The organism is Streptomyces sp. NPDC014727 (assembly GCF_043083485.1).
Lineage (GTDB): Bacteria > Actinomycetota > Actinomycetes > Streptomycetales > Streptomycetaceae > Streptomyces.
In genome coordinates this window covers 57,667-114,422 of the sequence record NZ_JBIBYR010000011.1, presented here as the reverse complement: position 1 = coordinate 114,422, position 56,756 = coordinate 57,667, and the positions used below count along the sequence as shown (strand labels likewise).

Genomic DNA, 56,756 nt, shown 5'->3' with positions numbered 1-56,756 from the left:
CTCAGCCGACTGCACCAGCAGACTAACCAGTCGGTATGTCGCGATGGAAGAGGTTGACGCCGCTTGGGCGGCACTCCTGTCACACCCGTCACGTCCGGCTCATTCCGTATGGCCTGAACGCGCGCTAGCGTGCGTGACCATGACAGAGGTCGCGATCATGGAGGTAGCCGAATGAGCCTGTCCAGACGTGGTTTGCTGGCCGCCGGCGGTGCGGTGGGCGCCCTCGCGGCGACGGCCGCCGGGACCGGGGGCGCGAGCGCCGCCCCCGCCCCCGGCAAGGGGCACAGCCGGGTCCGCACCGGCTTCGACCGGCTGGCCGCGGACGGCTACGCGCTGTTGAAGGGGCAGAAGGTCGGGGTCGTCACCAACCCGACCGGGATCACCTCCGACGTACGCCACATCGTCGATGTGATGCACCCGGACGAGCGGGTGGACCTGGTCGCGGTCTTCGGGCCCGAGCACGGGTTCCGCGGCACCGCGCAGGCGGGCGGTTCGGAGGGACGCTACGACGATCCGGCGACCGGACTCCCGGTGTACGACACGTACTTGAAGAGCGGTCAGCCACTCGCGGATGTCTTCACCGCGTCCGGCGTGGACACGATCGTCTTCGACATCCAGGACGCCGGAGCCCGCTTCTACACGTACATCTGGACGCTGTACGACTGCATGGAGGCGGCGGCTCTCGCGGGCAAGCGGTTCGTCGTCCTGGACCGGCCGAACCCGGTGACCGGGCGGGCGGCTCTCGGACCGGTGCTCGACCCGGCCTTCGCCACGTTCGTGGGCCGGCGGGAGATCTCGCAGGCGCACGGCATGACGGTCACCGAGTTGGCGCTGCTCTTCAACGCGGAGTTCCTTGCCGAGCGGCCGGTGGACCTGCGCATCGTGAAGATGTCGGGGTGGAAGCGCTCGGACTTCTTCGACACGACCGGGCTGCCCTGGGTGCCGCCGAGCCCCAACATGCCGACGCCGGACACCGCGCTGGTGTACTCGGGGACCTGCCTGTTCGAGGGGACGAACCTCTCCGAGGGGCGCGGCACCACCCGGCCGTTCGAACTGCTCGGCGCGGAGGGCATCGACCAACGCTGGGCGGCGGCCGTGAACGCGCTCGGCCTGCCGGGGGTCGCGTTCCGCGAGGCGTACTTCGCGCCGACGTTCTCCAAGTTCCAGGGGAAGACGGTCGGCGGGGTGCAGTTGCATGTCCACGACCGTGCGGCCTTCGACCCGGTACGCACCGGGATCGCGCTGCTGGTGACGGCGAAGCGGACCTGGAGCGGGTTCGAGTGGCGCTCGGACAACTGGATCGACAAGCTCACCGGCAACACCCGGGTCCGCACGATGATCGACGCGGGGGCCGACACGGATGAGGTGGTCGGGGCCTGGGCGAAGGACCTCGCCGCGTTCCGGTCGGTCCGCAAGAGGTATCTCCAGTACCGGTGACACGGTGAAGCCGGGTGGGCCCGGGAGTTCGGGCCCACCCGGCGCACGCGTTCCGTCCCAGAAGGCCGGACGGTCCACGGATGACCTACCGGTGGGCGGGGAACTCCACCACCTGCTGGTAGGTCGGGCGGTTCTGCCAGTGGATGGACTTCTGCGCGATCCCGCCCAGCGGCCGGTGCACGATCGAGTCCGAGCACCACTGCTCGCCCGCCTTGCAGTTGTCGTCCCCCGGGTACACCTCTGCGGCAGGCTCCGCCGCGGCCCGCTTCAGGGACGTCAGCAGCGCGTCGCGGCAGCTGTCCAGGTCACCGTTCCCGCAGTACGTCCTGGCCAGCGGGCCCTTGACCGGCTGCCCCAGGACCCGGCGCAGGTCCTTGTCCACGAAACCCCACCAGCCGTACTGGAACGCCGAACCGCTGTGCGCCCCGCTCGGTCCATGGCTGGCCGCAGGGGACTCGTCGGTGGCGAGGTTGGCGGTCAGCGCCTCGTACAGGCCGTCACCGAGGCCCGGCCGGAATTCGGCCTCGACCAGCTTCGGCCACCACGCGTCCATGATCCGTACCGCGTCGGCGTAGGTATACGCGTGCGATCCGGGACTGTTCTCCCTGCGCTGCGAGCCGGCCGCCCGCCAGGACTCCAACTGCTGTACTGCGGCGTTCAGTTCCGGGTCGGTGACCGGCCGGGAGCGGATCACCTTCAGCAGTTCGGGCAGCAGCTGCTCGCCGCGCAGATCGGTGACTGCGGCCTGGGCCATCGCCCGGGTGAGGGAGGCGCGGGTCACGCCGCCCTCCTCGACCAGCTTCGCCACCCGGTCGTCCAGCAGATCGGCCCGGTGCACCGCGCCGAGCCCGAAGCCCGCGGCGGCGTACCCCTTGGCCTGCTTGTTGTTCCAGGAGACGTAGTAGTCCTGGCCGCTGGAGTGCGGGTGCTCGGCGAACGGGGTGTACGCGGCGGTGTTGGCGGCCGGGTCGTACCCCTTCCACTCGTAGGCCCGCTCGGCCTTCACCGGCAGCGCCGGGTCGACGCCCGCCGCGCGCACCGGGTTCATGCCGCTGTTGTAGTACGCGGCGGTGCGGGAGTCGGCGTAGAACCAGTTGAACGCGTAGTCGATGTCGCTCGCCGCCCGCTGGAAGGAGGCGGCGTCCTTGACGTACGCGGGGTCGTTGAGCATCTGGAAGCCGATGATCGAGTCGGCTTCGTGGCGGTAGGTGGTGCGCAGCGAGGTGTACGCGACGGGCTTGCCGCCCACGGTGGCACGGTGGGTGACGATGCCGTAGTTCGTGCGCCGGACCTGCATACGGTAGGAGCCCTTCGCCGTGGAGTCGGCGACGGTCGGTTTCCAGGAGTTGGTGCGCTCCAGGGTCTCCATGGCGGTGCAGGTACCGCGGTAGAGGTAGTGCGTGGAGTCCTTGGTGGGTGCGGAGCCGTCGGGCTCGCACAGGTCGATGGCGTAGGCGTCGGTGATGTCCTGACCGGCCGAGGTGGCGCTCCAGGCGTAGTCCTGGCCGCGGCCCATCTGGATGTACATGCCGACACCGGCGAAGGAGACACCGCGGGCGCTGATGCCCGGGCCCTGGATCTCCTGGAGCATCATCAGCTGCGGGGCGAAGTAGCCGGTCTGCGGCCCGAACACGGCGATCGGGTTTCCGCTCGCGGTGTGCTTGCCGGAGACCAGCAGGGCGTTGGACATGCCGCGCTTCTGGGCGCCGGAGCCGGAGCCCGGCAGCGAGCCCGCGGGGATGACGCCGTCGTCGTAGATGCCCTGGGCCTTCCTGAGCGTGGCCGGGGCCTTGACGGGGGCCTTCCTGTCGGTGCCCGCGGAGCCGGTCCGGTCGTGGATCAGGGGTTCGGCCGTGACGGACCCGGCGTCGGGCAGCGCGGTGCCACGCGCCGTGGCGGGCTTGCCCGCGTACGGGAACGACGTGCCGTCATGGATCGTCAGTACGGCCTCGGGGTCCTCGCGCCGGCGGAACGACTCCCAGACCTTGGTGCCCTCGGCCACGCCGTATTTCTGCTGCGCGGAGAGCAGCGAGAGCGCCGCCTGCACCTCGCCGCCGCCACCTCCGCCGAACTGACCGCCGACCACGGAGGCGATGGAGATCAGGTCCGTCAGCTTGAACGGCTGGATCTCCCCGATGTTGGTGATGGCGTCTATCTTGCCGGTGAGCACGTACTCACCGGGGAAGTACCGGCCCTTCTTGGACTTCTCGCGGTACGCGTTGATGCCGTCGACATACGCCTGAGCGTCTGCCATGGCCCGTTCCCCGCGGTCGCCCTCGTGGGTCCTGATGTGCTCGACCTGCGCTTCGAGATCCGCCTCGGTGTACGGCGCCTGCGGCCAGAACTGCTGCTCCAGGCCCTGGTTGGCCAGCGCGCCGCCGGCGAACGAGGTGAGTTCACCGCGTCCGATGTGCCGGAAGAGGTCCATCAGCCAGAGACGGTCCTGCCCGGCGGCGAATCCGGCGCCGTACTCGGTGCCGTAGCGGGTGGTTCCCTTGATGTGCGGGACACCGGATGCCTTGTCACGGGTGATGGTGACGTCGTCGCGCGGCGAGGTGACGGACTCGACCTGGTCCTTGGGGACGCCGAACGAGGCGTCGTTGAAGAAATCGGTCAGCTTCTGGTCGGTGAGACCGGCGTGTCCGGCCACCAGGCCGTTGTAGCGGTCGAGTTGATCGTCGCTGTGGGCGGGGTGCGTACCGAACGCCTTGTTGCCGAGGATGTCGACCAGGGTGGCGTTGCCGTTCTCGCCGGGCGGCAGGATGTCGTCGCACTGCCCCTGGCAGTAGTCGGTGACGGGGGCGGGTTCCGTCGCCGCGGCGCCGGACTGCGGCGAGGCCGCGAGCAGGGTGGTGCCGAGCGCGAGTAGCGCCGCGACGGTGGCGGCTCTGAACTTGACGGTGCGTGGGGGCATGCGTGCTCCTCCGAGAGGCCGATGCGCCGGAGGTTACCGACGGTATGACCCGCCGTTGAGGTGAACAACCGTCACCTTTTCCGAATCGTCACATGCGCCGCCACGGACCTCGTGACGGTGGGACGTCCCGGATGGTGGACGTCGTCGCACATCGGTGGATCCGGAACGGGCAGTCGTACGTCCATTCCTTGACGCCGAAGTACGAGCGACGGAGGTGACGGTGCAATGGCCGGATTCCGGAGTCTTGCGAGACAGGTCCGCGATCCGCGGGGCGACCTGGCGCTGCGACGGTATTCGCTGCGCAAGTGCCTGGAGAGGTTCGCCCCTTATGGGCATCGGGCGACCTGGGACCACCTGTGCGTCCGGCACGGGATCGAACCCGAGGACCGGTCCCCCGATCCCGCGCGACTGGTGCGCGCGCTGGACGAGCTGGAGGCGGCGCGGGCCGTCTGGCTCGGATACGAGGCGGGGTTCGCCGAGCGCCGCAGGCGGGAGAAGCACGAAGGACTGCGCAGGCCCGGTGCGTTCGACGACTGGCACCGGCGCACCTGGGGCGGGTACGGGGTCGCGCGCTGCGAGGACCCGACGGTTCACCCCTCGGCACCCCTCGCCGAGGTTCTCGGCCGGCTGATCGCCGCCCTGGAGTCGGAGCCGGGGACGGTCTGCCCGGTGTGCGCGGGCGCCGAGATCACCTGGCGGCCGGACCTGCGGTCCGAGCCGTGGTCGGGGCCGGTCTGTGCGGGGTGCGGGATCCTGGTGCCGCAGCCGGTGCTCGCGCCGGGGGCGCTGCGGAAGGCCCGGAACGCGCGACACCGGGACCTGGCGTCGGCGGCGTGACGGGCGGCGGGAGCGTCCGGCGCCCGATGGGGCGGGCCCGCGCCGCTACCGGGAGTCGGCCGACGGACGCTCCGGCATCAGGCGCGAGCCGCTGATCCGCCGGCCCGACACGTCGTTCGGGTTGGAGAGCACACAGTTCTCCAGCGACAGGCAGCCGCAGCCGATGCAGTCGGTGAGGTGATCCCGAAGCCGGCCCAACTGCTCGATACGCTCGTCCAGTTCGGAGCGCCACGCAGCCGAGAGCCGCGCCCAGTCGTCGCGGTTCGGGGTGCGCTCCTCCGGGAGTTCGGCGAGGGCGTCCCGGATGGTGGCGAGCGGGATTCCGACCCGCTGGGCCGCCCGGACGAACGCGACCCTGCGCAGCGCGTCCCTGGTGTAGCGGCGCTGATTGCCACTGGTGCGGCGGCTGCTGATCAGGCCCTTGGCCTCGTAGAAGTGCAGGGCCGAAACGGCGGCCCCGCTTCGCGCGGAGAGCTGGCCGACCGTGAGTTCATGGAGTGTCTGTGGGATCTGGGGCACCCCTCCCACCCTACGTGCCCACCCCGGCCGGTCCGTCGTTGACAGGAACGCACCCGGCAATCATGCTGAGCAAGCGCTTGGACAGGCATGCGACGCCGGATGGCCGAGAGCTGGAAGGGCAGGGACATGGCAGAGCCGAGGATCTTCACGTCCGCACAGGAGCTGCGCGACGGAGTGGGCGAGCAACTGGGCCACAGCGAGTGGCTGGAGATCGAGCAGAAGAGGATCGACCTCTTCGCCGAGGCCACGGGCGACCACCAGTGGATCCACGTGGACCCGGAGCGGGCCGCGACCGGGCCGTTCGGCACGACGATCGCGCACGGCTACCTCACGCTCTCGCTGCTGCCGGCCCTGGTGCCGCAGATCATGCGGGTCGAGGGCATGAAGATGGGCATCAACTACGGGACGAACAAGGTCCGCTTCCCGTCCCCCGTGCCCGTGGGCTCCCGGCTGCGCGCGACGGCCGTCCTGAGGAGCGTCGAGGAGGCCGGGGGCGGTGTGCAGGTCACCGCCGTCGTCACGGTCGAGCGCGAGGGCGGCGACAAGCCGGTGTGCGTGGCCGAGTCGGTGTCGCGCTACTACTTCTGAGCCGCGCTCCCGCTTCCGACGACGCGACCGGTCGGCGTCACCGCTCGGCGGCGACCATGCGCAGCACGAGGCCGGCGTACAGCTCACCGACCTCGTCCGGCGTCCGGCTGCCCTGCGCGTTGAACCAGCGCGCCACATCGATGCAGAGCGAGAGCACCGCGAGCGTGGTGCCCGGGATGTCGGGGACGTCGAACTCCCCGGCCCGCACGCCCTCGCTGATGATCCGGCGCACCACGGCGTCGCTCCTGCGGCGCAGCTCGACGATCTCGGCGCGGTGCTCCTCGCCGAGGGCGTCGAGCTCGTACTGGACCACGCGGGCCGTGGTGTGCCGCTCGGCGTGCCAGCGGACGAAGGACCGCACGGCCTCGGCCAGCCGCTCGGCGGCCGTGCCGTCGCCGTCGGCGGCGGCCTCCAGGACGAACAGTGCACGGTCGTGACCGATCCTGCTGATCCGGTGGAGCAGCTCTTCCTTCGTCTTGTAGTGGATGTAGAGCGCGGCGGGACTCATCCCCGCCCGGCCGGCGATGTCACGGGTGGTGGTGGCGTGGTAGCCGCGCTCGGCGAAGGCGTCGACGGCGGCGACGAGGAGCCGCCTGGCCGCCTCGGGTGTCACCTCGGCCCACGGCGCGCTGCCGCCGTCGGTCTCCTCCGCCGTGCTCATCGTCACTCGCCCCTCTCATCAGCAGGACGAACACCATACCCCGAACCTGAGCAAGCGCTTAGAGCCTGCCCGGCGGGATCGTCAGAGCTTCTGGAAGGGATCGTGCTCGGCGAGGATCTTCTCCAGCCGGGCCTGGTCGACCCGGCTGACGATCCGCCCCGCCTCCTGACGGTCACGGATGACCTTGGCCAGGGTGAAGCAGGAGGTGACGAGGTAGAGGACGCCGATCGCGAGGAATCCGCGGACCCAGGCGTCGGCGTCCAGGAAGTAGATACCGAGGGCCACCGCGGCCATCGCCACCCCGAAGGACGCGACGGCCTGACCGTAGAAGGCCGCGGTGCTCTGCTGCTTGACCGATGTTGTCTCACTCATGGCGCCCAGCATCGGCCGACGTGGTGTGCGCCACATCCGTCCCCGTACTCAGTCCGGTACTCAGACTCCCGTTCGACGAAACGGCCGGGAGCCGAGGGGCTCAGAAGGCGGAGACCCCCGTCAGCGACGCAGGCCTACTATGTGCCGCATGGCCCGACCGCGCAAGCCCCTGCTCAGCAGAGACCGGATCGTCGAGACGGCGAGCGCACTCGTGGACTCCGAGGGGCTCGACGCCGTCTCCACCCGTCGGCTCGCCGCCGAACTCGGGGTCAGCGGACCCTCGCTCTACAACCACTTCCGCAACAAGGACAAGATCCTGGACGCGGTCGCGGACGCCGTTTCCGCCCAGGTCGATCTGTCGATGTTCGACGCGTCGGACACCCGCGACTGGCGCGCCGCCCTGCACGACTGGGCCGTCTCGTATCGTGCGGCGCTCGCCGAGCACCCGCACATCGTCCCGGTGCTCGCCCAGGGGCCCGGCCGGCGCCCGGCCGGGCTGCGGGTCGCCGACGCGGTCTTCGGCGCCATGGTGCGGGCGGGCTGGCCGCCCGCCCAGGCGACGCACATCGGAGCCCTCATGCGTTACTTCATCACCGGCTCGGCCCTCGGTTCGTTCGCCCGCGGCTTCGTCGACGACGAGACGGCGTACGACCCGGCCGACTATCCGCACCTCGGTCAGGCCCACCTGCTGGCCGAACGCCGCCAGAAGGTCGACGAGGGGGCGTTCGAGACCGGGCTGCGGGCCCTGATCGACGGGCTCTCCCTCCAGTACGAGCAGCTCGCGATCGCCGGGACCGTTCGGCCGGCACCGAAGCGTTCCTGACGCATCCTGGTAAACATGGCACGCATGGCACATCCCGACCCGGCCGCGCCCCGGCTCGCCGCCCTGGCCGCGCTTCTCGCCGACGAGACCCGCGCCACCTTCTGCCTGGCCCTGCTCGACGGCCGCGCCTGGACCGCGGGCGAGCTGGCCAGGCACGCCTCGGTGGCACCGTCCACCGCCAGTGAACATCTCGGCAAGCTCGTCGCGGGCGGGCTGCTGGCCGAGGAGCGCCAGGGCCGCCACCGCTATCTGCGGCTCGCCGACGAGCGGACCGCGCATCTCGTCGAGGATCTGGCGGCCCAGGCGGTCCCCGGCTCCACGGCCGAGCGGCCGCGCTCCCTGAGCGCGAGCGGCGCGGGCAGCGCGCTGGCCCGCGGACGCACCTGTTACGACCATCTCGCGGGCCGCATCGGCATCGCGATCGCCGATGCCATGACCGAACGAGGGCTGCTGGAGCAGGACAACGGCTTCGCGCTCACCGACGACGGCCTCGGCTGGTTCGACGCACGGGGCATCGCACTGGAACCGAGAACGCGGCGTCCGCTCGTACGGAGCTGTCTGGACTGGACGGAGCGCAGGCCGCACCTGGCGGGCGTCGCGGGCGCCGCGCTGTGCCGGCACGTGCTGGACTCCGGCTGGTGCGTCCGGATCGGGTCCGGGCGCGCGGTGAAGGCGACACCGGCCGGGGAACGGGCGCTGTACGAACACCTCGGCATCCAGGCGGCAACAATTCGGTAGGGGCCGAATGGTCGCTGCCCTACGGTCGGCTCCATGACGACGACACCCGACCCGACGACGACACCCTCGACACCCCGTGACTGGCGGGCCCCCGCCGCGGCCTGCACCACCGTGCTGCTCTGGGCCTCCGCCTTCGTCTCCATCCGCAGCGCCGGCGAGGCGTACTCGCCCGGCGCGCTCGCGCTCGGCCGGCTGCTCACGGGCTCCCTGGCGCTCGGCGCGCTCCTGCTGCTACGACGCGAGGGAATACCGCCGCGGGCCGCCTGGCCCGGGATCCTGAAGTCCGGACTGCTCTGGTTCGGCCTCTACATGGTGCTCCTCAACTGGGGTGAGCAGCAGGTCGACGCGGGCACGGCCGCGATGGTGGTGAACATCGGTCCGCTCCTGATCGCGCTGCTCGGTGCCAGGATGCTCGGGGAGGCGCTGTCCGGCAGGCTGCTGACGGGGATGGCCGTGTCGTTCGCGGGCGCCGCGGTGGTCGGGCTCTCGATGTCCGGGCACGGGAGGGCGTCGGTGCTCGGCGTGGTGCTCTGCCTGCTGGCCGCGGTGGCGTGCGCCCTGGGAGTGGTCGGCCAGAAGCCCGCGCTGCAATACGGCTCCGCGCTGCAGATCACCACATTCGGCTGCCTGGTCGGAGCCGTCGGCTGCCTGCCGTTCGCCGGCGCGCTGGTCTCCGACGTGGCCGAAGCACCCCTGTCCGCCACCCTCAACATGGTCTACCTGGGCCTCTTCCCGACCGCGCTGGCGTTCACCACCTGGGCCTACGCACTCGCCAGGACCACCGCGGGACGGATGGGCGCCACCACCTACGCGGTGCCCGCCCTGGTGGTGCTGATGTCCTGGCTGCTGCTGGACGAGGTACCGGCGCCGCTGACCGTCGGCGGGGGTCTGCTCTGCCTGGCCGGGGTGGCTGTCTCCCGGCTGCGTACGCGGACCGACCTGACGCGGAAGATTCCGGCGCGGCCGGTGGAGGGACGCCGACATGACGCGGAGCGCCAAGGAACCGGCCGGCCGTAGGAGGACGAAGAACCGGCCCGCCGACGGCCGCGAAGCCGTGCGGGACGCCCTCGCCGAGGCGGCCCGCCACGGCGGCGCGGGGCTGCACGGCTTCACCGTGGCCGACAGCGGTGACGACGGTCCGGTCCTCGTGACACCCGGGGCCGGGCCGGGGACGCCTGGCGCGAGGACTACTCGTACGACAACAAGCTCGGCCGGAAGGCGTACGAAACGTCCGAACGCGCCCTGCAGGCGACCACCCGCACGTGCAGAACATGCGGTGACAGTGCGCTCGCAGCCGTCGAAGTCACCCGAGGCCACGACGCCCACCGTGATTTCGGAACCTCGTGCGAGGATCCGCAGCCCGCAGACGCAGCGGACTCCGGCCGAGGGCGGGCGTCCGTCCGCCCCACGACTCGGAACACGGAACCGGGCTCAGAACACCACGAGCGCGCGACCGCCCCTGCCCTCGATCATGTGGTCGAAGGCCGTGGGCATGCCGTCCAGCGCGATCCGCTCGGTGACCATCATGGACAGGTCGAATCTGCCCGCCCGGATGTGTTCGGCGAGGACCGGCAGGTCACGGGCCGGATCGCTGTTCCCGTACACAGAACCTGTCAGCGACCGGCCCCAGTGGAAGATCTCCAGGGCGTTGAAGGACACCAGTTGGTCCTCGCCGCTTCGCGGCGACGACGGTCTCCTCGGCGAACGCGGCCACGTTCAGGCCGGGATGGAGCGCGGTGCCGTCGGCGGTACGGGCATGGATGCCCGCCGCACCGGACAGGGCGTCGGCGCAGAGCCAGACCTCACCGATCCCACAGTGGTGACACCTTCCGTAGGAGGGCGCCCAGTTGAGCACGATCCCGTCGCCGGGTGCGACATGGGTGACGTCCGCACCGACCGAGACGACGGTGCCCGCGCCCTCATGCCCGAGGACGGCGGGTACGGGCACCCGCATGGTGCCGTCGGACAGCGAGAGGTCGGAGTGGCAGACCCCCACGGCGGCGAGACGGACACGCACCTGGCCGGGGCCGGGCTCCGGGAGTTCGATGTCGGTGATCTCCAGGGGAGCTCCGACGGCGGGCAGTACGGCGGCGCGGACCACGAACGGGCTCCTTGACGGTCGGCAGCGAGCGAGCAGGGTCGGGAAGGTCAGAACTGGAAGGACTTGGTCTGCAGGTACTCCGCGAGCCCGTGCGAACCGAGTTCGCGGCCCACGCCGGACTGCTTGTACCCGCCGAAGGGGGCCAGCGGATTGAACCGGCCGCCGTTGATGTCGACCTGCCCGGTGTCCATCCGGCGGGCGAACGCGACGGCCGTCGCGTCGTCGGCGGCCCAGACGGCGCCCGCGAGGCCGTACACCGTGCCGTTGGCGATCCGGAGTGCGTCGTCCTCGTCCTCGTACTTCAGGATCGAGACGACCGGGCCGAAGATCTCCTCCTGGGCGATGGTCATCTCCGGGGTGACGTCGGCGAACACGGTGGGCCTGACGAAGTAGCCCTGTTCGCAGGGGGCTTCGGGTCCGCCTGCGACCAGGCGGGCGCCCTCCTCGATGCCCTTCGCGATGTAACCGCGCACCCGGGCCTGCTGCTTGGCATTGACGACGGGGCCGATCCGCTCCCCCGGCACGTACTTGGCGACGGCGGTGGCGGCGAGCGCGACGGCCTCCTCGTAGCGCTCGCTGTCGACCAGCATCCGGGTCCAGGCGCTGCACGTCTGGCCGGAGTTGGACATCACGTTGGCGACGCCCACATGGACCGCCCTGGCCAGATCGGCGGAGGGCAGGATGACGTTGGCCGACTTGCCGCCGAGCTCCAGGGCGACGCGCTTGACCGCGCCGCCCGCGGTGGCGCCGATCTGCTTCCCGACGGTGGTGGAGCCGGTGAAGGAGACCAGGTCGACGTCCTCGTGCGCTGCGAGGGCCTGTCCGGCTACCGGGCCGAGGCCGGTGACGAGGTTGAAGACACCTGCGGGCAGACCGGCCTCCTCGGTGGCCTCCGCGAAGAGCTGGGCGGTGAGCGGGGTGTCCTCGGCCGGCTTGAGGACGATCGTGCATCCCGCGGCGAGTGCGGGTGCGACCTTGGCGACGATCTGGTGCAGCGGGTAGTTCCACGGGGTGATGGCCCCGACGACACCGACGGGCTCCAGCAGGACGGTGGAGTTGCCGTGCTTCTCCTCGAAGGCGTACGAGGCGGCCAGCTCCGCTTACGAACCGGCGACCAGGACCGGCAGACCCACGTGCACCGTGCGCGACAGTTGGAGCGGGGAGCCCAGTTCGGCGGTGACCGTCTCCGCGATCTCGTCCTGGCGGGCGGCCAGCACGTCGCGCAGGGCCCCGATCCGCGCGGCGCGCTCGGCGGGTGCGGTGGCGGCCCAGGCGGGGAGAGCGGCGCGGGCGGCCCGTACCGCGGCGTCGACGTCCTCGGCCGTTCCCGCCGGGACATGGGCGATGACCTGTTCGTCCGCCGGATTCACGACCGCGATCGTGTCCCGTCCCGCGGCGGGCCGCCAGGTCCCGTCGATGTACATGCCGTCGTGGGCCTTCATGGCTGTTCCTCCCGGACACGGATTGCGGACGGTGTCACCCGCGCCCAAACTAGCGCCGTTAGTTTTCGGGCGCCAGGGACGCCCGCCATGTGAGGCCCGGCGATGCGCACCCGGTGTGCGTCGCGCGGCTCGCCAGTACCGCGGTGACGAGCTCCTCCCGGCGTCCGGGACGGGGATCGGTCCGCCTTCGCGCGGCCGGCGCCGGGCGCGGGTCCCGGCACCGGCCTTCTCGACACCGCCGCGGGCGCGGTGGGCGACGGCGGCCGCGGTCAGCCGAGCTCCGCGGGCTCCGCGCCGGGGCTCTCGAACTGGGTGCGGTACAGCTCCTCGTAGCGTCCACCCGCCGCGAGGAGTTCTTCGTGGGTTCCCCGCTCCGTGATCTGGCCGTTCTCGACGACCAGGATCAGGTCGGCCGCCCGTACGGTGGAGAGCCGGTGGGCGATCACGATCGCGGTACGTCCGGCCAGCGCTTCGGTCAGCGCCTCCTGCACCGCGGCCTCGGAGGTGTTGTCCAGGTGGGCGGTGGCCTCGTCGAGGATGACGACGCGCTGGCGGGCCAGGAGCAGCCGGGCGATCGTCAGCCGCTGGCGTTCGCCGCCGGAGAGCCGGTAGCCGCGTTCACCGACGACGGTGTCGAGCCCGTCGGGCAGCGAGGCGACCAGACCGTCCAGGCGCGAGCGGCGCAGCGCGTCCCAGAGGTCCTCCTCGGTGGCTTCGGGCCGGGCGAGCAGGAGGTTGGCGCGGACCGACTCGTGGAAGAGATGGCCGTCCTGCGTGACCATGCCGAGGGTGTCGCGCAGGGTGTCGGCGGACAGATCACGCACGTCGATACCGCCGATGCGCACGGAACCCTCGTCCGTGTCGTACAGGCGCGGCAGCAGTTGCGCGATCGTCGACTTGCCCGCGCCGGACGAGCCGACGAGCGCCACCGTCTGGCCCGGCTCGGCGCGGAAGGAGACCCCGCGCAGCACTTCGCCGCCGCCGCGGGTGTCGAGGGTCGCGACGTCTTCGAGCGAGGCGAGGGAGACCTTGTCCGCGGACGGGTAGCCGAACCGGACCTGGTCGAACTCCACGGCCACCGGGCCCTGAGGGACCGTCCGCGCGTCCGGCTTCTGGTCGATGAGCGGCTTGAGGTCGAGGACCTCGAAGACCCGCTCGAAGCTGACGAGGGCGCTCATCACCTCGACGCGTGCCCCGGCGAGGGAGGTGAGCGGCGCGTACAGCCGGGTCAGCAGCAGGGCGAGGGCGACGACCGCCCCCGCGTCCAGTTGCCCGCGCAGCGCGTAGAACCCGCCGAGCCCGTAGACGAGGGCGAGCGCCAGCGCGGACACCAGAGTGAGGGCGGTGATGAACGCGGACTGGGCCATGGCCGTGCGCACCCCGATGTCGCGCACCCGGCCCGCTCTGGCGGCGAACTCGGCGGATTCGTCGGCGGGCCGGCCGAAGAGCTTGATCAGTGTGGCGCCGGGTGCGGAGAAGCGCTCGGTCATCCGGGTTCCCATCGCGGCGTTGTGCGCCGCCGCCTCGCGCTGGAGCCGCGCCATCCGGGCACCCATGCGGCGCGCGGGCAGTACGAACACCGGCAGCAGCACCAGCGCGAGCACGGTGATCTGCCAGGAGATGGAGAGCATGACACCGAGGGTGAGAAGCAGCGTCACGACATTGCTGACGACGCCGGACAGGGTGTTGCTGAAGGCGCGTTGGGCTCCGATGACGTCGTTGTTGAGGCGGCTGACGAGCGCGCCGGTGCGGGTGCGGGTGAAGAACGCGATCGGCATGCGCTGCACATGGTCGAAGACGGCGGTGCGCAGATCCAGGATCAGCCCTTCGCCGAGGTTGGCCGAGAGCCACCGGCCGACCAGGCCGAGCGCCGCCTCCGCCACGGCGATCACGGCGATGAGCAGGGACAGCCGAGTGACGGTGCCCCCTTCCTTTCCGGCCACGATCGCGTTCACGACGCGGCCGGCCAGGATCGGGGTGGCGACCGCGAGCAGCGCCGTCGCCACGCTCAGGACCAGGAAGAGGGCGACCCGGCGCCGGTGCGGTCGGGCAAACGCGGCGATGCGCCGCAGGGTGGCTCGGTCGAAGGGGCGTCGGTCCGCTTGCGCGTTCATGACGTTGTGGAGCTGCGTCCACGCGGTGGCTTCCATGCTCATGGGAGGAACGTACGACCTCCAGTGGACTTGAGGTCAACGCCCGGGTCCGATCGGCTCCCGAGATCCGCTTCCCGAATCCGGGGCACCGGCCAAAGAACGCGGCACCGGGCCCCGCTCGCCGATCCGGCCCGATCCAGCACGATCCGGCACGATCCGGCACGATCCGAAGACCCTGGACGTCGAGACCCGGAACCTCCTTGGGCAGGGGGCAGATCCGGCGGCCGTGGTGGTCGAAGACGTACAGATGGGCCAGATCGACCAGGAGCGGTACCTGTCCGCCGGTGCGCAGCCGCGTGTCGGGGCCGGTACGGACGACGAGGTCGGCTGCCGTGTTCGCGGGGCGGTCCGGGCCTCGGGTGGCGCTCAGGTCGTTCTCCGGGCCGGGCTCGTCGAGGGCGACGGGCCCGCCGATGTACCGCGCGGCCCTCGGGTGGGTGAGCCGGCTTTGTCAGGTGTGGTTCCGGTTCTCCGAGCGCGGTCGACGCCGGGGCACCGGCCCGGCCGGGGCCGCTTCGGCGTTTCGGGCACGCCCGGCGGCGACGGCCGCCGAGACGATCACGGCGAGTGCGCCCGTATGCGCCATGGCGCCGTCCCGCCCGGAGATCACATCCCCGGCGGCGCTCCCGCGGCCTCGGCGGGCGTCACCGTCACCGGGATGCCGTTGAGCACGGCGGTGCCGGAGAGCGGGTCGATCCTGCTGCCGTCGAGGAGCTGGTTGACGTTGACGCCGGGGTGGGCTGCGGCAAGGGACAGCCGGGTGCCGGGGCGGTCGTGCCCCCACCCGTGCGGGAGGCTCACCACTCCGGTCCGTACGCCGTCGTTGATCTCGACCGGTACGGTCACTGCGCCGCCGTCCGACGCGACGGTGGCCGGAGCACCGTCCGCGAGCCCTCCCGGTCAGTCCAGGACCTGGGCCAGGTAGGCCCGGATCAGGACGCGGGTCTCGGCGACGATGGCCCGGTCGCCCGCCGGGTCGGTGCGGAAGGCGAGTTGGAGGAGGGCATCGGCGGCCTCGACGCAGACGAGGACCGTCCGGAGCAGGTCGTCGTCGGGGGCCCGGCCGAGGTGCCCGGAGAGCAGTTCGGTGAGCCGGCCGGCCACCCGGCGGTTGGCTTCACTGGCCGGGTCGTCGTCGGGGGCGGGTGCACCGAAGTCGACGAGCGCGAAACCGGCCACGGAGCGCTTCATCGCCAGGTACTCGTCCAGGACGGCGTCGATGGCGCTGCGCCAGTCGGCGGCCTCGATGGCGGCGAGGCGGGCGGTGATGCGTTCGGCGTAGCTGTCCAGGTTGCGCCGGGCGAGCGCGTCGGTCAGCGCGCGCTTGTTGGAGAAGAACCGGTAGACGGAGCCGATGGGGACCTCGGCGCGAACGGCGACGGCCCGGGTGGACAACTGCTCGTAGCCGGTCTCGTCGAGGAGTTCGGCGCAGGCGTCGAGTATCCGCGCGAGGCGTTCGGCACTGCGCTGCTGCACGGGGGCGCGGCGGAGGTTCGTGTTCGCTTGGGGCACGGGCTCCATCATGCCGTGGGTCTCCTCTGCGGGTGACGGGTCGGTGCGGGGCGCGGCCGTCATGCGATGAGCAGGGAGAGTCCGCCGATGGTGTAGGTGATCATCAGGACCAGCAGCGGGAGTTGCCCCGCGACGGCCCGGCCGGGCGGGAAGAGGCGCACGGACCGGTCGTGGGCGGCGATGACCCCGAGTACGTGCCCCAGGACGATCGCGGCGACCTGGAGCGTGGCGACGCCGCCGGGCCCGAGCGGCGGCTCGGGCGGGAGCGGATTGTCAGTGCCGAATGCCACCATGACTGTACGTGGTCCTTCGGTGACGAAGAGCGTGAAGTAGTGCGCGACGAGATAGCCGAGGGCGATCGGGACGAGCGAGTGCGCGAAGGAGGTGAGGGGGTGGCCGAGTCGGCCGGAGATCAGCCGGGTGGCGCCGGTGCAGAGGGCGTAGAGGGTGGCCACGAGGGCGACGGCGCCCAGGAGCCCGAGCGTGGCGGCGGTGGTGCGGCCCAGGGGCGAGGTCTGGACGGTGGTGATCCAGGAGGGGGCGTCGGAGAAACCGTCGTAGGCGGTGGAGCCGAGCATGACGCAGACGGTGGCGACGAGTCCGGGAATCTGCGGGGTGCCGTCGAGTCCGTTGAACGGGGAGCGGAGCACGAGGCGACGGTCGGTGGTGCGACGGCCGAGCGGGGAGAGCCGGGCGAGCAGTCCCGAGTAGACCTCGAACGCGTCCGCCCGGTCGAACCAGCCGGCGCCGTGCCGGGCGGCGCCGGCGAGGTGGACGGCGACGTAGGGGGAGAGGAAGAGCAGGAGGGTGGTGGTCGACGCGGGGTCGGGGGCGACGAGTTCGAGCCAGGTGAAGGCGAGGAGCCCGGTCGCGGCGGGCCAGAGACCGAGGCGTTCGGGAAGGGGGCGGCCGGCGGCGGGGTCACGGCCGAGCGCGCGGCAGCCGAGGAGGTGGACGGTACGGAGCGGGTTGAGCAGTCGCCAGACGGGGCCGAGCAGGAGTGAGGCGGGGACGAGCCCGACCCAGAGGAGTACGTAGACGGCACCGGGGGCCGGGTTGCGGTCCGGGTCGTCCGGTCCGAGGAGGAGGTGGAGCGTGACGAACGAGGCGGCGGCCAGCCCGAGTACGCGCACGGCGGTACGGGTGGGCCGGGCGTCGGCGAGACGCTGGACGGCGGCCGGGACCGGGCGGCCCGCCCGGTCGCCGCGGAATCGGGAGGCGGACCAGAGCAGGCCGAGCGCGAGGAAGGAGACGAAGAGCGCGGCGAAGGCTCCGGCGAAGGCGTAGAAGGGGGACAGCGGAAGGTCGTGCTGGGCACCGATGCCATGAGCGAGGACGCTCACCGTACGACGAGTTGGGTCAGGAGCAGGTCGGACTCGTGTGTCTCGACCTCGAAGAGCCCGGTGCGGTCGGCGGTGAAGGTGAGGGTGACGGTCTTTCCCGCGGGCAGCCGGGCCTCCTCGTCGTAGCCGTGGACATGGAGGGTGTCGGCGCGGTCGCTGCGGACCCGGAGTTCGACGGTCCGGCCCTTCTCGATCTCGGTGCGGCCGGGGGCCGGGCTGACCCTGCCGTGGGAGACGACGATCTCCAGGGTCGTGTCGGGCCGGGGCGATGCGGGTGGGGACGTTTCGGGACGGGGATCGACGGGGGCGGAGGGCTGTGCGGTGGCGGCGAGGGAAGCGGCGGCCTGGACGGGGGCGGAGCCGACGGCCCAGGCGGTGTGGTCGTCGGCGTAGAGCCGGGCGGTGAGGCCGGTACCGCCACCGGCGCTGCGGACGAGGGAGGCGGGAAGGTGGTACCAGGGGCCGTAGACCCGGGCGAGGGGGCGGCCGTCGAGGAACAGCCGGGCGTGGCCGCGCCCGAGAAGGGCGGCACCGCCCACGCTGTCCGGGGTGAACCGGAAGTTGCGTACGGAGAGATGGACGTTCCACCCGTCCTCGGAGTCCGGCCGCACGGCGATCGTCACCGCGGGGGCACTCTTGGCGTCGACCTGGCGCAGCCGGTGGCCGGAACCGTCGTCGGCCGCCAGGAGCCGGCCGACGCTGCCGCCGGCCTGCTCGTGGCTGGTGCCGGGTTTGTGGTGGGTGGTGGCCCGCCCGCCACAGGCGCTCGCACCGAACGCGAGAACGCCTGCGGTGAGCACGGTGACGGCACGAAAAGCGGTCCGGGTGAACCGGTCGGAACGCCCGTGCCCACGAGGGCGGTTCATGATGCGTCTCCTTCAGGAGCGGACGTCGGGGAGGCGGGTTGCGCCGGGGCCGGGGCACGGCCCGAGCCCCGGGTCGGCAGCGCGCCCGGGTCCGGCACCGCGTCCTGCGCCGAAGGGCCCCTTCCGTCCGACGCACCCGGGCCGCCGTCCGGCGCGCCCCGTTCGCCGTGGCGTTCGTCGCCCCGTTCGCCGTGCCGGGCGGAGGCCACCACGGCCCACACCACCCAGATCACACCGAGCAGTCCACGCACCCAGGCCGGGCTGAGGGGAATCCACGGGATCATGAACACTGCCTTGTCGACGGCGTCGAGCAGGGTGAGCGCCCCCAGGACCACCGTGGTCCAGCCCAGCCAGGGCCGTTCGCCCCGCAGTGCCAGCCCGATCCCCGTCCACCACACGCCGGTCAGCAGCAGGGCCAGCGCGGGCACATGGGTGGAGGCCAGCCCCATGGTCGACCCGGCCACATCCAGTCCGAGGCCGATCGCACCGAGCACCGTGACCACGGTCGCGAGCCGGCTGTCGCGCAGTCTGCGCCACCACAGCACCCCGCCGACCAGCGCGAGCACCACCGCGACCGCCAGCGCCAGCTGCACCTCGATGCGCTCGATGCCCCGTGCTCCGTACCAGTCGCAGCCGGCCGGCAGCCGCCGGGCCTGCACGTTGTAGTCGGCGCAGACCAGCAGTTGGGCGAGTTTGACCGGCTCGCCGACGAGCCGGTCGGTGCGCCCGGACACGGCGCCACGCTCGGATCCGCAGACGGGCAGGGCGCGCGGGGAGGACGGACCGGTGTCGGACTGCCAGCAGTTGCCGTCGCCCTGGCCGTCCCACCACACGTCCGTGCGGTTGGGCCGGGAGTTGCCCGCCCTGTCCGTACCGAGGTGGTTGCCCGCGTACCGGTTGTGGTGGGAGGTGTCCGTCTGCTCGGACAGCGCGTTCTCGCCGCGGATGAAGGCCGGGACCGCGCTCAGGAAGAAGGCGGCGCGTTTCTGACCGTAGATCCAGTTGTTCTCGTACAGATTCCAGTTGCCGCCCGCGGTGATGATGCCGGTGCCCGGCGGCATGGAGATCTGCGGGCAGACGACCCCGTCCTCGTACCCCCGGTCCACGGGCGGCTTGGCGCAGGTGCCGTCAGCGACGTAAGGGTAGTAGTCGGCGTTGTTGTCGTGGATCAGGTTGCGTTCGAAGCGGGCGTGGTTCTGGGGCAGTCCGGGGTGGCCGGGGAAGGCGCTGTCCATCGAGGCGCCGCCCATGTTGTGGTCGAACTCGTTGTCGTGGACGTGGACGGAGTCGCCCGCGGTGCCGGAGTAGCCGACCATGTTGTGGTGGCTGCGGCAGCCGGTGATCTCGATCGAGTAGCGCGGCACCTCGTAGCCGTACCCGTCGTTGATGTTCGACGCGCTGCCGGGGTAGATGCCCGAGTCCCCGTTGCCGTACGACTCGCAGTTCTTGTACAGCCCGTGGTCGCTCGCGAAGGTCAGAAAACCGTATTCGTCGTTCCACCGGGTGAGGACGGAGTCGATGACGAAGCCGTCCTGGGCGAGGACGTACAGGGAGTTGAACGTGGTGCGCTGGGCGGTGAAGTTCCTGAAGTAGACGCCGTCGGAGCCGTCCGCACGGATCGCGTTGAGCTTCTGGTACTTGGCGTCGATGACGACATCCGTGCGCTCGGCGCCCGTCCCCTCGATCTGGAGGTTCTTCTTCCCGAGGATCGCCACCAGGTTCTGGTTGTGCGGGCACCGTGCCTGCTGCGCGTAGGACAGGATCTGGTAGCCGAGTTGGGAGTTGGGCGCCTTCAGCCGGGCGCACTCCCCCGTCGGCTTGGGCAGCGAGGGCTCCTCCTCGTACAGGCCGGGCAGGATCGCGATGTTCATGCCGGGCCTGCCGACCGCGTCGACGGCCTGCTGCAGATGGCGGTAGCCGGACTTCTGGCAGCGGTCGAACAGCTTCAGATTCCGGGACCGCAGCTCCTGCGGAAAGCCGGATATGCGGCGTTCGAAGTCCGCCCGGTCGCTCTTGCAGACCAGCAGATCCGGTTCGCCGGTGCGATACACGGGAACGCTGCCGGTTCCGTCGGGCAGGGTGACCGGTCGTTCCTCGTGCGCCTGGGCGGCCGGAGCCGCGAGGAGGGCGGCGACGAGCGCCGCCAGGACCACCAGGAGTCTTCGTGTCCACGACATGTGCGGGAGAGTAGAGCATTGTTCAACTTTTGGAACCCCCCTGTGCGCCCTGAATACCGTTGACGCGCCCCGTTCCGATTCCTACGGTTGTCCATAGGATTCCTTCGGCACCGGGAGCGCACATGAGCGGCATCGAGCAGGCGAGGAAGACGGCGGAAGGGCTGGAACATTCCGCCGGTTTCGGTAATCAGCACAGCTCACAGGCGGTGCCGGGAGCGCTGCCGATCGGCCGCAACTCACCTCAGCGCGCCCCCCTCGGGCTCTACGCGGAGCAGCTGAGCGGCTCGGCCTTCACCGAACCGCGGGCGCACAACCGCCGTTCCTGGCTCTACCGAATCCGCCCGTCGGCCGCTCATCCGCCGTTCGCCCGCATCGACAACGGGGCGATCCGGACCGCCCCGTTCACCGAATCCGTGCCCGATCCCAACCGGCTGCGCTGGGATCCGCTCCCCGAGCCCGCGCCCGGGACGGACTTCCTGACCGGTCTGTGGACCCTCGGTGGCAACGGCGACGCGACGCAGCGCACCGGCATGGCCGTGCATCTCTACCACGCCAACGCGTCCATGACCGACCGGGTGCTCAGCGATTCGGACGGCGAGCTGCTGATCGTCCCGGAGCGGGGCGGCCTGCTGCTCCGTACCGAACTGGGTCTGCTGCGCGCGGATCCGGGGCACATCGCACTGATCCCGCGCGGCATCCGCTTCCGCGTGGAGCTGCTCGATGCCACCGCCCGCGGTTATGTCTGCGAGAACTACGGCCGGCCGTTCACGCTCCCCGACCTCGGACCGATCGGCGCCAACGGCCTGGCGAACGCGCGGGACTTCCTCGCCCCCGTGGCCGCGTACGAGGACGACGAACGCCCGGTGGAGGTGGTGAACAAGTTCTGCGGGAATCTCTGGTCCGCGACCTATGACCACTCGCCGCTGGATGTGGTCGCCTGGCACGGCAACCACGCTCCGTACGTCTACGATCTGCACCGTTTCAACGTCATCGGCTCGATCAGCTACGACCACCCCGACCCGTCGATCTTCACGGTGCTGACCGCGCCGTCCGACACCCCCGGTCTGGCAGGTGTCGACTTCGTCGTCTTCGCGCCACGCTGGCTGGTCGGCGAGGACACCTTCCGGCCCCCGTATTTCCACCGCAATGTGATGAGCGAGTACATGGGCCTGATCAAGGGCGCGTACGACGCGAAGACGGCCGGCAAGGGCGGTTTCGTCCCGGGCGGTGGCTCGCTGCACAACATGATGTCGGCGCACGGCCCGGACCGGGAGACCTTCGACCGGGCGAGCGGGGCGGAGCTGAAACCGCAGAAGATCGATGACGGTCTCGCCTTCATGTTCGAGACCCGCTGGCCGGTGACGGCGACCGGGCAGGCGGCGACCGCCGGGCATCTGCAGCACGGCTACGACGACGTGTGGCAGGGTCTGAGCCGCAACTTCAGGCCGTAGGCAACGACGCCGCTTCCCGGCCCCCGCGTCGTCGCGGCCACCGTGTCGCAGTACGGAGAGACCAGGTGACCCAGGTGCCTCATATGCCCAAGACGTCCCAGGGGCCCGCCTTCGCTCCTGATTCGCTGGTCCTGAACCGCAAACTGCCGCTCTGGTACCAGGTCTCGCAGTCCTTGCGCGCCTCGATACTGGGGCGCGCCAAGGACGCCTCGGCTCGGCTGCCGACCGAGGAACAGCTCGCCGCACACTACGGCGTCAGCGTGCTGACGATGCGCCAGGCACTCAAGGAGCTGGAGACGGAGGGGCTGATCAGCAGGCACCGGCGGCGCGGCACCTTCATCGAGCCGCGCGCCCGCCGGGTCTCGCCGGTCCGGCTGCTGGGTTCGATCGACGCGATCGTGGCCCAGCAGTCGGGCGAACGGACCGCGGTCCTCAGCCATGGCCCGGTCGCCGTACCGGGCGATCTCACCGAGTACTTCCCCGAGTGCGCGGAGGTGGTCAGCTACCGCAGGCTGCGCCGCGACGGGGACAGCGGTGAGCCCACCAACTGGGCGCAGAACGCGGTGCGTCCCGAGATCGCGGCCCGGCTCGATGTCCGCGATCTCGAACACTGGCCGATGACCAAGGTGCTGCGCGACCGGGTCGGTGTCCGGATCGCGCGCATCACCGACACGGTCGAGGCGCGCCTCGCCGACCCGGTCACGGCCGAACTCCTCCAGGTACCGCTGCTGAGCCCGATCCTGTTCTACACGGGCGTGACGTACGACGAGAGCGGACAGGTGGTGGATGTGGCGCAGATCCGCTACCGGGGCGACCGGTTCTCGTTCTCGGTGACGGTGGAAGCGCACTGACGGCCCGCCCTCCGACGCCGTTACGATGCCAGGGCGGCGTGGCGACGGGGAGGACGACACGGTGGCAGCACAGGCGGCGGCCGGAGCCGGCAGGGACGACGACATCCCGCTGCTCGACGACCTCATGCCATGGTCCGTACGGCCCCTGCGGACCGGTCGCCCCTGGGTGACCGCCCCGGACGCCGGTTCGCTCAAGGCCCGTTGGGAGCGGCTGGTCCGGGCCGAGGCCGCCGAGCGCGAACGGCTGTTCCGGCCCACTCGTTCCCGTACCCCGCAGACCCCGGTGGCGGCGCTTCCTGGGCAGGCCACCGGCACCGGTCGGTTCGCCCGCGAGTCCGGGGCGTGTCCCGAGCCGGTACGGATCCTGCACGGCCCGTTCGACGAACAGTGGCTGATCCCCGACCACCGGCTGATCGATGCCGCCCGTCCCGAGCTGTGGCGGGTCGCCGACGGGCACCAGCTCTTCGCCGTCGAGCACGGGTACGTGCCCCAGGACACCGGGCCCGCCCTGTCCGTGACGGCGCTGCTGCCGGACGGCCATTCCCCCGCCGGCCGGCCGGGCCGGATCCGGCCGCTGTACCGGCGCCCCGGCGGTCTCGAACCCAATCTGGCCCCCGGACTGCTCGCCCTGCTCCGTGACCGCCACGGGGACACGGTCACCGAGCACTCCGTGCTGGCCTGGACGCTCGCGGCGGCCCGCCACTGCCCCGCCGGTTGCGTGGTACCGCTGCCCGCCGACCCGGAGCGCTGGTCGGCGGGGGTGGAGCTGGGGCGGGAACTGCTGCGGCTGGAGCTGCGCGGTGCCCGTGGCGGGGAGCGCCCGCGGCTGCCCGGTGGGCGCCGCCCCTACGTGCGGGCCTCGGTTCCGCCCGCACCGACCGCATTGGGGTACGACCCGGCCGACGAGACGCTCACGCTGGGCACAGGCCGGATCTCGCCCGTGCCGGCCGGGGCCTGGGAGTTCCGGGTCGGCGGGGTCCGGATGCTGGAGCTGTGGTTCGAGCGGCGCGCGGGTGCGCACGCGGCGGACACGGACGCCCTGGAAGCGGTCCGGCCCCGCGTCTGGCCCCAGGAGTGGACCTCGGAGCTGCTGGAACTGATCACCGTGCTCGCGCTGCTCGACGGGCTCCGGCCCCGGCGGGAGGGCCTGGCCGACGGCCCGCGGATCACGGCCGGCGAGCTCCGCGCGGCGGGCGTCCTGCCGGTCCCGGCGGCGGCCCGGCGGCCCGCGTCGGTGCTCGATCACCAGGAGGAGGGCCCTGACGGGCAGTTCGCGCTGCTGTGACGGGGCGCCGGGGGCCGCGCGCTACCGGTCGAAGGAGTCCAGCACCCGGTCGAGCATCCGGTCGAAGACCCCGTCCAGATCGATCGGCCCGGGATCCTCCGCGAACCCCGCGGCGATCCGTGGATACTTCCCGGTCGCGATCCGGCTGACCAGATAGCCGGTGCGCACGGCGTGCTCCTGCTCCTCGGACCAGGGCAGCGACCGGCTGCGCTCCGCCGTGGCGATCTCGTTGGCCACATAGGTGGTGATCACGCCGTTGATCAAGGCGATGAGTTCCATCTTCTCGCCGAACCGTGCGTCGACCCCGTCCAGGCAGCCGAGCGAGTACTCCAGATACCGCAGGGAGTTCGGGCTGAAACCGTACACGGGTGACATCAGCCGGGGCACCCAGGTGTGGCGGTGCATCATCGCGCGGGCCTGATGGGCCAGCGCGACGAGATCGGCGCGCCAGTCGCCGGTGGGCTCCCGGTACTCGTACTCGGCACTGACCGCGTCGAGCATCAGTTCGTACAGGTCCTCCTTGCGTGGCACGTAGTTGTAGAGCGACATCGTGCCGCAGCCCAGCTCCGCCGCCACCTTCCGCATGGAGACCGCGTCGAAGCCCTCCGCGTCGGCGATCCGGACGGCGGCCGCCGCGATGTCGGCGCGGCTGAACGCGGGCCTGGGGCCGCGGCCCGCACGCTCGGGGCGCGCCCAGATCACTTCGGGTACAGCGGGTCGCCCCACCATGGATCATCACCTCGCCCACCATGGTAGTTACGTACACCGTACGTAGTGCGGTACGGTGAGCCCCATGACAACTACGTACGCTGTACTTAGTGAAGGTCTGGAGAAGCGGTACGGCGATGTCCACGCACTGCGCGGGCTCGATCTCGCGGTCGCCGAGGGCACCGTCTGCGGAGTACTGGGGCCGAACGGCGCGGGCAAGACCACCGCGGTCCGGGTTCTCACCACGTTGACCGTGCCGGACGGCGGAAGCGCCCGGGTCGCGGGCCACGACGTGGTGCGCGAGGCGGGCGCGGTGCGCGCGGCGATCGGCGTCACCGGGCAGAGCGCCTCGGTCGACGGCGAACTGTCCGGCCGGCAGAACCTGCGGCTCTTCGCCAAGCTGCTCCGGTTCCGGGGCGATGCCGCGCGCAGCCGGGCCGACGAACTCCTGGACCGCTTCGAACTGGACGACGCCGCCGACCGCCCGGCCCGCACCTACTCCGGCGGGATGCGCCGCCGTCTCGACCTCGCCGCCAGTCTGCTGACCCGGCCGCGGGTGCTCTTCCTGGACGAACCGACCACCGGGCTCGACCCGCACAGCCGCAACCAGATCTGGGCGGCGGTGCGCGAGCTGGCCGGCCTGGGCACCACCGTGCTGCTCACCACGCAGTATCTGGAGGAGGCCGACCGACTGGCCGACGACATCGTGCTGATCGACCGGGGCCGGGCCGCCCACCGCGGCACCCCCGCCGAACTGAAGTCCCGTATCGGCAGCTATGCCGAAGTGGTCGTCACCCATGAGTCGGCGCTGGTCCCGGCGGCAGCCGTCCTCGACCAGCTCACCGGCGCCGCACCGGTGCTCGACCGCGAGCACCGCACCGTGGGCGCCGTCGCGACGGATCTCACGCTCACCCTCCCCCGCATCGTCCGCGAACTCGACGCGGCCGGCGTTCCGCTGGTCGACGCGAGCCTGCGCCCGCCGACGCTCGACGAGGTCTTCCTCCGCCTGACCGGCCGCAACGACGGCCGCACCTCCCCGCCCCTGAAGGAGACGGCAGCATGAGCAGCATCGCACCGGCCCACGAGCCGGCCGTCGCGTCCGCCGCGAGCACCCCGGTCACCGACGCCCTGACCATGCTGGGCCGCCATCTGCAGCGGATCAAGGCCGCGCCGGGCGTCATGATCCTGACCCAGACCATGCCGATCACGATGCTGCTGTTCTTCGGCTACGTGTTCGGCAGCGCGCTGGCCATGCCCGGCCAGGAGTACCGCGCGTTCCTGGTGCCGGGCCTGCTGGCGTCGACGGCGGCCAACGGGATCATGGTCGGAATGTTCCAGGCGTCGCAGGACTGCGACCGCGGAGTGATGGACCGGTTCCGTACGCTGCCGATGAGCCGGACCGCCGTACCGTTCGGCCAGACCGCCGCGGATCTGCTGACCACGGCCATCGGCATGGTTCCGCTGATCCTGGCCGGACTCGCGGTCGGCTGGCGGATCGAGGGCGGCCCGCTCGCCGCTGCGGGCGCCTTCGGGCTGCTGCTGCTTCTCCGGTTCGCCACGTCCTGGCTCGGCTGCTGGCTGGGTCTGCTGATCCGCAACGAGGAGGTGGCCGGCCAGCTGGGCAGTGCCACCTTCATCCTGCCGCTGCTGTCGAGCGCGTACATTCCGACCGACAACCTGCCGGGCTGGCTGCGCACAGTCGCGGAGTGGAACCCGATCAGCGCCATGGCCTCGGCCACCCGCGATCTGTTCGGCAACGCGTCCCCGTCCGCCGACGGCGCCTGGCCGGTCGCCCATCCGGTGGCCGGGACGCTCGCCTGGTCGGCAGTGCTTCTCGCGGTGTTCGTGCCGCTGACCGTACGGCGTTACGCGCGCGGCGGCGAATGACCGCGGCGCACCGCGGTCACCGGGGCAGCGCGCTCGGTCGGTCCAGGGCGCCGAGCAGGCTGATGAAGCTCGACTCCAGGAAGGCGCCGAGCTCCGCCGGACCGTCGGGCCCGTCGGACGGCCAGCTGGTGACGGCCTCCTCGGCGAACGCCATCCAGGCCCTCGCCGCGACCGGCAGCCGCGGCGAGTCGGGCATCCCGAGCCGTCGCTGGGCCTCCTCCACCCGCCGGGCGAGGACGCCTCTGGTGCGCTCGACGATGTCCTCCACCGCCGGCTGACCGGCGGCGGCGCCGCGGACCAGGGCGAGGTACACCTTGCGGTGCTCCAGTACGTACGCCACGAAGCCGGTGATGAACGACCGCAGCCAGGGGACGGGCTCCAGCGAGGAGTCCGGTTCCGTGGCTGCGGCGAAGCCGTCGCACTCCTGCCGCACGACAGCGCGGTAGAAGTCCCGCTTGGAGTCGAAGTAGTGGAAGAGCAGCCCCCGGGAGATACCGGCGCGGCGCGCCACCTCGTCCGTGGAGAGCTCGTCCAGCGACCGGTCGGCGAGCATGTCGAGCCCGATGGCGACCAACTGGGCCCTTCGTTCGTCGGGGCTCAGGCGCGCGGCTCGCTTTTCGGGCATGCGAGCAGTCTAGTAAGTACTTCGGCACCGAATTATTTCGGCATAACGCTCGGCATGGGCCGGATGCCTCGACGAGCACACCGAAGCGCTGCTGCGAGCCCTGGGGATGACGGGAGGGCGGACAGCAGCGCAGTGCCGGGACGGTGCGGCCGCCCGAGCGGGCGGCCCGGCCGGGGAGCCCGAGCAGTGGACCGATGGGGCCGTGACGGGCCGTCGGGTCAGTGGCGGCTGCCGAAGAGCGAGCGGCGCAGTCGGCGCAGCGGCGCGAAGAGCGAGACCCGCGCGCTCCTGCTCCGACGGCTGTGAGCGGCGTCGCGCGAGGTGAGCTCGCGCATCAGCAGTGTCGCCTCCGCCGCCTCCCGCTGCGGGACGGCAGGGCCGCCGAGCACCGCGAGATGGCGGTCGAGGCGCGAGCTCGTCGCACTGCTTCCGCATGTGATGGCAGGCACACGCGGCCTGCTGCGCATCGCTATCTGTTCCATGTCACTCCCCACCCGTACGAGGGCACCCGGCCCGGGCAGGTTAACCCTAACCCCCCGCGACGACACCCGCGCATCCCGGTCGCAGGATTGAGCACACACATACGGAGGTTGACGACCAGCATCCGAATCCGCCCGATTCCAGGGCGAGTTGGACAGAACGGAAGTGATTCGTCCGCGCTGGACCGTCGGCCTGCCGGACGGAGACCCCTGCGGACGGGGGCCTCCTGCCCGCCGGCCTGCCGGACGGGCCCGGCGCATGACGAGCGTGGATCAGGCCGCCGATTTGAGGGCGGGCAGATAGCCGCCCGACTGTCCGGCCGCGGTGGGGTGGTAGGACTCACCGATGTTGAGCCAGTTGAGGCTGTGCAGCCAGGCGTCTCCGGAGCAGATCTCGTGTCCGGTGAACTTCCCCGCGACATCGGCGTAGGTGAAGCCGTGGTCGGCGGCACGCTTGGCGGTCGCCGCGTTCAGGTAGTCGGCGGCACCGTTGATCGCGGTACGCACCTTGTCGCTCAGGCCGACGACGCAACTGCCGCCGATCTTGTAGAAGCGCGGGTACCCGAGGACGACGACGCGGGCGGACGGCGCCTTGGCGCGGATCGCCGAGTACACCGAGTCGAGGTTGCCGGGCAGGGTGGTGTCGACAAAGCTGCGAGCCGTGGCGATCCGGCTGAGGCAGGTGGCCTCCGACTGGAGGACACAGGTGGTCATGACGTCGGAGAAGCCCGCGTCGTTGCCGCCGATGGATATCGAGACGAGGTCGGTCGAGGCGTTCAGGGGGCCGAGCTGACCGGCCTTGACATCACTCGTACGGGCACCCGAGCAAGCGGTGAAGGCGAAGGACGAGGGCGAGTTGGCGGCGGCCCAGAGTGCCGGGTAGGCCTTGGTGCTGCGCTTGCAGTCGCCGCTGGCGCTGTCGTAACTGCCGGACCCGACACCCGAGGAGTACGAGTCGCCGAGTGCGACGTAGTCGACGGCCTGGACGGACGAGGCGGCATCGGCGGTGGCCGCTCCGGTCAGCGCGAGTACGGCACCGAGCAGGACCGATGACGAGAACGCCACGAGTCTGGACATCTTCATGGAACCTCCCTTGGACCGACCGGCAGGATCTCCGCCTGGTCTGCCGAGTCCGTGGTAGCAGCACCTGCACCTCCACCGGAAGTGTCCATGCCAAGTTGATCCAACGAGTTGTCTTACGCGTCCCCCTGAGGACACGTCGGATCCGTGGCCCGACCGTCCGAAGCGGGGAGGAAGGTGGTGAAACCTGGGTGCGTCGGGTGCTCCCTTGCCGGATCATGGGCGCCATGCCTGCCAACCCCGAGTCCGCTCTGCCGATCCGGCTCACCGTCGACGACAGCGATTCCCCGTCCGACGTCGTCGACGCGCTGTTCCTCGGCCGCTTCGCGACGGGCGAGCAGCCGTACTCGCACAGCTCCTCCCTGGATCGCGTCAAGGCCGGGGCGACCCTGCTGCCTCCGGCGGCCGAGGTGCTGCGTGCCGCGCGCGACGACGACCGCAGCGCCACGCTGGCCGAGGGCGACGGCTGGACGCTGCTCGTCTCGCGGTGGAACCGCGGCGCCGACGTCACGGTCACCGCCACCAGCGCGGAGCTGGCCCGGAAGATCCTCGGCCAGGCGACGGACGGTGCGAGGGACGAACCGGAGCCGCAGCCCGAGAACGTGACGATGGGTTTCTGGTACGTGTCCCCGCGACGCGGCCCGTACCGCACCACCCGGCAGATCGCCGCCGGCGCCTGGGACGAGGTCCGTGCCAACTACACCGCGCCCGTGGCCGATGCCATGGGCCGGCTGATGAAGGTCACCCCCGATGACATCGCGGGCCGGTTGCTCCTGCTGCACGGTCCGCCCGGCACCGGCAAGACCTCCGCGCTGCGCACCCTCGCGCGCTCGTGGCGGGACTGGTGCCAGGTCGACTGCGTGCTCGATCCGGAGCGGCTCTTCAACGACGTCGGCTATCTGATGGACATCGCGATCGGCGAGGACGACGGCACGGCGAAGGGCCGCTGGCGGCTGCTGCTCCTGGAGGACTGCGACGAGTTGATCCGCGGCGAGGCCAGACACACCGCGGGCCAGGCGCTCTCCAGGCTGCTGAACCTCACCGACGGACTGCTGGGCCAGGGACGCAACGTGCTGGTGGGTGTCACCACCAACGAGGACCTGGAGCGGCTCCACCCGGCGGTGGTCAGGCCCGGCCGCTGCCTCGCCAGGATCGAGGTGGGCCCGCTGACCCGCAAGGAGGCGGTGGGCTGGCTGGGTACGGAGGAAGGGCTCGGCCGCGAGGGCGCCACACTCGCCGAGCTGTACGCGCTGCGTCGCGGCAGCGGTCCCGCGTCGGTGCCGAAGCAGGATTCAGGCGCGGACGCGGGCCTGTACCTCTGAGCCCGGCGGCCCGTCGCCCTCAGCCGCCCCTGACGGGCCGGAGGACCGAGCCGGACCGGCGGCCGAGGGCAGATCCGCCACCGGTCGGCCCCGGTCCCTGCAACGGCAACGGCAACGGCAACGGATCAACGCGTCGCGTACGCCGCCCGCACCGCGTCCTCGGCCAGGGACAGCGCCTCGGCCCGAGACAGGCCCAGCCGCCGGGCCTGCTCCGCGTACTCCTGGGCGGCGGCCGCCGCATGACGGTCCGCCGCGTCCCCGGCGGCGGCGATGAACGTGCCGTTGCGCCCACGGGTCTCGATCACCCCGTCGGTCTCCAGGGCCCGGTACGCCTTGGCCACAGTGTTCGCGGCGAGGCCGAGCTCCTCGGCGAAGCCACGTACGGTCGGAAGTCTGAAGCCGACGGGCAGCGCGCCGGAGCGGGCCAGCTCGGAGATCTGCGTGCGCAGTTGCTCGTACGGGGCGGTACCGGCGTCCGGATCAAGGGCGATCTTCAGGGTCACACCCCGATTCTCCCCCACCGGCCGGAAAATCAGGGGCGGCCCGTGCGTGCCCACGCGTAACGTCCGGCCCATGACTGTCCTCGTTCGCGATTTCCTGCCCGCCGATGCCGAGGCCTGGGTGCGGGTCCGGCGTGCCGCACTGCCCTACATCGTGACGACTCCCGAGCTGGTCGCCTTCGATCTGTCCTGCGCCCATCCCGGCAAGCGCTACCGGCTGCTGGTCGCCGAGGAGGACGGGGAGCTCATCGGGACCGCGCAGGTCGGCCTCGTCCACGACAGCTTCGAACCCGGCCAGGCGTTCTTCAACCCGTACACGCATCCGGATCGCACCGGGCGCGGGGCCGGTGGGTTACTGCTGAGGACGGCCGAGGAGTATCTGGCGCGGGAGGGCGCGCTCGCGATCTACACCTGGGTGCTCGACACCCCGTCGGACCGCGCCTTCGCGGAGAAGCGCGGCTACACGGCCGGCCGCTCGGCCCACTTCCTCCATCTCGACCTGGCCCACGGGGCGCTGCCGCCCCGTCAGGAGCTGCCCACGGGTGTCGAGCTGCGGACCGCCGCCGACTTCGCGGACGACCCGCGCCCGCTCTTCGAGGCGGACGCCGAGACCACGGCCGACGAGCCGAGCGACACCCCGACGGAACTGTCCGACTACGAGGACTGGCTGAATCACACCTGGCGCAACCCCGCGCTCGACCACGAGCTCACCTCGGTCGCGATGGTGGACGGGGAAGTAGCGGCGTTCAGCGCGGCGCGGACCGACGGACTGACCCGCTACATGTCGGGGATGACCGGAACCCGCCGGGCGCACCGCAACCGGGGCCTTGCCAGGCTCGCCAAGAACGACTCACTGCACCGGGCACGCGCCGCCGGATACACGGACGCGTACACCGGCAATGACACGGACAACGGTCCGATGCTGGCCGTCAACCGATGGTTCGGCTACGAAATCTGTGCCACGGAGGTGCGCCATGTCCGCAAGCTCGGCTGAGACCGCGCTGGTGGTCGCCCTGGTGAAGGCCGGGCGGACCAAGATCCGCTATCCGGCGGACGTGGTCCGCGACGACGGCACGCGGGTGACGGTGCGTGCGCCCTGGGCGGCACCGGGGGTCCGCGATTTCGGCTTCGTACGGTTCGAGCCGGGGGACGTGTTCACCGAGCACTACTGGCGCGACCGCTGGTTCGCCGTGAAGGAGGTTCGTGGCGGCACGGGCGGGCTCAAGGGCTGGTACTGCGACATCACCCGCCCCGCCGTGCTGCGGGACGGGGAGCTTCTGGTCGAGGATCTGGACCTGGACCTGTGGGTGTCGGCGGACGGTTCGTCCGTGCTCCGGCTGGACGAGGACGAGTTCGAGGAGAGCGGGCTCGCCGAACGCGACCCGGCGGCGGCCGGGGCGGCCCGCCGGGCACTGGACGAACTGGAACACCTGGCACGCACGGAGGGGCTCGCGGCGCTGCTGGCCTGACGCGCGGAGCCCCGTCCGTCCGCAGGGGTTCCCGCCGCCGGGACCCCGGGCGGTCGACGCCCCGGACGTGGCGGTCCGCCGTGCACGGGGCCGTGCGCCCCGTGCACGGCAGTGGGTCCGGGATTCGCTCCCGCCCCATGCGCACTGGCCGGGAACGGTTTCCCTGATCACCGGTTGATCTAAAGTGCTCAGGCCAGTTCCCCACCCGGTGACCTGAGAAGGAATCACGGATTATGCCGACTGAGACGTTCGAGTTTCAGGTGGAAGCGCGCCAGCTTCTGCAGATGATGATCCACTCGATCTACTCGAACAAGGACGTGTTCCTGCGCGAACTCGTCTCCAACGCCTCCGACGCGCTCGACAAGCTGCGACTCGAAGCACTCCGCAACGACTCGCTCGGCGCCGACGTGTCCGACCTCCACATCGATATCGAGACCGACAAGCAGTCCCGCACGCTGACCGTGCGGGACAACGGCATCGGCATGTCGCACGACGAAGTCGTGCAGCTGATCGGGACCATCGCCAACTCGGGCACGGCGAAGTTCCTGCGGGAACTCAAGGAGGCCGAGGACACCGCCGCGGCCGAAGGGCTGATCGGCCAGTTCGGTGTCGGTTTCTACTCCAGCTTCATGGTGGCCGACGAGGTCACGCTGCTGACCCGGCGCGCGGGCGAGAGCCAGGGCACCCGCTGGACGTCGAGCGGCGAGGGCACGTACACGATCGAGACCGTCGACAGCGCCCCCCAGGGCACCGCGGTCACGCTGCGGCTCAAGCCCGAGGACGCCGACGACCGGCTCTACGACTACACCTCCCCGTGGAAGATCAGGGAAATCGTCAAGCGGTATTCGGACTTCATCACGTGGCCCGTCCGCATGGCCGCGGAGACCGCCTTCGACGACACCGCGAAGCCCGTCGAGGGGGCCGACGACGACGCCCCGCGCGAGCCCGAGACCCTGAACTCGATGAAGGCCCTCTGGGCACGCTCGCGCGACGAGGTCACGGACGACGAGTACCACGAGCTGTACAAGCACATCAGTCACGACTGGATCGCCCCGCTCGAAACCATCCGGCTGCAGGCGGAGGGCACATTCGAGTACCAGGCACTGCTCTTCATCCCGTCGCACGCGCCCCAGGACCTCTTCATGCAGGGGTACAAGCGCGGCATCCAGCTCTATGTGAAGCGCGTCTTCATCATGGACGACTGCGAAGCGCTGATGCCGCCGTACCTGCGCTTCGTGAAGGGTGTCGTCGACGCGCAGGACCTGTCGCTCAACGTGTCGCGCGAGATCCTCCAGCAGGACCGCCAGATCCAGCTGATGCACCGACGTCTGGCGAAGAAGGTGCTGTCGACGGTCAAGGACATGATGTCCACCGACCCGGAGCGCTACGCCACGTTCTGGCGGGAGTTCGGCCGCGTCCTCAAGGAGGGGCTGCTGAGCGACTTCGAGAACCGCGACGCCATCCTCGGCGTCGCCTCCTTCGCCACGACCCACGACAAGGACGAGCCGACCACGCTGCGGCAGTACGTGGACCGGATGAAGGACGGCCAGGAGCACATCTACTACCTCACGGGTGAGTCCCGGCAGGCCATCGAGAACTCCCCGCACATGGAGGCGTTCCGGGCCAAGGGCGTCGAGGTGCTGCTGCTGACCGATCCCGTCGACGAGGTGTGGGTCGAGGCGGAACCCGAGTTCGACGGCAAGCAGTTGCGGTCCGTCGCCAAGGGCGAGGTCGACCTCGGTACCGAGGAGGAGAAGAAGGAGGCCGCGACCGAGCGGGAGAACCGGCAGCAGGAGTACGCGGATCTGCTCGCCTGGATGACGGACCGGCTGAGCGGGACCGTGAAGGAGGTACGGCTCTCCTCGCGCCTCACCGTCTCGCCCGCCTGCATCGTCTCGGACACGCACGACGTGACACCGGCGCTGGAGAACATGTACCGCGCCATGGGCCAGCCCGTCCCGCACGTCAAGCGCATCCTCGAACTCAACCCGGAGCACCCGCTGGTCAGCGGCCTCAAGCGGGCGCACTCCGAGAAGAGCGAGGAGTCCGGCACCGGCCTGGAGGAGACGACCGAGCTCCTCCACGACCTGGCGCTGCTGGCCGAGGGCGGCGAACTCGGCGACCCGTCGCGGTTCGTCAGGCTGATGGCCGACCGCCTGGAGCGCACCCTGTGAGCCGAGGCCACGACGCCCCGGACAGCCTCCGGGGCCTGTCCGGGGGATCAGGGCCGGACCGGCCCTGAGGGCTGTCCCGTGGTTGCAGGGGCGGGCAGGCCCCTGCGCCACCGGGGTCCGGCCCTCCGGCGCCCGGACAAGCGGACCGTCGAGCAGAACGCCGAGGCGGTACGCGTCCGACGGGAGGAGGCCCGGCCGGCGATCCGCACGGGGGCGCGCACCGAGGGCGCCCGGGCGGCCCGCGTGGCGGGAGCGCCGACCCCGGCTCAGCCGGCCTCCCGGCCCGCCCGGGGCAGCCTGGCTTCGACGGCGTCGAGCAGCAGCTCCAGCGCGAACGGATAGCCACTGAGCATCATGTCGGCCGCCAGCAGCTGCGCGGTGGCGGCGATGTGGGGGTAGGAGCTCGCGTCCAGGCAGCCGTAACGGTCCTGCCACACCTGGAGATCGGCCGCCTGCGCGGGAGCCGGCAGGGCGAGCGCCGCCGCGTCCAGGGCCGCGAAGGCGAGCGCCTGGTCCACGAAGGCGTGATAGATCCGTACCGCTTCCCGGTCGCGGAAGCCTGCCGAGCGCAGCACGCCGAGGATCATCTCCACGGCCCGCATCTCGTTGTCCCGCCCGGTCGTCCGGTGCGCCGCCAGCAGGGCGGCCTGCGGATGCGCCTGGTACGAGGCGTGGACGCGCAGACCCAGCTCGCCCAGGTCGGTACGCCACTCGCCGGTGGACTTCCAGCCGTGCTGGGCACGGCCGATGAGCTCGTCGGCGATCGCCAGCAGCAGGTCGTCGGTGTTGCGGAAGTACCGGTAGAGCGCACTGGGGTCGGCGCCCAGCGCTGCTCCGAGCCGCCGGACCGTCAACGCCTCCGCACCATGCTGACCGACCAGCCGCAGGGCCGTCTCCACGATGATCTGCTCGGACAGTACCGTGCCCTGCTTCGTCGGCCTTCTGCGCCGCCGCTGCGGCTCCGGAACCACACGCTCATTCATGGCGCGGAGCTTATGACAACACCATTGACGTGTGAAGAGGGCAACGGTTTCATGGCCTGCCATCCGGACCCTCCGGCCACCTTCCCCGAGCGAGGCGACGACCGTTGGTGGTACCAGTGAAAAGTGCAAGCGCCACGCCGAGGAGCAGCGCCCAGGCCCCTCAGACCGCGATGCGGAAGTCCATCGGCGTCGTCGACGGCATCGTCCTCGCCGCGTCGAGCACCGCGGCGACCAGCAGTATCGGCATCGGGCTCGGTCTGATGGCGAGCATCGTCGGCCTGCACCTACCGGCGATCATGCTGCTGGCCTTCCTGCCCGTGCTCGGCATAGCCGGCGGATACGGGCGGCTCAACCGCGCCGAACCCAACGCCGGCAGCAGCTACAAGTGGGTCGGCCGCATCTTCAGCCCCTGGCTGGGATTCCTGGTCGGATGGGTCAACGTCGTCGGCACCATCGTGTTCATGGCCTACACCACCACGGTGACGGGCTCGGCGACCATCCAGTTCCTCGGCCAGGCCTCCGTCCACAGCGTCGCCGGCCTCTCCCTCGATCCGGACTCCACCCTCCAGTCCACCCTGCTCGGCATGGCCGTCCTGGTCGCCGCCGCGCTGGTCGCCGTTCGCGGGCTCGACCTCGCGGCACGTCTGCAGAAGTACCTGCTGATCTTCGAGTACGGCGTGCTGCTCGCCTTCTGCGGCTATGGGCTGTTCGCCGGGGACCAGCCCTTCTCGCTCCAGTGGTTCAACCCCTTCGACATCCCCTCGGCCGCGGCCCTCGCCCAGGGCATGGTGCTCGCGGTCTTCTGCTACTGGGGTTTCGAGTCGGTCTTCAGCGTCGGAGAAGAGGTCAGTGACCCACGGGACGCCTCCCGTGGCGGGTTCATCGCCCTGAGCGTCATGCTGCTCCTCTTCCTGCTCGCCGGAACCGCCTTCCAACGGGTCCTGCCACTGGACGAACTGGCCGACAACGGCGCTCAAGGACTCGCCTACTTCGGTGTGAAGCTCGCCGAGCAGCCGCTGGCCGCGCTGCCGCTCATCGCCCTCATGTTCTCCGCGGTGGCCTCGCTCCAGGCCTCGGTCATCCCCACCGCCCGCGGGATGTACGCGATGGGCCGCGACGGCGTTCTCGGCTCCGTCTGGACGCGGCTGCACCCCAAGCACGGGACCCCGGCCGTCGGCACCCTGCTGATCACCGCGATCGCTCTGGTCCTCGCCGCGATGGCGCTGGTCATCCCCACCGTCAACGACTTGATCTTCGCCGCCGTCAACGCGATCGGCATCGTCGTCGCCCTCTACTACGCCCTCACCGCCGCGGCCGCCGCGGTGCGCTTCCGCCACCTGCTGCGCACGTCGCCGCCGGAGGCCCTGCGCGCTGTCGTCGGACCGGTACTGGGCGCGCTCGCGCTGCTCGCCACCGGCGGCTATCTCGCCTGGACCTTCTACCGCTCCACCGATCACTTCGAAGTCTCCGCCGACAACGGCTGGTTCGCACTGCTCGTCCCCGTCCTGATGATCGGCTCCGGACTGCTGGCCGCCGCGTGGGCCCGCTGGCACCACCGGTCGCCCTACTTCGTCCCTACCCGCGACGCCACCGTCGACGGCGAACTCAACACCGCCGTCTGACCGCCCCGGGGACAGACGTCAGGCCGCCGGGACCACGGACCGGTTGCTCAGTCGCGGAGGCCGGACACGGCCGGGCACGTCGCCGCCCGCTCATCGAGGTCGACCCGACCGGTGCAGGACCCGGTCTGCCGAGGCTGCCGCCGTCCCGCACGACACGGGCTGCGCGAAATCGCTCCGAACCGGACCTGAACGCCCTTTCAGTCCCGGCGCCGCGCCCATACGTCGGTGTGCGGCGCCGGGACCTGGGGCGCGGGGCGGGCCGGCGGCACGCCTGCGACCAGCTCCACCTCGTACCCTGCCGCGTCCTCCAGATAGGCGGCGGTGTGCCCGTCGCCGCCCGCGTGCGGGTAGCGGTCCCGGAAGAGTGGCCGCCAGCCGTGTTCGGGTGCCCCGGCCACCAGTGCGTCGAGGGTGGCGCGGTCACGGACGTGGAACGCCAGATGATTGAGCCCGGGGCGGCGGCGGTCGTGCGTCCCCCGGTCAGGTCGGGTGACTGCTCGACCACCACATAGGTGTCGCCGCGCCGCCAGCTCCGTCCGTTCTCCCAGCGCTGGTACGGGACATGACCCAGCTCGCCGAGCAGCCAGCCCCACCCCCGCTCGGCCGTCGGCAGGTCGGGCACCCACAGCTCGATGTGGTGCACCCCGCCGGTGCGGGCCCCGCCGGCCGGCAGCGGGACGGCGCGGCGGACGCCGTGCGGCTGGTACGCCACGGTATCGCCGTCCTCGTGCCAGTGGATCAGGAAGTGTTCGCCCGCGCGATAGCCGTCGAGCCCCGCCCGGCAGTAGGCGACGATGTCGTCCGGGAGGGCGTTCAGCGGGAACCACGCCAGCTCGGAGCACTTGTCCGGTTCACGGTTGTACGGCGGGCGGCCGGGGTCGTACTCCGCCTCGAAGAACCAGCCGGTCCGCGGGCTGCCGCCGGGGCCGCGGTGCTGCATGACAAGGGCGACCCGCAGCTCGTCCGGACCGAACTCGACACCGATCTCCTCCGCGGCCTCGCGGATCATCGCCTCGCGGACGTCCTCACCGTCCTCCACGTGTCCGGACGGGCCGTTGAACAGCCCGTCCGCGTACCCCGTGCCGGCCCGGCGGGCAAGCAGGACGTCGGGGCCGCGGCGGAGGATCAGATGCACATCGACGACCTCGGTGTGCCGCCGGGGCGGTTCGGCGCGGGCCACCAGGGCGTAGCGCTCGTCGTCGACCCGCTTGCCCCACAGGGCCGGATCGTCGGAGAGCGGCTCGTGGTGGATGCGCTCGGTGAGCTCGGAGAGCAGTCCGGTCAGCCGCTCGGCGGAGAGGCCGACTCCGCCCCAGACGCCCTCGATCAGGATCAGCCGCCCGCCGGGCCGCAGCAGGGTGAACCAGTGGTGCAGGGCCGCCCCCGGATCGGGCAGCAGCCACACCACATGCCGAGCCATGATCACGTCGAACTGCTGCTTGCCGACCGGTGGTTGGGCGGCGTCCCCGAGATGCACCCCGGTGCCGGTCCCGGCGAGTTTGACCCGTGCCTGCTCCACCATGCGCGGCGACCGGTCGACGGCGGTGACCCGGTGTCCCTGCCCGGCGACGAGCAGGGCAAGGCTTCCGGTGCCGCACCCCAGGTCGAGCACCTCGGAACGCTCGCCGGGCAGCCAGCTCTCCAGCCGCCGCGCCCAGGCGTGCCGGACCGCCGGATCGAGCAGCCCGTGGTCGGGCTCCTCGTCGAAGGAGTCGGCAGCGGAGTCCCAGTCGATCGTCGTCATGGGTCGATCGTGCCATCCGCCACTGACATTGATACCGGTAAGCGGGTTCCGGCGGTCGTAGCTCGGCCCCTGACTGACAGCGACGGCCCGCCGGCCGGATCGTGATCGGCCCGCGGCCCGTCCGACCGGCGGTGCGGCGGGACAGCCCTCAGCCGATGACCGAGGCGCAGGTGGTGGGGGTGGCGTGGGCCGGATCCAGGGCGTTCGCCACCTCGTGGTAGGCGATCCGGTCGACGGTGCCGATCGTCACGTGCTCGGAGAGGTCGACCGGACACAGGTCCTGGAGCAGGACGTTGCGTACGTTCGGCCCGTCCAGGAACTGCGTGCGGTACGGGGTCACGACCTCGTCGTACCTGGTCGCGATGACCGTGTAGCGCACGCCGGGCACGGTGTCGCCGCCTGCGTTGAGGCTGGTGATGAAGGGAGAGCCCGCCACCTGGTCGGCGAGACCTGGCGTGTTGGCGTTCAGCAGGTCCTCCGCTCCCGGGAAGTACGGCAGCAGTTTCGTCAGGCCGAGGAGGGTGGTGCCGTGGTTGTCGGGTGCGAGCCCGATCATGGCGTTCACCTTCGCGGCCCCGCCGAGGAACTTCAGGTAGTAGTTGGGCATCATGCCGCCCTGGGAGTGCCCGACGACATCCGCCTTGGACGCCCCGGTGGAGGCGAGCACCCTGTCGACGAATGCGGCGAGCTGGCCAGCCGACTTGTCGATCGGGCCGAGACCGTTGAAGAGAGGCACACCGGGCAACTGCCCGTAGTCCAGCGAGTAGACGCAGTAGCCCCGGTTGACGAGATAGGGGGCGAGGACCAGCCAGTTGTCGATCGAGTTCCCGAAGGTTCCGTGGACCAGGACGACGGGGCGGGGGTGGGCCGCGGAGGGCTTGCAGGAGTAGTCGTTCCAGCCACGGGAGGTGGCGACGGTGGGGGTGGCTGCAGCGGCAGCGGCCGTGGGGGTGGCGACTGCGGCAACGGCGAGGAGCAGTGCGGCGAGGGTTCTCCGCGCACGTGGGGTGCGCGGCGCACGGTTCCAGGGCAGCATCGTGTGGTCTCCTTGCGGCTCAAGGGAGTTGCGATGTCGGTGCGCCCTGCGGCCCGGACCACAAGTTCTGACTGCTGAATTCCTATGTGCTCATGCCAAATTACGCACGAGTAGGGTGGCATGGGAAGTTACGCGTCGGTAAAAACTGAGGGTTCATCAATAAGATGACGTCATAGGGGCGATCGGCCCGCGAGCCGGCCCGGCATCACGGCCTGTGGGCCGAACCTGGCCCGCAGCCGGTCCGCCACCGCCTCGATCCGGCGCGCCCGCTCGTCCACCGGGTCGAACGACAGCTGGTGCGTGGCCCGTTCGCCGTCCATCAGCCCTTCCGCACGCAGCGCGATCCCCCGCACCCGGGCCCGCTGCAGAGCGAACGAATCATGGATCCGGTACGCGAGTTCGGTGAGCGCCGCGGAGTGGGCCGTGGGCTCCCGGAGCGTACGGCTGCGGGTCAGCGTCGAGTAGCCGGTCCGGTCGGCATAGCGCACGGAGACCGCCAGCCCCCGGCACACCTGTCCGTCCCCGCGCATCCTGGCCCCCAGCTCCTCGGTGAGCGACATGAGCGCGCGGCGCTGCCGCTCCCGGTCCAGTTCGTCACGCGGGAAGGAGCGTTCGGCGGCGATCGACCGGGCGGCGGCGCCCGGAACGACCGCCGTGCGGTCGATGCCGCGCGCCCGCTCCCACAGTTCGCGACCGGTCCGTACACCGGTGATCCGCTGCAGAGTGCCGAGCGGGGTCGCCGCGATCCGGCCGACGGAGTCGAGTCCGCATCCGCACAGGGTGCGGGCCGTCGCCGCCCCGACGCCGTCCAGCGCCGCGGCCGGCTTGGCCGCGAGGAACCCGGCCCCTTCTCCCCCGGGCACCACGAAGGTCGTTCCGGGCGCTGCCTGCCGTGCCGCCATCCGGGCCAGCATCGGGTTCTCCGCGGCGCCGATCGCGCAGTCCACACCGTGCAGGGCGAGCGCGCGGATCCGGATCACCGCGGCCAGCCCCGTCACGTCCCGCCCGAAGTAGCGCAGCGCGCCGCGCACATCGGCGAGCGCCCCGTCGGGCGGGACCGCCTCGACCATCGGGGTGAACGCGCCGAGAAGGGCGAGCAGCCCCTCGTAACCGGCGCTGTCCGGGAGGCCGCCGCCGATCCTGCGGAACCGCAGGTACAGGATTCCTGGCTCGTCGTGTGCCGTGCTCATCCCGCGCTCCCCGGGCTCTGATGCCACAACTTCCTTCCGGTGGCGAGGCCTTCGCCGGGCGGCTGGAGGTCGGACCAGGGGTTCATCTCGTATCCGGTGGACATCCGGATACGACGGCCGTCGCCGTCGGGAGCGGGCCCGGCCCCCTCGGGGGCGTCCTCCTCGGACGAGGGCTCGGCCGCCAACCGGGCGGCGACCGCGTCCAGTCCGCCGGTGCGCCGCAACTCGGCCAGCTCCGCCAGATTCCAGGCTGCCGCGCCGACCACGCTCAGGCTCCGCGGCCCGCGCCGCTGCACCACTCCGCGTACCAGCAACAGCCAGGAGTGGAAGACGGTGTGCGCGCAGGCGGCATGGCTGTCGTCGAAGAAGGCCAGGTCGACCAGGCCCGTACCGTCGTCCAGGGTGGTGAAGACGACCCGGCGGCCGGAGCGGACCGGCGGGGTCTGGGTGGCCGCCTTGGCGCCCGCGACCAGCACGGTCTCCCCGTGCCGCGCCTCGCGCAACCGCTTGGCGGAGACCACGCCGAGCTCCTTCAGGAACGCGTGGTGATCACTCATCAGATGGCGGGAGACGTCCATGCTCAGTACGCCCAGCTCGGCGCTGAGCCGTTCGGCCGCGTTGAGGTCGGGCAGCCCGATGGAGCCGGTCCGGTGTCCGTTGCCGAGCGGAAGCTGCGCACCGGCGGCGACGGAACCCGCACCCCGCTGGGCGCGGTGCAGTTCGGACAGATGCAGCAGCAGATCGCGCCGATTGGCGCCGAACGCGTCCAACGCGCCCACCTGGGCCAGCCGTTCGGCCGCCGCCCTTCCCGGCCTGGCCCGTTGCCAGAAGTCCAGCAGCGAGGTGTAGGGCTGCCCGGCCACGATCCGGGCGACCTCGGCCTTACTGATGCCATGGACGTCCGAAAGCGCCAGCCGCACTCCCCAGGCTCCTTTCCTTCCTTCAGCATCAGACACCAGTTCGATTTGATGAGTGGCCGCCGACCGGTTCACGTCCAGCCCCAGTACCGGCACCCCGCGCCGCCGGGCGTCCGCGAGCAGCAGCCGCTTCGGGTACATCCCCGGGTCATGGGTGAGCAGCCCGGCGTAGAAGGCCGCCGGGTGGTGCGCCTTGAGCCACGCCGACTGATACGTCGGTACGGCGAAGGCGACCGCGTGCGCCTTGCAGAAGCCGTAACTGCCGAACGCCTCGATGATCTCCCAGGTCCGGGCGATCACTTCGGCGCTGTACTTCTTCGCCGCCGCCCGCTGCGCGAACCACACCTTGATCAGGCCCTGTGATCCGGGGTCGGAGAGCCCTCGCCGCACCCGGTCGGCCTCGTCCCGGCCGCAGCCGGTCATGATGTCGACCATCTCGATGATCTGCTCGTGGAAGACGACCACGCCGTACGTCTCGCGCAGCGGCCCCTCCAGATCGGGGTGCGGATAGCGCACGGGCGCCCGGCCGTGCCGGGCCTCGATGAACGGCCGCACCATGTCGGCGGCGACCGGCCCGGGGCGGAACAGTGAGATGTCCACCACCAGATCGTGGAAGCCGGCGGGCTGGAGCCTGCCGACCAGATCGCGCTGGCCGGGGGACTCGATCTGGAAGCAGCCCAGCGTCTCGGCGCTTCTGATCAGCCGGTACGTCTCCGGATCGCCCGGCGGTACGGCGTCCAGGTCCACGTCCTGCCCCGAGACCCTCTTGACCTCCGTGACCGCGTGCGCCATCGCCGACTGCATCCGCACACCCAGCACGTCGAGCTTGAGCAGCCCCAGGTCCTCCACGTCCTCCTTGTCGAACTGCACCATCGGGAAGCCCTCGCCACTGGTGGGCACGACGGGTGCCCGGCGCAGCAGGGAGGCGTCCGAGAGGAGCACCCCGCACGGGTGCATGGCGATGCCGCGCGGCAGGGCGTCCAGCGCCTCCACCAGTTCCCAGAGCCGCCCGTACCGGTCCTTCTCCCGTGCCACCTCACGCAGTTCGGGCAGCTCCGCCATGGCCGCGCGGGCGTCGCGGGCCCGGATGTGCGGGAAGGCCTTGGCGAGCCGGTCGGTCTCGGCCGGGTTCATGGAGAGCGCGGCACCGACGTCCCGGATGGCGTGGCGCACCCGGTAGGTCTCGGGCATGGCGACGGTCGCGACCCGCTCGGTGCCGAAGCGCCCGATGATCGCGCGGTAGACATCGAGCCGGCGGGCGGACTCGACGTCGATGTCGATGTCGGGCAGCACGGCACGGCGCTTGGAGAGGAAGCGCTCCATCAGCAGCCCGTGCTCGACCGGGTCGGCGTGCGCGATCCCGAGGAGATGATTGACCAGGGAACCCGCGCCGGAGCCCCGGGCGGCGACCCGAATCCTCATCGCCCTGACGTCGTCCACGACTTGAGCGACCGTCAGGAAATAGGAGGCGAACCCGTGGTAGGCGATGATGTCCAGCTCCTGATGCATCCGCTCCCAGTAGTCGCGCCTGCGGTCGTAGCCGCGCAGCACCATGCCGGCGGCGGCGCGGGAGGCCAGCACCCGCTGGGCGGTGCGCCGACCGGCGCCGACGAGATGCGGTTCGGGGAAGTGGACGGCACCGAGGCCGAGGTCGCCCTCGGGGTCGACGACGCAGGCATCGGCGGTGTGCCGGGTCTCCGCGAGCAGCCGCGCTCCGGCGTCCCGGCCGAGCCCGGCGGCGGAGGCGATCCGCTCGGCGCTCCGCGCCATCGCCTGGGCATCCTTCAGCCAGCGTTCGCCGCTGTCGAGCGGGGCGCGGCGGGGGTCGACGGGGACCAGCCCGCGGGCCGCGTCGAGCACATCGGCGACCGGGCCCTGCCCGGGGTCGGCGTACCGGACGGCATTGGTCAGCACGGCCCGTACCCCCTGATCGGCGGCGAAGCCGACGGTACGGGCGGCGAGCCGCAGCGACCCGGGGCCGGTGCCCGCGCGTCCGTGGTGGACGACTTCGAGGCGCAGGTCGTCCCCGTGGATCTCCCGCCAGGGGGCGAGCAGCGCGGCGGCCCGGTCCGGGCGGCCGGCGGCCAGCGCCCTGCCGACGTCGGAGGCGGGGCCGAGCAGCACGGTGAGTCCTTCGGCGGGCAGCTCGGACCGGTCGACCAGAGGCTGCCCGGCACCGGCGTCGTCGGGCGCGGAGGCGTGGGCGGCGGTGACGAGCCGACACAGTTCCGCCCAGCCCTGCGCACCGTCCCGGGCGAGGAAGGTGACCCGGGGTGCGGTTTCATCGACAAAGGCACCGCCGCGGACCGGGGGACGCAGCCGATGCGTACGCCCGTCGCCCCTCGTATGCTCCGCCGCCGCGGAACCCACCGCGAGCTCCACCCCGAAGAGCGGCCGCACCCCGGCCCTCTCGCAGGCCTTGGCGAAGCGGACCGTCCCCGCGAGCGTGTCGCGATCGGTCAGCGCGAGAGCGTCCATCCCCCGCTCCGCGGCGCGCTCCGCCAGCCGCTCCGGGTGCGAGGCCCCGTACCGCAGGGAGAACCCGGAAACGGTATGCAGATGCGTGAACCCGGGCACCCGCACCTCCTGGACCGATCCGTACTCACCCCCCTCGCTCTCCACCATAGACCAAGTTTCGAACATTCGTACGATACCCGGAAGGCCGGACCCTCACCCGGTCCGGACCGTCGGCCGTCTCAGCCATTCGGCCCACTCCCACCTGCACGAATGGCCGACAGCCCGGAGCGTGGGGGCATGACTTTCGCTGACGAGGTGAAGAACGCCGTCACCCCACGGGCCGCACTGCTCGTCATCGGTGTGCTCGGACTGCAACTGCTGTTCATCGCGTCCTACGTCGGGGCGCTGCACAAGCCGAAGCCGACGGACGTACCCTTCGGGGTCGTCGCGCCCCGGCAGATGTCCGCGCAGCTCCTCACCGAGCTGAAGAATCTCCCGGGCGGCCCGCTGGACCCCCGCACGGTCGCCGACGCGGCCACGGCCCGCGAACAGATCCTGAACCGCGAGATCGACGGCGCCCTGATCGTCAGCCCCACCGGCACCACCGACACCGTCCTCGTCGCCTCCGGCGGGGGCACCGCCATGGCCGACACCCTGACGCGAACCCTCACGCAGGCGGACCTGGCCCGGCAGCGCACCGTGCGGACCGTGGACCTGGCCCCCGCCTCCGGCCAGGACTTCAACGGAATCTCGTCCTTCTACCTGGTCGTGGGCTGGTGCGTGGGCGGCTACCTCTGCGCCTCGATCCTGGCGATCAGCGCCGGGTCCAAACCCGCCAACCTGCAGCGCGCGCTGATCCGGACCGGCGTCATGGCGCTGTACTCCGTCGTGGGCGGGATCGGCGGCGCGATCATCATCGGCCCGGTCCTCGGCGCCCTGCCCGGAAGCTTCTGGGGCCTCGCGGGACTGGGGGCGCTGACCGTCTTCGCGGTCGGCATGCTCACCCTCGCCCTGCAGGCCCTCACCGGCATCGTCGGCATCGGGCTGGCCGTCCTGATCGTGGTGATCGCGGGCAACCCGAGCGCCGGCGGCGCCTTCCCGCTGCCGATGCTCCCGGACTTCTGGCGCACGATCGGCCCCGCACTGCCGCCCGGGGCGGGCACCTGGGTGGCCCGCTCGATCGCGTACTTCAAGGGCAACGCGGTCACCGGACCCCTGCTGGTGCTGTCCGCGTGGGCGGTGGCGGGCACACTCGTCACGTTCCTGCTCTCGCTGCGCCGCAGACCGGACGACGCCGCCGCCCGCCCACCGTTCGGCTCGACGGTCGACTGACCCTCCCACGCAACGACGGAGCCCCGCCCCAGCCGCCTGCCGTCCGACGCCCGGCGCGCCGGCACCCCCCGCGACACCGTCCGCCGCGGCGCGTCTCTCCCGACGGCCGGCCGCCCGTCGCACCGACCGTGACACCCGGCCGGGCGATCGAACGCGCCCCCGAAGACCTCCACGGTTTCCCAACGCACCGTCCCGGTAAGCGCTCTGATGGGTCATCATCGACTTGGGCGGGAAAAGTCGGACACACCGTGTCCGCACCATACGGAGGAGGCACGGAGTGCGTAGTCGGGTGCGCGCAACGGACGGGCGGCATCTGGTGGTGGAGCGTCTCGGTGATCCCCGTGGCAGACCGGTCTTCCTCCTGCACGGAATGCCCGGCAGCAGGCTCGGGCCTGCTCCGCGCGGCATGGTGCTGTACCAGCGCAAGACACAACTGATCACCTACGACCGGCCGGGATACGGCGAATCCGACCGGCTGCCGGGCCGCTGTGTCGCCGACGCCGTCCAGGACGTACGGGCCATCGCCGACCATCTCGGGCTGGACCGGTTCGCCGTGGTGGGCCGGTCCGGTGGTGCCCCGCACGCCCTGGCCTGCGCAGCGCTGATGCCGGAGCGGGTGACCCGTACCGCCGCGCTGGTCGGGCTGGCTCCCTGGGGCGCCGACGGGCTCGACTGGTTCGACGGGATGGCCGCCTCGAATGTGCTCGCGTACTCCACCGCGGCGGCCGATCCGGACGAGCTCGCGGAGTCGTTCATCTCACGGTCCGCGGTGATCAGGAAGAACCCGGTCCGGCTCATCGACGATCTGCGCCGGGAGCTGACCGACTCCGACCGGATGGTGGTCAACGACGCCGGCGTCCGCACCATGCTGCTGCGCAACTACCGTGAGGGTCTGCGCACTTCGGCATGGGGGTGGATCGACGACGCGCTCGCGTTCAGTCGGCCCTGGGGCTTCGACCCCGCGGACATCACGGGTCCGGTGCTGCTGTGGCACGGCGAGAAGGACGTGTTCTCGCCGGTGGGTCACTCCCGCTGGCTGGCCGGGCGCATCCCGAACTCCACCGTCGTGGTGGAGCCGGCGGCCGCGCACTTCGACGCGCTGCACGCCCTGCCCAGGGTCCTCAACTGGTTGCTGGAGCCGACCGACGACTGAGGGCAAGGAACGGCCCCGGAGGACCGGGGGACCGGGAGCGTCCGGTGGCGGCCGGACGCTCCCGCGGCTCATACCGCCGTCGGCTCCAGCTCGCGCTCGAACCGGTTCTCGTTCCGGGCGATCCGGGTCATCGGGTGGTCGTCGCCGAGCTGCCTGGCAAGCTCGTCCCCCGTCTCCGCCCGCAGCCGCAACGCCTCGTCCTTGCGGCCCAACGCATCGAGCGTGACCGCCATGTTGGACATCATGGCCAGGGTCTCGGGATGGTGCGCCCCGAGGACGCGCCTGAGCTGTCCTGCCACCTTTCGTTCGGTCTCCAGCACGATGCCGAGGTCGCCCTGTTCGGCCGTCGCGTTGGCCAGGTTCATGACGCAGAACAGGGTGTTGGGGTGCTCCTGCCCGTACACCTCCCGCATCGACGCGACCACCCGGGTCAGCACCCGTTCCGACTCCTCCACCGCGCCGACGCCCAGTTGGTAGACAGCGAGGTTGTTCAGGGCGGCGAGGGTGTACGGGTGCTTCTCGCCCGGCACCTTCATGTACTGGTCGACGACCTCCTGTGCCGTGTCCCTGGCCTCGGTCGCCTCGCCCGCCGCGTACAGGTCCGCCGCCAGGTTGAGGTCACAGGCGAGCCATTCCGGGTTGGCGGCGGTGTACTTGGCCCGGTACCGGGCCCGGGTGGCCACCGTGAGCCTGCGGGCGTCCTCCATCCTGCCCGCCCGGCGCAGCGACACCGCCAGGCTCTTCGCCGCGCTCAGCGTGCCGGGGAAGGCCCGGCCGAGCGTGGCCTTGTAGCTGTCGTACGTACGGCTGAGGATGCCGACGGAATCCTCGTACCGTCCGACGTCACGCAGGTCGCGGGCCAGGTTCATGGCCGAGGAGAGGCTGTAGGGGTGCTCCGCGCCGAGCACCTCGACCCGGCGGTCGAAGACGTCCTGGTCGATCTCCCTGGCCCTGGCGTACTGCCCGATCGACCGCAGGGTGAACGCCAGGTTGTTGGCCGCCGCCAGGGTCCTGGGGTGGGAATCGTGGAAGATCTGGTTGAACCCGTCGGTGGCTTCGGTCGCCAGCTCGATCGCCCTGGTGTACTCGCCGAGCGTGCCGAGGTCCGTCGCCAGGCTGCTGGTGCTCATGTACGTGTGCGGATGCTCCGGGCCCAGGACCTCCCGCTGCGTCGCCAGGGTGATCTCGTCGAGTTCCCTCGCCTCCACGTAACGGCCGCGCGAGCGGTAGATGTTGGAGAGGTGGAAGCAGAGGTAGAGGTACTGGATGTCCCGCTCCCCCAGCGTCTCCTTCCAGATGGCGCGCAGCTCCTCGCAGAGCGTGGCGGCGGTCCTGAAGTCGCCTCGCTTCCAGAGGTAGCGGACCCGGTCGATCAGCAGTCTGCGGGCCTCGGGCTCCTTGCAGTTGCGTGCGTCGGACGGACCGAGGTGCGGCCAGATGGTGGCGAACTGCGGCCAGGTCGAGGGGTTGTCGATCGGCTCGTCGTCGTCGGGCCGGGCGCCGGCCAGAATGCGGTGGACGGCGTGCCGGGCGTCCCGCTGCTCCTGCTCGCTGAGCTGCGCCCGGATGACGGCCTGGACGAGCCGGTGCACCTGGATGGAGTTGGAGACCTGGTCGACCTTGGCGAGGGCGAACCGGCCGATCTCCCGGATGACCCGGCCCAGCACCAGCTTCTCCTGGAGCGAGGCGTCGTACGGCTTCAGCGCCTCGATCATCTCCTTGCTGTAGAGGAGATTCCCCGAGATCGGCTCGGGAGCGAAGAAGGCACAGAGCTGGAGCAACCGCACCGCGGCGGGGGAACGCTCCTTGAGCCGTTGGATGGAGATGTTCCAGGTCGCGGCGACCGGCTCCGGGTAACCGGCCGGCTGGTTGAGCGCCAGGACCTCGGGGGCCTGCTGCGCCAGCTGTTCGAGATAGGTGTCGATCGGGGTGGCGGTCTCCGCGATCCAGGCCGCCGCCTGTTCGACGGCGAGCGGCAGGTCACCGACCGCGGTGGCCACCTGGGCGGCGTCCTCGTCGCTCAGCCCCGGGGCCCGGCGCTGAAGGTGTTCGATGGACTCCTCGCGCAGGAAGACGTCGACGGGCAGGGCGTCACCATGCTGGGACCAGGCCTGGTTCCGGGAGGTGACGAGGATGTGTCCGGAACCGCCCTGCGGGAAGTAGCGCCTGAGCCGCTCGGGGTCGTCGGCGTTGTCGAAGACCAGCAGCCAGCGGTCCGAGGGCACACCGCGCCGCAGCAGGTCCACGGCCTCCTGGGAGGCGGCAGCCATGTCGTCGCCGCCCTGGGCGCCGAGCCGCACGGCCAGCTCGGCGAGAGAGGCCACCACGTCGTCGGTCTGCTCGGACGATATCCACCAGACCAGGTCGTAGTCCGCCATGAAGCGGTGCACGTACTCCAGGGCGACCTGGGTCTTGCCGACGCCACCGAGTCCGTACAGGGTCTGCGGCTGGGGCAGTACGACGGCCATGCCGCCGCCGAGCTGGTCACGCATCCGTTCCAGGACCAGGGAACGGCCGGTGAAGCCGGGGTTGCGCGGCGGCGCGTTCCAGATCCTGGGGACGGTGCCGGGGAACCGCGGTCCGGGCGACACGCCGTCGGCGAGCTGTACGGGCCGGTCCAGGGCGCGCAGCAGGGCGGCGGTGGCATGCACCTCGTCGAGCCGGAAGAGATCGACGGGGTTGCGGTCGATGTAGGGCGCGGACAGCCGCACGTCACCGACCCTGAGCGGCAGCAGATGGCGTCGGCCACCGCCGGGGTCCTCCGCCACGGCCCGGTCCCAGAGGTTCACCGCACGCTGGGACTTGAGATAGGCGCTGGAGAGCAGCACCACGGTACGGGTGGCGTTCTCGGTGGCGACGGCGGGCGGCTCCGCGACCTCCCGCTCGGCGGACACATCGCGCGGTACGACACGGAACCCGGCCCGGGTGAGCACGGATTCGATCCAGTCGGCCCACATCCGGTTCTCCGCCACGTAGCTGAGGAAGAGATCGGCGGGCAGCGCGGGCCTGCGCCGGGTGAACGCGTCACGGATGCGCAGCCGCACCTCTTCGCCCACCGGTGGCATCGAGGTGATCTGCTGGTCGGTGATGACGGAGGTGAGCCGCTCGAAGGCCGAGAGCAGCGAGTTGGTGAGCCCGGCCTCGTCGCCGAAGGTGGCGAGGGTCTCCTCGTACGCGTAGTAGGGGCGGTAGGGAATCTCCACCGCGCCCCAGTAGGCGGTGAGTTCGTCGCCGGACAGTTCACGCGGCAGCCGGTCGAACTTCAGCCGGGCCAGCGCCCGCCCGGCATCGGCCTTCTCCTTCTCGCCCTCGTCGATGCGCATCGGGACGGGGAAGATGGAGATGGGGCGTCCGGTGTAGCGCTCGGAGATCTGCCGGGCGACCGAGGCGGCGCCGTCGATGGACTGGTCGCTGAGGGTGAAGCAGTCGACGAGGACGTCGGGCAGGTGGACGGTGCAGATGTCGGCAATGTCGCTGAGGCCGGTCCGGCTGTCGATCAGGACGTAGTCGTAGTTGGCCTTCATGTCGTCGCGCAGGGCGTCGAAGAAGTGACCGCCGCCGAGCCGGTCGTAGAAGTTGTCCCAGTCGAAGGTGGAGACGGTCGCGGAGTATTCGCGGTTCTGGCGTCCGGCGGAGACGAAGTCGAGGGTGCCGCCGTGCGGGAACTCCCAGCCGAGCGCCTCGGGTGTGAGGGACACGGCGTGCGGCTGGATGCGGGCGTAGTCCCGGTGCCAGTCGTCGGCGCGCTGGACGGGGCTGGTCGCTGCCCACGCGTACTCGGTGATCAGATCGATGACGCCGGTGGTGGCGCCGAGTGTCGACGGGTCGAGGAACGGGTGGAAGAACCGGTGGAGCCCCGGTGCCTCCAGGTCCCAGTCGACGGCCAGTACCCGCTTTCCATTGGCGGCGAGTATCCAGGCGGTGTTGGCCAGGGCCATGGTGCGCCCGGTGCCGCCCTTGTACGAGTAGAAGGTGACGATGCGCCCGTCACGACTGGCCGTCATCCGTGTCCTCCGCATCCGTCGCAGGGTCGTGTGTCTCGGGGATGTAGTGCGTCTGCGCCATCGGCCCCATCAACCGTGTCCGTTCGGTGTGTCCGCCTCCGGTGGCGGGTGGGTAGACCGCCGCGTGTCTCAGATACTGCTGGGCCGCCGCCTCGACCACCTGCGGCAGGATCTGTCCGAAGGCGTCCATGCTGGGTATGCCCTTGGCGGCGACCCGGCAGTAGGCCCGCCCCTGGCGCATCTTGGTCGGCATGGTCTGTTCGAGCTTCTCGGTCAGCTCGGCCTCGGCCGCCCGGCTCTCGTGGTCCTCGCGGTTCCACGGCACGACCATCGTCACCCAGGGACGGTTCTCGGCGTCGAAGGCGGCGAGCCGCCGGCGCCGGTCCTCGTCCTGCAGGGCCCAGCGGTCGACGAGCAGGATCTCCGGCCTGCTGGGCGGTTGTTTGCCCTCCGCGTGCCCCGACTCCTCGTCGAAGGAGGAGATGGTGGCCTGGTAGTTGAGGGAGCGCACCAGGTCCTCGGCGACATAGGCCAGGGGGCGCGCGGCGGCCGGGTGGTAGGGGTTCCAGTCCTGCGGATTGTCGCCGTAGTAGTCGGCGTTGCGCCCCTCGGGCAGATCGTGCCGGGTGGGGGCCGCGATGGTCACCTGCATGGGACGGGGGCCACCGACTCCGCTGTTCGGCGGGCCGAAGGCGCTGGGCGCCAGCCGGTAGTCGACGGGACGGCCGGTGCCGATCCTGATGGTGTCCGCGACATTGACGATGCGCTTGGCGAGTTCGTACACCGCGCGCTCGTATTCCTCGGCGAAGAGCCTGAGTTTGATCAGTCCGTAGAGTCCGTCGCTGACGTATCGGTCCCCGAAGTCACGGTGGTTGAACTGTAACCGCTCGGCGGGGCCCGGGAGTTGACTCGGCGGCACCGGCACCCAGAGCGCCGGGACGATCGCCTCGGCCGGCTGATTGGAGCGGGCCCGGTAGTGAATGGCGCGCTGCGCGAAGGCGTACCACTCCTTGCCGCACATCTCGCTGGCGAAGTAACGCGGCGAGAACAGCGGTACGAATACCCGGCAGGTGGCGAGCACCTCGCCGAGCCGCTCGGACCAGCCCTCGCCGGACCGTATCTCGCGGTCGATGAACCCGGCGGGCGCACCGGCGGGCAGATCGGTCATGGCCATCACATGGCCACAGAGATCCTGGAAGAGCCGCTCGACCCACATATCGGGGTCCGTTCCACCGCCGTACCCCGGTGTATGCGCATAACTCAAGAAGAAGTACGGCCGATGGTCCGCCGCTCGCTGCTGCGTTGTTGCGTGCACACGACCCCCGTCCTGTGTGAGCACCCGCACCCGAGGAGTGAAGTGAATGCGAGCGAATTCATCATTCCGGAGCGGACGTTGCTCCACCCCCATGATGTTCGGTCATTCAACACCGGTTTTCAGTCATACGTTCCCGGATTCAGTCGATCATTTTCTTGATCGAATATGGTCTGCGACCGTTCTTCCCAGTTGTCCTGTGTGTGCCGGCGACCCGGTCGAACCGGAATACGGGCCTCAGATCTCCTTTCGCATCAGATCCACCAGCCGTTTTCCACTGACGGTCAGTTCGGCGGCACCCTCGAGCGTGTCGAGGGCCTGCGGTACGCCCTCCAGATAGCGGGGTTCGAAAGCCCCCCATGCCATTCGCTCGTAGGTGTCGGCCAGCAGCCGGGAAAACGGAACTGATTCTTCCTGCCAAGGCGTCCGATGGTCCCAGGAGCCGTCCGCCGCGTAAAGGTCCGTGACATCGAGCAGCGCCCGCAATTCGGCCCTGCGGAAGCCCCGCAGCAGCGCGAACGCCAGGTCCTCCGCGCTGCCGTCCGGAGAGATCCCCAGCGCGCCGTAACCGTGCCGCCCGACGGCGGGCTCCGCCGGGGCCAAACGGGCCAGCGGAGTGAGGGTGGTGAGACGGCCCGCCATCTCCGCGGTGCGTCCGGGCGCCTTCGTCTCGATCAGCTTCCAGGCCTCGCCGATCCTGGCCCCCAGGTCGGCGGCGCTCCGGTCGTCGAGACGGTCCGCGGCGGGTGCGTCGAAGCACGAGCGGTACGGATCGAGGTCGTCGAGCACGAGGCCGGGCGAGGAGCCGGGCGTCGCGACCCTGCGCAAAGGCCGCCAGCCGGGACCGGCCGCCTCCGGCCGGACAACCCGCCGTTCGGCCGCGTCACCCCCTTCCCGCCGGACCACGAAGCCGTCCTCGGTGGCCCGTACGCGTGCCGTGCCGTGCTCCGCCTCTCCCGCGATCCGCAACTCGCCCAGGCCGGGCAGGAAGACCCTGCCGCCCGAGAAGGCCACCGGTACGGACAGATCGAGGCCGGCCCGTACGACCGCGGTCGCGAGGTACGCCGGCATCTCCCCCGCCACCCGCACGGCCCCGGGCCGTTCGTGGACCCGCTCCAGGGCGGAGAGCAGCCAGCTGCGGGTGTAGGGACGGGCCAGCACCTCGTCCAGGCCACGGGCGCCCTCCTCCGACTCCTCGATGGCGGTGGCCAGCTCCCAGGCCTGTGCCCACCGCTCGCCGCCGTGCCCTGCGATGTCGGCGTTCAGACGGGCGAGCAGGGTGCGGGTGAGGTCCAGCTCGGCGGCGAGCAGCTCGACGGGCTCGGTCACCGCGGGCGCGACGAGGGCCGCCGCCGTGCGTGCCTCGATACCGCGCACCAGGGCGGCCAGATCGGCGCAGTACACGGACGGGTTGTCGAATGCGCCGGACGGCCCCTCGGAGCGGTACCGGTGGGTGTAGAGACCACCTCCGCACGAGCGGACGACCGGGCATCGGCGGCAGGTCTCGCTGACACCGGCCAGTCCGAGCTGCCGGGCCCGCACGCCGGGATGGGCCGCGACCTCGTCGAAGGTGTGGGTGAAGACGTCGAATCCGGTGGCCGCCGCACCCTCATAGGCGCTCTTGAGCGAGTCGACCTGTTCCAGCTGACCGTCGGTCTCCACGACGACGAGGTCGGTGGGGGCCAGGCCCAGGGACTCGGTGAGGCTGGGGCCGCCGTTCAGAGTGGACAGGACCGAGGAGAAGAGCCGGACCGGCACCGGGCGCCCCTGCTCCTGCCAGCGATCGAAGACCGCGAGGAGCCAGTCGGCGTAGGCGGTGGGCGATCCGCCCGGACGGGGCGGCGGCTCGTCCCAGGTGGCGTGCGGAAGCAGGAAGTCGATGAGCGGCGGTTCGAGCTCCGTGAGTGCGTCGAGGACCGCGTGCGGGTCGTTCTCGATGTCGACGGTGCACAGGAGCCCGAGGTTGAGATGGCTGTAGCGCTCCTGCCGGAGCAGTTCGACGGCCTTGAGGACCAGGGGATGGCTGCTGCGCCCGTCGGCGTAGCGGCGGTGCCGGTCGTTGGCGGCCCGGTCGCCGTCGAGGGAGATCCCGACCTTGACATCGAACTCGTCGAAGAGGTCCAGGTAGCGCGGGCTGAGCTGGAGTCCATTGGTGTGGACGCGTAGGTCGAGTTCCGCGACGCCTTCGAAGGCGGAGGTGAGCTCTTCGCAGACGCGCCGCAGTCGGGCGGGGCCTGCCAGTAGAGGCTCCCCTCCGTGCAGGATCACTGACACGGAGGGCAGTGCATGTGCCTTGGCATGCTCAGCCAAGCGTTGAGCAGTCCGGAAGATGACATCATCAGAGATTGTTCTGGGTCGGGTTCGCCAGCTCTGATCTGCATGTTCATAGACATAGCAATGGTCACAGGCAAGATCACACCTGCTGTGAACCTTGAGAACGACTTCGCGGAAAGGGACCAGGGGTCCTGTCATTCCACCAGTCTAGCCAGCCTGCGGGGATGTTTGAGTATTCCAGCCGGCCCGCAGGGTCGCTCGGGCATTGCAGCCGGCCCGCAGGGTCGCTCGGGGCGTCGGTTCAGAGTGCCGAGTTGAAGGTCGATGCCTGGGTGGGGCGACCGGCTGACGCGGCGTGCACGCGACCGAGCTTCCGGGCAGCGGTGGCGCCGCGGACGTCGATCTCGGTGAGCGGCACACGATTCTTCTTCGCAACGGCGAAGGAGAGGGAGGATTCAGAGGTCTTCACGGCTGTCCTTGAGGGGGTTTGTTCCGATGGAGTGGTTCCGGACAGGAATGCAGCAAAGGCATCTGCACCATTGCAGTGTCCGGCGGCACGACTTTACTCTCATGACCTCCGTTGGCAACTGAGGGCGCCCACTTGGGACAAGAGCGTCACATGGGACTGCCCCGGGCTCGACGGAACCATCGATTCCACCATTGAGGTGACGACATAACCGCAGACGGGAGTGAACATGACGGCGATTCCCGGACCGCTCCAGAGCATGGTGTTCAGGAACGCTGATCTGCCGGAGCTCTTCCACCACACGGACGCGATCGCCATCGCCCGTCAGCGGGAGGCCGTGAACACCACCCGGATCCAGCTGATCCTGCTGGTCATCGGCACGGTCCCGGCGGCGCTCCCCTGGCACGTGGAACTGGGTGGCACTTTTCAACTCGTCGACGCCGTCGGCGTGTTGGCCTATGCGGGTGTCCTGATCACGACGTACCTCTCCGCCCGGCGCAAAGCAAAGTCGCATTGGCAACTCAACCGCTCGGCGGCGGAGTTCATCAAGTCGATGTGCTGGCGCTACGCGGTGCACGGCTCACCTTTCGACACCCACACCCAGCACCCCGAGGCAGTGTTCGCGAACCGTCTCGAAGAGGGGCTCCAGGAGCTCCGGAAGGTGGGGTGGGCGGACCCCCGTGACCTGACCGCGGACTCGGGCGGCCTGATCACGGACTCCATGCGCGAGTTGCGCGACAAAGCGTTCACCGTACGCAAGGAGACATATGTACGGGATCGGCTGATAGAGCAGCGCAGTTGGTACCGCAGGCGCCAGGAGGTCTCCCGGCGGGCCACGCTGGTCTGGTCGACGACCATTGCCGTACTGACGGCGCTCGCCCTGGTGTTCGCCCTGGTGAGGACGTTCTCCGCCACCCAGTCCTTCGCCCTGACCGGGGTCTTGTCGGCCGCGGCGGCGGCCTGTCTGGCGTGGAGCGAGATGCGCCGCCATCACCCGCTGATCTCGGCCCACTCACTGGTGGAGCAGGATCTGGAGTCGATGCAGGTGGCGATGGAGACCACACTGACCGAACGCCAGTGGCCGCGGGCGGTGTTCGAGACCGAGCGCATCGTCTCCCCTCAGCACACCGACTGGCTTGCCAGGCACCAGATGTGACGGCATGTCGGATCACTGGCGCGCTGCGCGGCCGTATACGAGGACGGCCGCGCACACCCGTCAGCCGCGCTCCACGCCCTCGCGCCAGATGACAGTGACCGGGCGGCCGAGGCTGCGGGCGTACATCACGATGTCACCCGTGCCGCCGAGGCCGCGGGCCGGTCTTCCGTCCCACACGGCGAGCAGCCGGTCGCAGTGGTCGGCGATGTACGCGCCGGCCGCGAAGTACGCCTCGTCGGTCGAGTGCGGGTAGCCCAGCCGGACCTCCCGGGCCGCCCGGCCCTTGAGGTCCCGGTAGCGGGCGAGTTCGGCAGCATCAACGAAACAGGATTCGTAGTCGCCGCTGGGGATGACCGCGGTCAGATCCGCGCCACAGGCCAGGGCGAGGTCGGCGAAGAGCTGGTCGGCTCCCACCGCGAGGCTGGAGAGGGCCTCCAAGGACCCTTCGAGGCCGCAGAGCGCAGCCCGTAACCCGGACACCACATGGGCATGGGCCTCCCGCGGAATGCTGCGGTGGCCGGTCACTCCGATGCGTTTCACGGACCTGGAACCCCCTGAAGTGTCTGCGGGGGTCCCGGAAGGCATCCCTCCGGAAAGCACAGCATCCGCCCCCGTTTGCTCCTGCTTGACCGACCTGCCCCACATTCTCTCAAAAGCCGTGGGGTGAGCGGGAGTCCCCGCCCAGCATTCGGGCGGGGACTCCGTCTCGGTCGACTGCATGTTCCAGGGCCGGACCGGGATGTCGGAGCGTCAGTTCAGGGTGACCCCGTACGCGCTGAGCGCCTCGGTGACCGGC

The 56,756-nt window shown here is 70.9% G+C and carries 43 protein-coding genes and 5 pseudogenes (1 of these 48 running past the window's edge); 19 read left to right on the top strand and 29 right to left on the bottom strand.

Going from position 1 to position 56,756, the window contains the following annotated elements; all coding sequences use genetic code 11:
• The first annotated feature begins 171 nt into the window (after positions 1-171).
• On the top strand, positions 172-1,437 hold the full coding sequence (locus ACF1B9_RS19150; protein ID WP_391740367.1) for an exo-beta-N-acetylmuramidase NamZ domain-containing protein: 1,266 nt from the start codon (positions 172-174) through the stop codon (positions 1,435-1,437).
• Between the two features lie 85 nt (positions 1,438-1,522).
• Here ACF1B9_RS19150 and ACF1B9_RS19145 read toward each other — a convergent pair whose 3' ends face one another.
• On the bottom strand, positions 1,523-4,351 hold the full coding sequence (locus ACF1B9_RS19145; protein ID WP_391740368.1) for a penicillin acylase family protein: 2,829 nt from the start codon (positions 4,349-4,351) through the stop codon (positions 1,523-1,525).
• Positions 4,352-4,576: 225 nt separating this feature from the next.
• On the opposite strand from ACF1B9_RS19145, the gene ACF1B9_RS19140 reads away from it, so the two are divergent.
• Positions 4,577-5,188 carry a hypothetical protein gene (locus ACF1B9_RS19140; RefSeq protein ID WP_391740369.1) on the top strand — a complete coding sequence of 204 codons (612 nt, stop codon included), beginning with the start codon at positions 4,577-4,579 and terminating at the stop codon, positions 5,186-5,188.
• 45 nt (positions 5,189-5,233) lie between these two features.
• Here ACF1B9_RS19140 and soxR read toward each other — a convergent pair whose 3' ends face one another.
• On the bottom strand, positions 5,234-5,707 hold the full coding sequence (gene soxR / locus ACF1B9_RS19135; RefSeq protein ID WP_391740370.1) for a redox-sensitive transcriptional activator SoxR: 474 nt from the start codon (positions 5,705-5,707) through the stop codon (positions 5,234-5,236).
• Between the two features lie 126 nt (positions 5,708-5,833).
• Between soxR and ACF1B9_RS19130 the strand changes: the two genes are divergently transcribed.
• Positions 5,834-6,295 (top strand): MaoC family dehydratase, encoded by a 462-nt coding sequence (locus ACF1B9_RS19130; RefSeq protein ID WP_391740371.1) that lies wholly within the window; start codon positions 5,834-5,836, stop codon positions 6,293-6,295.
• A gap of 37 nt (positions 6,296-6,332) precedes the next feature.
• Here ACF1B9_RS19130 and ACF1B9_RS19125 read toward each other — a convergent pair whose 3' ends face one another.
• A complete protein-coding gene (locus ACF1B9_RS19125; protein ID WP_391740372.1) occupies positions 6,333-6,956 on the bottom strand; it encodes a TetR/AcrR family transcriptional regulator in 624 nt (207 codons plus the stop codon).
• A gap of 81 nt (positions 6,957-7,037) precedes the next feature.
• Positions 7,038-7,328 (bottom strand): YiaA/YiaB family inner membrane protein, encoded by a 291-nt coding sequence (locus ACF1B9_RS19120; RefSeq protein WP_376208682.1) that lies wholly within the window; start codon positions 7,326-7,328, stop codon positions 7,038-7,040.
• A 148-nt stretch (positions 7,329-7,476) separates the two neighbouring features.
• Here ACF1B9_RS19120 and ACF1B9_RS19115 point away from each other — a divergent pair, with 148 nt between their 5' ends.
• Genes ACF1B9_RS19115 through ACF1B9_RS19105 form a run of 3 tightly spaced genes read left to right on the top strand, consistent with a single transcriptional unit; the run spans position 7,477 to position 9,906 of the window.
• Positions 7,477-8,151 carry a TetR/AcrR family transcriptional regulator gene (locus ACF1B9_RS19115; RefSeq protein ID WP_391740373.1) on the top strand — a complete coding sequence of 225 codons (675 nt, stop codon included), beginning with the start codon at positions 7,477-7,479 and terminating at the stop codon, positions 8,149-8,151.
• A 15-nt stretch (positions 8,152-8,166) separates the two neighbouring features.
• Positions 8,167-8,889 carry an ArsR/SmtB family transcription factor gene (locus ACF1B9_RS19110; RefSeq protein ID WP_391740374.1) on the top strand — a complete coding sequence of 241 codons (723 nt, stop codon included), beginning with the start codon at positions 8,167-8,169 and terminating at the stop codon, positions 8,887-8,889.
• Positions 8,890-8,922: 33 nt separating this feature from the next.
• Complete coding sequence (locus ACF1B9_RS19105) at positions 8,923-9,906, top strand: DMT family transporter (RefSeq protein WP_391740375.1); 984 nt, start codon at positions 8,923-8,925, stop codon at positions 9,904-9,906.
• 414 nt (positions 9,907-10,320) lie between these two features.
• Here the strand turns inward: ACF1B9_RS19105 and ACF1B9_RS19100 are convergent.
• The 9 genes and pseudogenes from ACF1B9_RS19100 to ACF1B9_RS19060 form a co-directional block, all read right to left on the bottom strand.
• Positions 10,321-10,990 (bottom strand): annotated as a pseudogene (locus ACF1B9_RS19100) (alcohol dehydrogenase catalytic domain-containing protein).
• 47 nt (positions 10,991-11,037) lie between these two features.
• Positions 11,038-12,432: pseudogene (locus ACF1B9_RS19095) on the bottom strand (aldehyde dehydrogenase family protein).
• 269 nt (positions 12,433-12,701) lie between these two features.
• A complete protein-coding gene (locus ACF1B9_RS19090; protein ID WP_376208694.1) occupies positions 12,702-14,588 on the bottom strand; it encodes an ABC transporter ATP-binding protein in 1,887 nt (628 codons plus the stop codon).
• Positions 14,589-14,763: 175 nt separating this feature from the next.
• A pseudogene (locus tag ACF1B9_RS19085) lies at positions 14,764-15,015 on the bottom strand (sugar ABC transporter ATP-binding protein); the annotation flags it as partial.
• 176 nt (positions 15,016-15,191) lie between these two features.
• Positions 15,192-15,479 (bottom strand): annotated as a pseudogene (locus ACF1B9_RS19080) (molybdopterin dinucleotide binding domain-containing protein); the annotation flags it as partial.
• Positions 15,480-15,485: 6 nt separating this feature from the next.
• Positions 15,486-16,106 carry a TetR family transcriptional regulator gene (locus ACF1B9_RS19075; protein WP_376208789.1) on the bottom strand — a complete coding sequence of 207 codons (621 nt, stop codon included), beginning with the start codon at positions 16,104-16,106 and terminating at the stop codon, positions 15,486-15,488.
• A 50-nt stretch (positions 16,107-16,156) separates the two neighbouring features.
• Positions 16,157-17,440 (bottom strand): hypothetical protein, encoded by a 1,284-nt coding sequence (locus tag ACF1B9_RS19070; protein WP_391740376.1) that lies wholly within the window; start codon positions 17,438-17,440, stop codon positions 16,157-16,159.
• Complete coding sequence (locus tag ACF1B9_RS19065) at positions 17,437-18,306, bottom strand: hypothetical protein (protein ID WP_391740377.1); 870 nt, start codon at positions 18,304-18,306, stop codon at positions 17,437-17,439. Before ACF1B9_RS19065 ends, ACF1B9_RS19070 begins: the two co-directional genes overlap by 4 nt.
• Positions 18,303-20,483, bottom strand: a complete 2,181-nt coding sequence (locus ACF1B9_RS19060; RefSeq protein ID WP_391740378.1) for a right-handed parallel beta-helix repeat-containing protein — start codon at positions 20,481-20,483, stop codon at positions 18,303-18,305. The genes ACF1B9_RS19065 and ACF1B9_RS19060 overlap by 4 nt, the downstream gene beginning before the upstream one ends.
• Before the next feature lie 122 nt (positions 20,484-20,605).
• On the opposite strand from ACF1B9_RS19060, the gene hmgA reads away from it, so the two are divergent.
• From hmgA to ACF1B9_RS19045, 3 genes are all read left to right on the top strand, one after another.
• Entirely contained in the window at positions 20,606-21,934 is a 1,329-nt protein-coding gene (gene hmgA, locus ACF1B9_RS19055; protein WP_391740379.1) for a homogentisate 1,2-dioxygenase, read from the top strand.
• Positions 21,935-22,017: 83 nt separating this feature from the next.
• Positions 22,018-22,785, top strand: a complete 768-nt coding sequence (locus ACF1B9_RS19050) for a GntR family transcriptional regulator (protein WP_391740380.1) — start codon at positions 22,018-22,020, stop codon at positions 22,783-22,785.
• A gap of 61 nt (positions 22,786-22,846) precedes the next feature.
• Positions 22,847-24,070 carry a type ISP restriction/modification enzyme gene (locus ACF1B9_RS19045; protein ID WP_391740381.1) on the top strand — a complete coding sequence of 408 codons (1,224 nt, stop codon included), beginning with the start codon at positions 22,847-22,849 and terminating at the stop codon, positions 24,068-24,070.
• Positions 24,071-24,091: 21 nt separating this feature from the next.
• Here the strand turns inward: ACF1B9_RS19045 and ACF1B9_RS19040 are convergent, their stop codons facing one another.
• Positions 24,092-24,799, bottom strand: coding sequence for a TetR/AcrR family transcriptional regulator (locus ACF1B9_RS19040; protein WP_391740382.1), 708 nt, complete (start codon positions 24,797-24,799; stop codon positions 24,092-24,094).
• 64 nt (positions 24,800-24,863) lie between these two features.
• On the opposite strand from ACF1B9_RS19040, the gene ACF1B9_RS19035 reads away from it, so the two are divergent.
• Positions 24,864-25,841, top strand: coding sequence for an ATP-binding cassette domain-containing protein (locus tag ACF1B9_RS19035; RefSeq protein WP_391740383.1), 978 nt, complete (start codon positions 24,864-24,866; stop codon positions 25,839-25,841).
• A 71-nt stretch (positions 25,842-25,912) separates the two neighbouring features.
• The gene (locus tag ACF1B9_RS19030) at positions 25,913-26,665 is read left to right on the top strand and encodes an ABC transporter permease (protein WP_351074910.1); all 753 of its coding nucleotides are present in this window, start codon (positions 25,913-25,915) and stop codon (positions 26,663-26,665) included.
• 16 nt (positions 26,666-26,681) lie between these two features.
• Here the strand turns inward: ACF1B9_RS19030 and ACF1B9_RS19025 are convergent, their stop codons facing one another.
• From ACF1B9_RS19025 to ACF1B9_RS19015, 3 genes are all read right to left on the bottom strand, one after another.
• On the bottom strand, positions 26,682-27,290 hold the full coding sequence (locus ACF1B9_RS19025) for a TetR/AcrR family transcriptional regulator (protein ID WP_391740384.1): 609 nt from the start codon (positions 27,288-27,290) through the stop codon (positions 26,682-26,684).
• A 218-nt stretch (positions 27,291-27,508) separates the two neighbouring features.
• Entirely contained in the window at positions 27,509-27,772 is a 264-nt protein-coding gene (locus ACF1B9_RS19020; RefSeq protein ID WP_391740385.1) for a hypothetical protein, read from the bottom strand.
• 270 nt (positions 27,773-28,042) lie between these two features.
• A complete protein-coding gene (locus ACF1B9_RS19015) occupies positions 28,043-28,852 on the bottom strand; it encodes an SGNH/GDSL hydrolase family protein (protein WP_391740386.1) in 810 nt (269 codons plus the stop codon).
• Between the two features lie 224 nt (positions 28,853-29,076).
• Between ACF1B9_RS19015 and ACF1B9_RS19010 the strand changes: the two genes are divergently transcribed.
• On the top strand, positions 29,077-30,171 hold the full coding sequence (locus tag ACF1B9_RS19010; protein WP_389637177.1) for a DUF5925 domain-containing protein: 1,095 nt from the start codon (positions 29,077-29,079) through the stop codon (positions 30,169-30,171).
• Positions 30,172-30,296: 125 nt separating this feature from the next.
• On the opposite strand, the gene ACF1B9_RS19005 is transcribed toward ACF1B9_RS19010, so the two are convergent.
• Positions 30,297-30,674 carry a GntR family transcriptional regulator gene (locus tag ACF1B9_RS19005; protein ID WP_376273859.1) on the bottom strand — a complete coding sequence of 126 codons (378 nt, stop codon included), beginning with the start codon at positions 30,672-30,674 and terminating at the stop codon, positions 30,297-30,299.
• A gap of 70 nt (positions 30,675-30,744) precedes the next feature.
• Here ACF1B9_RS19005 and ACF1B9_RS19000 point away from each other — a divergent pair, with 70 nt between their 5' ends.
• The 3 genes from ACF1B9_RS19000 (at position 30,745) to htpG (ending at position 34,314) form a co-directional block, all read left to right on the top strand.
• Positions 30,745-31,665 carry a GNAT family N-acetyltransferase gene (locus ACF1B9_RS19000; RefSeq protein WP_391740387.1) on the top strand — a complete coding sequence of 307 codons (921 nt, stop codon included), beginning with the start codon at positions 30,745-30,747 and terminating at the stop codon, positions 31,663-31,665.
• Positions 31,646-32,140, top strand: a complete 495-nt coding sequence (locus tag ACF1B9_RS18995; RefSeq protein ID WP_351074823.1) for a DUF402 domain-containing protein — start codon at positions 31,646-31,648, stop codon at positions 32,138-32,140. The genes ACF1B9_RS19000 and ACF1B9_RS18995 overlap by 20 nt, the downstream gene beginning before the upstream one ends.
• 233 nt (positions 32,141-32,373) lie before the next feature.
• Positions 32,374-34,314 carry a molecular chaperone HtpG gene (gene htpG, locus ACF1B9_RS18990; protein WP_391740388.1) on the top strand — a complete coding sequence of 647 codons (1,941 nt, stop codon included), beginning with the start codon at positions 32,374-32,376 and terminating at the stop codon, positions 34,312-34,314.
• Positions 34,315-34,580: 266 nt separating this feature from the next.
• Here htpG and ACF1B9_RS18985 read toward each other — a convergent pair whose 3' ends face one another.
• Positions 34,581-35,297 (bottom strand): TetR/AcrR family transcriptional regulator, encoded by a 717-nt coding sequence (locus ACF1B9_RS18985; protein WP_391740389.1) that lies wholly within the window; start codon positions 35,295-35,297, stop codon positions 34,581-34,583.
• Positions 35,298-35,467: 170 nt separating this feature from the next.
• On the opposite strand from ACF1B9_RS18985, the gene ACF1B9_RS18980 reads away from it, so the two are divergent.
• Complete coding sequence (locus ACF1B9_RS18980) at positions 35,468-36,919, top strand: APC family permease (protein ID WP_391740449.1); 1,452 nt, start codon at positions 35,468-35,470, stop codon at positions 36,917-36,919.
• 197 nt (positions 36,920-37,116) lie between these two features.
• Here ACF1B9_RS18980 and ACF1B9_RS18975 read toward each other — a convergent pair.
• The 4 genes and pseudogenes from ACF1B9_RS18975 to ACF1B9_RS18960 form a co-directional block, all read right to left on the bottom strand.
• Positions 37,117-38,663 (bottom strand): annotated as a pseudogene (locus tag ACF1B9_RS18975) (trifunctional class I SAM-dependent methyltransferase/NUDIX hydrolase/VOC family protein).
• Between the two features lie 148 nt (positions 38,664-38,811).
• Positions 38,812-39,699, bottom strand: coding sequence for an esterase/lipase family protein (locus ACF1B9_RS18970; RefSeq protein ID WP_391740390.1), 888 nt, complete (start codon positions 39,697-39,699; stop codon positions 38,812-38,814).
• Between the two features lie 170 nt (positions 39,700-39,869).
• Positions 39,870-40,889 carry a hypothetical protein gene (locus ACF1B9_RS18965; RefSeq protein ID WP_391740391.1) on the bottom strand — a complete coding sequence of 340 codons (1,020 nt, stop codon included), beginning with the start codon at positions 40,887-40,889 and terminating at the stop codon, positions 39,870-39,872.
• The gene (locus tag ACF1B9_RS18960) at positions 40,886-44,431 is read right to left on the bottom strand and encodes a DNA polymerase III subunit alpha (protein WP_391740392.1); all 3,546 of its coding nucleotides are present in this window, start codon (positions 44,429-44,431) and stop codon (positions 40,886-40,888) included. Before ACF1B9_RS18960 ends, ACF1B9_RS18965 begins: the two co-directional genes overlap by 4 nt.
• Positions 44,432-44,560: 129 nt before the next feature.
• On the opposite strand from ACF1B9_RS18960, the gene ACF1B9_RS18955 reads away from it, so the two are divergent.
• The gene (locus ACF1B9_RS18955) at positions 44,561-45,595 is read left to right on the top strand and encodes a DUF3533 domain-containing protein (RefSeq protein WP_391740393.1); all 1,035 of its coding nucleotides are present in this window, start codon (positions 44,561-44,563) and stop codon (positions 45,593-45,595) included.
• Positions 45,596-45,872: 277 nt separating this feature from the next.
• Positions 45,873-46,748, top strand: a complete 876-nt coding sequence (locus ACF1B9_RS18950) for an alpha/beta fold hydrolase (RefSeq protein ID WP_391740394.1) — start codon at positions 45,873-45,875, stop codon at positions 46,746-46,748.
• 68 nt (positions 46,749-46,816) lie between these two features.
• Here ACF1B9_RS18950 and fxsT read toward each other — a convergent pair whose 3' ends face one another.
• From fxsT to fxsA, 4 genes are all read right to left on the bottom strand, one after another.
• Positions 46,817-50,752: an FxSxx-COOH system tetratricopeptide repeat protein gene (gene fxsT / locus ACF1B9_RS18945; protein ID WP_391740395.1), complete on the bottom strand. Its 3,936-nt coding sequence runs from the start codon at positions 50,750-50,752 to the stop codon at positions 46,817-46,819.
• The gene (gene fsxC, locus ACF1B9_RS18940; RefSeq protein WP_391740450.1) at positions 50,736-52,091 is read right to left on the bottom strand and encodes an FxsC protein; all 1,356 of its coding nucleotides are present in this window, start codon (positions 52,089-52,091) and stop codon (positions 50,736-50,738) included. The genes fxsT and fsxC overlap by 17 nt, the downstream gene beginning before the upstream one ends.
• Positions 52,092-52,301: 210 nt before the next feature.
• Positions 52,302-54,536, bottom strand: coding sequence for a radical SAM/SPASM protein FxsBH, inactivated beta-hydroxylase extension form (gene fxsBH, locus ACF1B9_RS18935; RefSeq protein ID WP_391740396.1), 2,235 nt, complete (start codon positions 54,534-54,536; stop codon positions 52,302-52,304).
• 103 nt (positions 54,537-54,639) lie between these two features.
• The gene (fxsA, locus tag ACF1B9_RS18930) at positions 54,640-54,807 is read right to left on the bottom strand and encodes an FxSxx-COOH cyclophane-containing RiPP peptide (RefSeq protein ID WP_391740397.1); all 168 of its coding nucleotides are present in this window, start codon (positions 54,805-54,807) and stop codon (positions 54,640-54,642) included.
• 256 nt (positions 54,808-55,063) lie between these two features.
• Between fxsA and ACF1B9_RS18925 the strand changes: the two genes are divergently transcribed.
• A complete protein-coding gene (locus ACF1B9_RS18925; protein WP_391740451.1) occupies positions 55,064-55,960 on the top strand; it encodes a DUF4231 domain-containing protein in 897 nt (298 codons plus the stop codon).
• Positions 55,961-56,020: 60 nt separating this feature from the next.
• Here the strand turns inward: ACF1B9_RS18925 and ACF1B9_RS18920 are convergent, their stop codons facing one another.
• Together ACF1B9_RS18920 and ACF1B9_RS18915 are read right to left on the bottom strand one after the other, a co-directional pair.
• Positions 56,021-56,500 (bottom strand): hypothetical protein, encoded by a 480-nt coding sequence (locus ACF1B9_RS18920; protein ID WP_391740398.1) that lies wholly within the window; start codon positions 56,498-56,500, stop codon positions 56,021-56,023.
• 210 nt (positions 56,501-56,710) lie between these two features.
• Positions 56,711-56,756: the 3' end of a S1 family peptidase gene (locus tag ACF1B9_RS18915; protein ID WP_391740399.1), read on the bottom strand. It continues 857 nt past the right edge of the window; 46 of the gene's 903 nt are visible here — the last part of the coding sequence; the start codon falls outside the window, past its right edge; it ends in the stop codon at positions 56,711-56,713.

Coding starts and splice junctions, on each gene's coding strand:
- ACF1B9_RS19150 (WP_391740367.1), top strand. CDS start 172: ATGAGCCTGTCCAGACGTGGTTTGCTGGCCGCCGGCGGTGCGGTGGGC.
- ACF1B9_RS19145 (WP_391740368.1), bottom strand. CDS start 4,351: ATGCCCCCACGCACCGTCAAGTTCAGAGCCGCCACCGTCGCGGCGCTA.
- ACF1B9_RS19140 (WP_391740369.1), top strand. CDS start 4,577: ATGGCCGGATTCCGGAGTCTTGCGAGACAGGTCCGCGATCCGCGGGGC.
- ACF1B9_RS19130 (WP_391740371.1), top strand. CDS start 5,834: ATGGCAGAGCCGAGGATCTTCACGTCCGCACAGGAGCTGCGCGACGGA.
- ACF1B9_RS19125 (WP_391740372.1), bottom strand. CDS start 6,956: ATGAGCACGGCGGAGGAGACCGACGGCGGCAGCGCGCCGTGGGCCGAG.
- ACF1B9_RS19120 (WP_376208682.1), bottom strand. CDS start 7,328: ATGAGTGAGACAACATCGGTCAAGCAGCAGAGCACCGCGGCCTTCTAC.
- ACF1B9_RS19115 (WP_391740373.1), top strand. CDS start 7,477: ATGGCCCGACCGCGCAAGCCCCTGCTCAGCAGAGACCGGATCGTCGAG.
- ACF1B9_RS19110 (WP_391740374.1), top strand. CDS start 8,167: ATGGCACGCATGGCACATCCCGACCCGGCCGCGCCCCGGCTCGCCGCC.
- ACF1B9_RS19105 (WP_391740375.1), top strand. CDS start 8,923: ATGACGACGACACCCGACCCGACGACGACACCCTCGACACCCCGTGAC.
- ACF1B9_RS19090 (WP_376208694.1), bottom strand. CDS start 14,588: ATGAGCATGGAAGCCACCGCGTGGACGCAGCTCCACAACGTCATGAAC.
- ACF1B9_RS19075 (WP_376208789.1), bottom strand. CDS start 16,106: ATGGAGCCCGTGCCCCAAGCGAACACGAACCTCCGCCGCGCCCCCGTG.
- ACF1B9_RS19065 (WP_391740377.1), bottom strand. CDS start 18,306: ATGAACCGCCCTCGTGGGCACGGGCGTTCCGACCGGTTCACCCGGACC.
- ACF1B9_RS19060 (WP_391740378.1), bottom strand. CDS start 20,483: ATGTCGTGGACACGAAGACTCCTGGTGGTCCTGGCGGCGCTCGTCGCC.
- hmgA (WP_391740379.1), top strand. CDS start 20,606: ATGAGCGGCATCGAGCAGGCGAGGAAGACGGCGGAAGGGCTGGAACAT.
- ACF1B9_RS19050 (WP_391740380.1), top strand. CDS start 22,018: ATGCCCAAGACGTCCCAGGGGCCCGCCTTCGCTCCTGATTCGCTGGTC.
- ACF1B9_RS19040 (WP_391740382.1), bottom strand. CDS start 24,799: ATGGTGGGGCGACCCGCTGTACCCGAAGTGATCTGGGCGCGCCCCGAG.
- ACF1B9_RS19035 (WP_391740383.1), top strand. CDS start 24,864: ATGACAACTACGTACGCTGTACTTAGTGAAGGTCTGGAGAAGCGGTAC.
- ACF1B9_RS19030 (WP_351074910.1), top strand. CDS start 25,913: ATGCTGGGCCGCCATCTGCAGCGGATCAAGGCCGCGCCGGGCGTCATG.
- ACF1B9_RS19025 (WP_391740384.1), bottom strand. CDS start 27,290: ATGCCCGAAAAGCGAGCCGCGCGCCTGAGCCCCGACGAACGAAGGGCC.
- ACF1B9_RS19020 (WP_391740385.1), bottom strand. CDS start 27,772: ATGGAACAGATAGCGATGCGCAGCAGGCCGCGTGTGCCTGCCATCACA.
- ACF1B9_RS19015 (WP_391740386.1), bottom strand. CDS start 28,852: ATGAAGATGTCCAGACTCGTGGCGTTCTCGTCATCGGTCCTGCTCGGT.
- ACF1B9_RS19010 (WP_389637177.1), top strand. CDS start 29,077: ATGCCTGCCAACCCCGAGTCCGCTCTGCCGATCCGGCTCACCGTCGAC.
- ACF1B9_RS19000 (WP_391740387.1), top strand. CDS start 30,745: ATGACTGTCCTCGTTCGCGATTTCCTGCCCGCCGATGCCGAGGCCTGG.
- ACF1B9_RS18995 (WP_351074823.1), top strand. CDS start 31,646: ATGTCCGCAAGCTCGGCTGAGACCGCGCTGGTGGTCGCCCTGGTGAAG.
- htpG (WP_391740388.1), top strand. CDS start 32,374: ATGCCGACTGAGACGTTCGAGTTTCAGGTGGAAGCGCGCCAGCTTCTG.
- ACF1B9_RS18985 (WP_391740389.1), bottom strand. CDS start 35,297: ATGAATGAGCGTGTGGTTCCGGAGCCGCAGCGGCGGCGCAGAAGGCCG.
- ACF1B9_RS18980 (WP_391740449.1), top strand. CDS start 35,468: ATGCGGAAGTCCATCGGCGTCGTCGACGGCATCGTCCTCGCCGCGTCG.
- ACF1B9_RS18970 (WP_391740390.1), bottom strand. CDS start 39,699: ATGCTGCCCTGGAACCGTGCGCCGCGCACCCCACGTGCGCGGAGAACC.
- ACF1B9_RS18965 (WP_391740391.1), bottom strand. CDS start 40,889: ATGAGCACGGCACACGACGAGCCAGGAATCCTGTACCTGCGGTTCCGC.
- ACF1B9_RS18960 (WP_391740392.1), bottom strand. CDS start 44,431: ATGGTGGAGAGCGAGGGGGGTGAGTACGGATCGGTCCAGGAGGTGCGG.
- ACF1B9_RS18955 (WP_391740393.1), top strand. CDS start 44,561: ATGACTTTCGCTGACGAGGTGAAGAACGCCGTCACCCCACGGGCCGCA.
- fxsT (WP_391740395.1), bottom strand. CDS start 50,752: ATGACGGCCAGTCGTGACGGGCGCATCGTCACCTTCTACTCGTACAAG.
- fxsBH (WP_391740396.1), bottom strand. CDS start 54,536: ATGACAGGACCCCTGGTCCCTTTCCGCGAAGTCGTTCTCAAGGTTCAC.
- ACF1B9_RS18925 (WP_391740451.1), top strand. CDS start 55,064: ATGGTGTTCAGGAACGCTGATCTGCCGGAGCTCTTCCACCACACGGAC.